The organism is Streptomyces sp. VTCC 41912, assembly GCF_045799175.1.
Taxonomy (GTDB): domain Bacteria; phylum Actinomycetota; class Actinomycetes; order Streptomycetales; family Streptomycetaceae; genus Streptomyces; species Streptomyces albulus_C.
The window spans coordinates 229123-286444 of sequence record NZ_JBJMAB010000009.1; the positions used below are offsets into that span (position 1 = coordinate 229123).

At 74.2% G+C, this 57322-nt stretch carries 43 protein-coding genes and 2 tRNA genes (1 of these 45 cut by a window edge); 27 read left to right on the forward strand and 18 right to left on the reverse strand.

The features are described from left to right. The 3 genes in view from ACJ6WD_RS16510 to ACJ6WD_RS16520 are tightly spaced (at most 31 nt apart) and all read left to right on the forward strand, a layout consistent with a single transcriptional unit that may run on beyond the window. On the forward strand, positions 1-5567 hold the 3' portion of the coding sequence (locus tag ACJ6WD_RS16510) for a toxin glutamine deamidase domain-containing protein (protein WP_407616036.1). The gene continues 757 nt to the left of window position 1, outside the view; 5567 of the gene's 6324 nt are visible here — the last part of the coding sequence; the start codon falls outside the window, past its left edge; its stop codon occupies positions 5565-5567. Between the two features lie 31 nt (positions 5568-5598). After that, the gene (locus ACJ6WD_RS16515; protein ID WP_407616037.1) at positions 5599-7851 is read left to right on the forward strand and encodes an ATP-binding protein; all 2253 of its coding nucleotides are present in this window, start codon (positions 5599-5601) and stop codon (positions 7849-7851) included. A gap of 27 nt (positions 7852-7878) precedes the next feature. Next, positions 7879-10119 carry an SUKH-4 family immunity protein gene (locus tag ACJ6WD_RS16520; RefSeq protein WP_407616038.1) on the forward strand — a complete coding sequence of 747 codons (2241 nt, stop codon included), beginning with the start codon at positions 7879-7881 and terminating at the stop codon, positions 10117-10119. 101 nt (positions 10120-10220) lie between these two features. On the opposite strand, the gene speB is transcribed toward ACJ6WD_RS16520, so the two are convergent. Next, on the reverse strand, positions 10221-11192 hold the full coding sequence (gene speB / locus ACJ6WD_RS16525) for an agmatinase (RefSeq protein ID WP_233657638.1): 972 nt from the start codon (positions 11190-11192) through the stop codon (positions 10221-10223). A gap of 182 nt (positions 11193-11374) precedes the next feature. On the opposite strand from speB, the gene ACJ6WD_RS16530 reads away from it, so the two are divergent. After that, positions 11375-12166 carry a phosphatase gene (locus ACJ6WD_RS16530; RefSeq protein ID WP_016571440.1) on the forward strand — a complete coding sequence of 264 codons (792 nt, stop codon included), beginning with the start codon at positions 11375-11377 and terminating at the stop codon, positions 12164-12166. 30 nt (positions 12167-12196) lie between these two features. Here the strand turns inward: ACJ6WD_RS16530 and ACJ6WD_RS16535 are convergent, their stop codons facing one another. The 3 genes from ACJ6WD_RS16535 to ACJ6WD_RS16545 form a co-directional block, all read right to left on the reverse strand. Further along, positions 12197-13126 (reverse strand): acyl-CoA thioesterase II, encoded by a 930-nt coding sequence (locus tag ACJ6WD_RS16535; RefSeq protein WP_233657637.1) that lies wholly within the window; start codon positions 13124-13126, stop codon positions 12197-12199. Between the two features lie 18 nt (positions 13127-13144). Next, entirely contained in the window at positions 13145-14353 is a 1209-nt protein-coding gene (locus ACJ6WD_RS16540) for an acyl-CoA dehydrogenase family protein (protein ID WP_407616039.1), read from the reverse strand. Between the two features lie 141 nt (positions 14354-14494). Beyond that, a complete protein-coding gene (locus ACJ6WD_RS16545) occupies positions 14495-15142 on the reverse strand; it encodes a TetR/AcrR family transcriptional regulator (RefSeq protein WP_376553851.1) in 648 nt (215 codons plus the stop codon). A 145-nt stretch (positions 15143-15287) separates the two neighbouring features. Between ACJ6WD_RS16545 and ACJ6WD_RS16550 the strand changes: the two genes are divergently transcribed. From ACJ6WD_RS16550 to ACJ6WD_RS16565, 4 genes are read left to right on the forward strand one after another with little or no spacing between them, the layout of a single operon-like run. After that, complete coding sequence (locus ACJ6WD_RS16550) at positions 15288-16919, forward strand: carboxyl transferase domain-containing protein (RefSeq protein ID WP_233657757.1); 1632 nt, start codon at positions 15288-15290, stop codon at positions 16917-16919. Positions 16920-16927: 8 nt separating this feature from the next. Next, on the forward strand, positions 16928-18967 hold the full coding sequence (locus tag ACJ6WD_RS16555; RefSeq protein ID WP_275464579.1) for an acetyl/propionyl/methylcrotonyl-CoA carboxylase subunit alpha: 2040 nt from the start codon (positions 16928-16930) through the stop codon (positions 18965-18967). Next, positions 18964-19920 (forward strand): hydroxymethylglutaryl-CoA lyase, encoded by a 957-nt coding sequence (locus ACJ6WD_RS16560; RefSeq protein WP_016571446.1) that lies wholly within the window; start codon positions 18964-18966, stop codon positions 19918-19920. Before ACJ6WD_RS16555 ends, ACJ6WD_RS16560 begins: the two co-directional genes overlap by 4 nt. Positions 19921-19927: 7 nt before the next feature. Next, positions 19928-21085: an acyl-CoA dehydrogenase family protein gene (locus ACJ6WD_RS16565; RefSeq protein ID WP_020930317.1), complete on the forward strand. Its 1158-nt coding sequence runs from the start codon at positions 19928-19930 to the stop codon at positions 21083-21085. Positions 21086-21270: 185 nt separating this feature from the next. On the opposite strand, the gene ACJ6WD_RS16570 is transcribed toward ACJ6WD_RS16565, so the two are convergent. Beyond that, on the reverse strand, positions 21271-22866 hold the full coding sequence (locus ACJ6WD_RS16570; protein ID WP_233657634.1) for a beta-N-acetylhexosaminidase: 1596 nt from the start codon (positions 22864-22866) through the stop codon (positions 21271-21273). Positions 22867-23099: 233 nt separating this feature from the next. Here ACJ6WD_RS16570 and ACJ6WD_RS16575 point away from each other — a divergent pair, with 233 nt between their 5' ends. Both ACJ6WD_RS16575 and glmS read left to right on the forward strand, forming a co-directional pair. Beyond that, on the forward strand, positions 23100-23375 hold the full coding sequence (locus tag ACJ6WD_RS16575) for a hypothetical protein (protein ID WP_016574541.1): 276 nt from the start codon (positions 23100-23102) through the stop codon (positions 23373-23375). 82 nt (positions 23376-23457) lie between these two features. Then, positions 23458-25287 (forward strand): glutamine--fructose-6-phosphate transaminase (isomerizing), encoded by a 1830-nt coding sequence (glmS, locus tag ACJ6WD_RS16580; protein WP_016574540.1) that lies wholly within the window; start codon positions 23458-23460, stop codon positions 25285-25287. A 326-nt stretch (positions 25288-25613) separates the two neighbouring features. Here glmS and ACJ6WD_RS16585 read toward each other — a convergent pair whose 3' ends face one another. Beyond that, positions 25614-26135, reverse strand: coding sequence for a universal stress protein (locus ACJ6WD_RS16585; protein ID WP_233657633.1), 522 nt, complete (start codon positions 26133-26135; stop codon positions 25614-25616). Positions 26136-27159: 1024 nt separating this feature from the next. Between ACJ6WD_RS16585 and ACJ6WD_RS16590 the strand changes: the two genes are divergently transcribed. From ACJ6WD_RS16590 to ACJ6WD_RS16600, 3 genes are all read left to right on the forward strand, one after another. After that, positions 27160-28428 carry a GlxA family transcriptional regulator gene (locus ACJ6WD_RS16590; protein ID WP_037634766.1) on the forward strand — a complete coding sequence of 423 codons (1269 nt, stop codon included), beginning with the start codon at positions 27160-27162 and terminating at the stop codon, positions 28426-28428. Positions 28429-28433: 5 nt separating this feature from the next. Then, positions 28434-29054 carry an oligoribonuclease gene (gene orn / locus ACJ6WD_RS16595; RefSeq protein ID WP_407616040.1) on the forward strand — a complete coding sequence of 207 codons (621 nt, stop codon included), beginning with the start codon at positions 28434-28436 and terminating at the stop codon, positions 29052-29054. Between the two features lie 106 nt (positions 29055-29160). Continuing rightward, positions 29161-29236 (forward strand) — tRNA-His (locus ACJ6WD_RS16600). 84 nt (positions 29237-29320) lie between these two features. On the opposite strand, the gene ACJ6WD_RS16605 is transcribed toward ACJ6WD_RS16600, so the two are convergent. Next, positions 29321-29971 (reverse strand): NAD(P)-dependent oxidoreductase, encoded by a 651-nt coding sequence (locus ACJ6WD_RS16605; RefSeq protein ID WP_233657632.1) that lies wholly within the window; start codon positions 29969-29971, stop codon positions 29321-29323. Positions 29972-30134: 163 nt separating this feature from the next. Between ACJ6WD_RS16605 and ACJ6WD_RS16610 the strand changes: the two genes are divergently transcribed. Beyond that, positions 30135-31043 (forward strand): AraC family transcriptional regulator, encoded by a 909-nt coding sequence (locus ACJ6WD_RS16610; RefSeq protein ID WP_233657631.1) that lies wholly within the window; start codon positions 30135-30137, stop codon positions 31041-31043. A gap of 121 nt (positions 31044-31164) precedes the next feature. Here ACJ6WD_RS16610 and ACJ6WD_RS16615 read toward each other — a convergent pair whose 3' ends face one another. The 3 genes from ACJ6WD_RS16615 to ACJ6WD_RS16625 form a co-directional block, all read right to left on the reverse strand. Continuing rightward, entirely contained in the window at positions 31165-32217 is a 1053-nt protein-coding gene (locus tag ACJ6WD_RS16615; protein WP_407616041.1) for a chitinase, read from the reverse strand. Between the two features lie 151 nt (positions 32218-32368). Then, positions 32369-33802, reverse strand: a complete 1434-nt coding sequence (locus tag ACJ6WD_RS16620) for an ATP-binding protein (RefSeq protein ID WP_407616042.1) — start codon at positions 33800-33802, stop codon at positions 32369-32371. Between the two features lie 43 nt (positions 33803-33845). Beyond that, positions 33846-34538: a response regulator transcription factor gene (locus ACJ6WD_RS16625; protein ID WP_233657628.1), complete on the reverse strand. Its 693-nt coding sequence runs from the start codon at positions 34536-34538 to the stop codon at positions 33846-33848. 109 nt (positions 34539-34647) lie between these two features. Between ACJ6WD_RS16625 and ACJ6WD_RS16630 the strand changes: the two genes are divergently transcribed. Further along, entirely contained in the window at positions 34648-35214 is a 567-nt protein-coding gene (locus ACJ6WD_RS16630; protein WP_407616043.1) for a hypothetical protein, read from the forward strand. Positions 35215-35244: 30 nt separating this feature from the next. Here the strand turns inward: ACJ6WD_RS16630 and ACJ6WD_RS16635 are convergent, their stop codons facing one another. Together ACJ6WD_RS16635 and ACJ6WD_RS16640 are read right to left on the reverse strand one after the other, a co-directional pair. Then, positions 35245-36105 (reverse strand): fused MFS/spermidine synthase, encoded by an 861-nt coding sequence (locus ACJ6WD_RS16635; protein ID WP_331247102.1) that lies wholly within the window; start codon positions 36103-36105, stop codon positions 35245-35247. A 158-nt stretch (positions 36106-36263) separates the two neighbouring features. Further along, positions 36264-36572 carry a chaplin gene (locus tag ACJ6WD_RS16640; protein ID WP_016578451.1) on the reverse strand — a complete coding sequence of 103 codons (309 nt, stop codon included), beginning with the start codon at positions 36570-36572 and terminating at the stop codon, positions 36264-36266. 219 nt (positions 36573-36791) lie between these two features. Between ACJ6WD_RS16640 and ACJ6WD_RS16645 the strand changes: the two genes are divergently transcribed. The 4 genes from ACJ6WD_RS16645 to ACJ6WD_RS16660 all read left to right on the forward strand — a co-directional run bounded on the left by ACJ6WD_RS16645 (position 36792) and on the right by ACJ6WD_RS16660 (position 41860). After that, positions 36792-37826: a hypothetical protein gene (locus ACJ6WD_RS16645; protein ID WP_407616044.1), complete on the forward strand. Its 1035-nt coding sequence runs from the start codon at positions 36792-36794 to the stop codon at positions 37824-37826. Positions 37827-37888: 62 nt separating this feature from the next. Next, positions 37889-39070, forward strand: coding sequence for a glycosyltransferase family 4 protein (locus ACJ6WD_RS16650; protein WP_233657624.1), 1182 nt, complete (start codon positions 37889-37891; stop codon positions 39068-39070). Then, positions 39067-40494, forward strand: a complete 1428-nt coding sequence (locus tag ACJ6WD_RS16655; protein WP_233657623.1) for a sugar transferase — start codon at positions 39067-39069, stop codon at positions 40492-40494. Before ACJ6WD_RS16650 ends, ACJ6WD_RS16655 begins: the two co-directional genes overlap by 4 nt. Before the next feature lie 124 nt (positions 40495-40618). Then, positions 40619-41860 carry a glycosyltransferase gene (locus ACJ6WD_RS16660; protein ID WP_331247104.1) on the forward strand — a complete coding sequence of 414 codons (1242 nt, stop codon included), beginning with the start codon at positions 40619-40621 and terminating at the stop codon, positions 41858-41860. Between the two features lie 92 nt (positions 41861-41952). On the opposite strand, the gene ACJ6WD_RS16665 is transcribed toward ACJ6WD_RS16660, so the two are convergent. Then, positions 41953-42435 (reverse strand): hypothetical protein, encoded by a 483-nt coding sequence (locus ACJ6WD_RS16665; protein ID WP_233657621.1) that lies wholly within the window; start codon positions 42433-42435, stop codon positions 41953-41955. Positions 42436-42652: 217 nt separating this feature from the next. On the opposite strand from ACJ6WD_RS16665, the gene ACJ6WD_RS16670 reads away from it, so the two are divergent. Beyond that, positions 42653-44122, forward strand: coding sequence for a tetratricopeptide repeat protein (locus ACJ6WD_RS16670; protein WP_233657620.1), 1470 nt, complete (start codon positions 42653-42655; stop codon positions 44120-44122). Positions 44123-44197: 75 nt separating this feature from the next. On the opposite strand, the gene ACJ6WD_RS16675 is transcribed toward ACJ6WD_RS16670, so the two are convergent. Beyond that, positions 44198-44791 (reverse strand): histidine phosphatase family protein, encoded by a 594-nt coding sequence (locus tag ACJ6WD_RS16675; RefSeq protein WP_233657619.1) that lies wholly within the window; start codon positions 44789-44791, stop codon positions 44198-44200. A 178-nt stretch (positions 44792-44969) separates the two neighbouring features. Between ACJ6WD_RS16675 and ACJ6WD_RS16680 the strand changes: the two genes are divergently transcribed. From ACJ6WD_RS16680 to ACJ6WD_RS16705, 6 genes are all read left to right on the forward strand, one after another. Then, positions 44970-46277: a hypothetical protein gene (locus ACJ6WD_RS16680; RefSeq protein WP_407616045.1), complete on the forward strand. Its 1308-nt coding sequence runs from the start codon at positions 44970-44972 to the stop codon at positions 46275-46277. After that, positions 46268-47815 carry a hypothetical protein gene (locus tag ACJ6WD_RS16685; RefSeq protein WP_407616046.1) on the forward strand — a complete coding sequence of 516 codons (1548 nt, stop codon included), beginning with the start codon at positions 46268-46270 and terminating at the stop codon, positions 47813-47815. The genes ACJ6WD_RS16680 and ACJ6WD_RS16685 overlap by 10 nt, the downstream gene beginning before the upstream one ends. A gap of 49 nt (positions 47816-47864) precedes the next feature. Continuing rightward, positions 47865-49223 carry an AAA domain-containing protein gene (locus ACJ6WD_RS16690; protein ID WP_376553802.1) on the forward strand — a complete coding sequence of 453 codons (1359 nt, stop codon included), beginning with the start codon at positions 47865-47867 and terminating at the stop codon, positions 49221-49223. Between the two features lie 172 nt (positions 49224-49395). Next, positions 49396-49779: a hypothetical protein gene (locus tag ACJ6WD_RS16695; RefSeq protein WP_063745834.1), complete on the forward strand. Its 384-nt coding sequence runs from the start codon at positions 49396-49398 to the stop codon at positions 49777-49779. A gap of 229 nt (positions 49780-50008) precedes the next feature. Continuing rightward, positions 50009-50635: a bifunctional DNA primase/polymerase gene (locus ACJ6WD_RS16700; RefSeq protein ID WP_233657615.1), complete on the forward strand. Its 627-nt coding sequence runs from the start codon at positions 50009-50011 to the stop codon at positions 50633-50635. Positions 50636-50691: 56 nt separating this feature from the next. After that, positions 50692-50765, forward strand: a tRNA-Lys gene (locus tag ACJ6WD_RS16705). A 51-nt stretch (positions 50766-50816) separates the two neighbouring features. On the opposite strand, the gene ACJ6WD_RS16710 is transcribed toward ACJ6WD_RS16705, so the two are convergent. Beyond that, complete coding sequence (locus ACJ6WD_RS16710) at positions 50817-52022, reverse strand: M6 family metalloprotease domain-containing protein (RefSeq protein WP_233657614.1); 1206 nt, start codon at positions 52020-52022, stop codon at positions 50817-50819. 403 nt (positions 52023-52425) lie between these two features. Between ACJ6WD_RS16710 and ACJ6WD_RS16715 the strand changes: the two genes are divergently transcribed. Continuing rightward, a complete protein-coding gene (locus tag ACJ6WD_RS16715; RefSeq protein ID WP_233657613.1) occupies positions 52426-54255 on the forward strand; it encodes a bifunctional diguanylate cyclase/phosphodiesterase in 1830 nt (609 codons plus the stop codon). Between the two features lie 28 nt (positions 54256-54283). Here ACJ6WD_RS16715 and ACJ6WD_RS16720 read toward each other — a convergent pair whose 3' ends face one another. From ACJ6WD_RS16720 to ACJ6WD_RS16730, 3 genes are all read right to left on the reverse strand, one after another. Then, positions 54284-55414 (reverse strand): LLM class flavin-dependent oxidoreductase, encoded by a 1131-nt coding sequence (locus ACJ6WD_RS16720; protein WP_016574265.1) that lies wholly within the window; start codon positions 55412-55414, stop codon positions 54284-54286. 211 nt (positions 55415-55625) lie between these two features. After that, positions 55626-56351 carry a decarboxylase gene (locus tag ACJ6WD_RS16725; RefSeq protein WP_407616047.1) on the reverse strand — a complete coding sequence of 242 codons (726 nt, stop codon included), beginning with the start codon at positions 56349-56351 and terminating at the stop codon, positions 55626-55628. A gap of 49 nt (positions 56352-56400) precedes the next feature. Continuing rightward, positions 56401-57303 (reverse strand): aspartate/glutamate racemase family protein, encoded by a 903-nt coding sequence (locus ACJ6WD_RS16730; protein WP_016574267.1) that lies wholly within the window; start codon positions 57301-57303, stop codon positions 56401-56403. Positions 57304-57322 lie beyond the last annotated feature (19 nt).

Here is a 57322-nt window from a genome sequence, read left to right on the forward strand (position 1 = left end):
GCGAGCACGGCGGCAGCGGCGGCGAGCACGGAAGCGGGGAGAGCGGAGGCGGGGAGCACGGGAGCGGCTCGGGGTCCGGTTCTGGCTCCGGTTCGGGTTCGGGTTCGGGTTCGGGTTCGGGCGAACACGGCGGGTCCGGGTCCGGAAGCGGCTCGGGGGAGCACGGTGGCTCCGGTTCCGAGGGGCACTCCGGCTCGGGCGACGGCGGCGGCAGCGGCAGCGGCAGCGGTTCGCACGGCGGCTCCGGAGCGGACTCCGGTTCCGGTTCTGGCTCGGGCTCGGGCTCGGGCTCGGGCTCGGGCTCGGGTGGGCAGTCCCACGCCCCGCGCCCCGGCGACAGCCCGTCCAGCCCGACCACCTCTCCCGAACGCGCCCACTCGGACACGTCTCCCGGCACCGACTCGGGCTCCCACCACGGCCCCGATCCCGCGTCCGGCTCCGGTTCCGGTTCCGGGAACGATCACCCCAGGCCCACCGCCCAGCCCCTCCCCGACGCGGCACACCGCTCCCCCTTCGACGAGGGCTACCAGGGCGGCCACGACACGCCCGGACCGTCGCACTCCCCCGAGTCCGTCGCCGCCCCCGACTCCGGTCACGGTCCGCATGCGGAGCACCCCGACGGGGTCAGCACCCACCCCACGGCCGACAACACCCCTAACTCCGCCCGCCCGGAACCGTTCAACACCCAACCGACCGCCGACCACACCCCCGACGCACCGCGCCAGGACGGGGTGGGCACGCACCCGACGCCGGACGCCGCCCGGCCGGACTCCGTCAGCACCCACCCCACCCCGGACACCGCTCCGGACCACTCGGCGAGCCACCCGCCGGAGCGCGGCCCCGACCCGGTCAGCACCCAGCCGGCTCCCGAGCACCACACCAGCCCGAGCCACGACGGCTCCGCCGGCGCCCAACCCTCGCCGCAGCACTCCGCCCCCAGCCCGCACGACGCCCCGAGCCACGACGGCACTTCACCCGGCGACCACGGCTCCGGCGGCCCGTCTCCCTCGCCGTCCCCCGCCCCGTCCCACGACGGCGGCTCCGGCAACGGCAACGGCAACGGCAACGGGGACTCGTCGAATTCCTCCGGTTCGTCGGGCGGCTCGGGGACGGGCAGCCGCCCCTCCATGCCGCACATGGGCACCCCGGCCCCCCAGGGCGCACCCGTCCAGCACTCCGCGGGTCAACCGTCCGTCCAGCACCGCGACCCCGCGCCGGGCGACCCCATGCCGCACGCCGGTGACGACCACGACACCACCGTGCGCACCCAGTCCGCGGACACCATGACCGCGCCGCCACCCACCCAGCACAGCGCCACCGACTCGGGCACCGGCAACCCCAACTCCGGAATTTCCGGCGGCACTTCACCGCAGGGTTCCCAGGGTGCACCGCAGAGCGCCGGCCCGGCGATGGGCATGCCCTCCGCCATGCCGTCCCACGGCGGCGGCGCGCCCGCGGCCGGTTCGGGCACCCCCAGCGCCACCCCCTCCCGCCCCACCACCGACGGCGGCGCGCCGAGCAACCGCCGCCCGGACGGCTCCCAGCCGATCCGTGACGTCACCCAGCAACGCGGCCCGGACCGCCCGGCGTACAACCCGCGCCTGGACGGGCCCCGCCCCAACGCCAACGTCCCCGGCCCCAACCGCCGCCCGGACGGCACCCAGCCCGTCCACGACGCCACGCAACAGCGCACCCCGGAGCGTCCCCCGCACAACCCCCGCCTGGACGGCCCCCGCCCGAACACCGACCACCCGGACGCCCGGCACCCGAACGACGGCCACCCGGACAGTCCGCGCCCCGCGGACACCCACCGCCCGCAGGACCAACGGCCGGACGCCGACCGCGGACAGAACCAGCGGCCGACGGACACCCACCAGCCGCACCCGGACGCCACCCACCCGCGTCCGGACGGCACCCCGCCGCACCCTGACGCGGACCACGCCAACCGCCCCCACCAGGACGGCAACCAGCCGCACCCGGACGACCGCGCCAACGGTCAGCGCCCCGACGCCCCGCGCCCCGAATCCCCGCGGCCCGACACTCAGCACCAGCCGAACCCCGACCGGCCGCGCCCGGAGAACACCCACCCGGACGCCCCGCGCCCGGACGCCAACCGCCCGGACGATCACCGTCCGGACTCCCAGTCCCCCGAGCACTCCCCGCACCCGGGACAGCCGCAGAGCCCCAACCCCCAGCACCCGCAGCAGGCCCACCCGCAGCAGCCCCACCAGCAGCCGCAGCACCCTCAGCCTGCGCCGCCACAGCAACAGCCCCACCACCCCCAGCAGCCGCAGCAGCCGCATGCGCAGCAGCCACACCCCCAGCAAAACCAGCCCCATCAGACCAACCAGCCCAACCAACCCCACCAGGCCAACCAGGCCAACCAGGCCAACCAGGCCAACCAGCAGCACCACCCGCAGCAGCCCACGCCGCAAAGCCACCACCCGCAGCAGCAGAGCCAGCAGCACCACCCCCAACAGCAACACCAGCCGCAGCCTCAGCCGCACCAGAGCCCGCAGCAACAGCAGCACCACAACCAGCAGCAGCCGCACGACCCTCACCAACAGCCTCAACACCCGCAGCAGCAGCACCCACAGCAGGCGCCGCACCACCAGCAGCCGAGCCTCAACGACGTCCGCGCCGGCCTGAACCACCACCCGGGCGGCCTGTACTCACCGTTCCCGCACGACCAGCAGGCGCTGGAGCACAACTTCCCGCGGAACCCGGACGGCACCCCGCAGGTCCACGCCGACCCGTTCCAGCCGTGGGCCAAGTACCAGAACGACGGCGGCCCGACCGTGCCCGGCCGGTCCAACAACTGCGCCGACTGCACCCGTTCCTTCATGGAGTCCTGGTACGGCAACCCGCAGGTCTCCGCGCCCCGTACGTACGACACCGACGCGCACGGCAACCTGGACCGCGCGAGCGGTGAACGGGACGGCACCCACAACATCCAGAACTGGGCGGGCACCAACTTCCGCAACTCGGGCCAGAACGCCCACGACGCCTACAACAACATCGCCCACGAGCTCCAGCAGTCGGGCCATGGTTCGGCCTCGGCCGTCCTGGTGACCTGGCCGAAGAACCCCGACGGTTCGGGCGGCGGCGCCCACGTCTTCAACGCGGTCAACCACAACGGCAAGGTCGTCTGGGTCGACAGCCAGACGGGCCAGATCAGCCATCAGCCCATCCACACCCATGCCGAGGGCGTCTGGCACCTCACCCTCGACGGCGACCGCAAGCCCTTCGACCCCACCGCCGCCCAGAACCACACCCCGAACCAGCACCCCCAGCAGTCCCCCCACCCCCAGCAACAGCCGCAACCACAGCCGCACCAGAACCAGAACCAGCAGCCGCAACACCCGCAGGTACAGCAGCAGCCCCACCACCAACAGCCGTACCCGCAACAGCAGCCGCACCAGCCCCAACCCCAGTACGGCCAGCACCAGCCACAGCCTCAGCCGCACAACCCGTACGCCCAGACCCCCCAGCACAACCCGTACACCCAACAGCCCCAGCACAACCCGTACGCCCAGCAACCCCAGCACCAACCGCAGAACCCCTACCAGCAGCCGCACCCGCAGCAGCCCCACCAGGGCCAGCCCCAGCACCCCTACCAACAGCAACCCCACCAGCAGCAGCCACAACACCCCCACCAACAGCAGCAGCCCCACCAAGGTCAGCAGCCACAACACCCGCAGTACCAGCACCCGCAGCAGCACCAGCCCTACCCCCAGCAGCACGCACCGGCGCCCCACCAGCAGCCGCAACCCCACGTGCCGCAGCAGCCTCACGTGCCGCAGCAGCAACATCCCCAGCAGCCGCACGTCCAGCACCCGCAGCAGCCCCACCAGGGCCAGCCCCCGCACCCGTACCAACAACAGCCGCACCAGGGCCAGCACCAGCCCTACCCCCCACACGCGCCCAACCAGCAGCACGGCGGCGGCCAGCACCCCGCGGGCGCACCGGAGCCCCACCACACCCCCGGCGACGGCCATGCCCCGAACGCCGAGCACCCGCACCACGACTCACCCGGGACGAAGCCCGAGCAGGCTCCGAACCACACGGCCGACCACACGGCCGACCACACGACGGACCACGGGGTGCCGGGCCGCGGTTCCGAGCACCAGCCGCCGGCACACTCAGGCGCCGAGCATCCGCACCAGCCGCCGGTGCCTCGCAATCCCGGAGCCCTGCCGCCGCCCGACCCGTCGGGCCACCAGACCTCGGGGCACGGCAAGGACGCGCAGCACCCGGACGACAAGGACGGGAAGAACGGCGACGAGAAGCCGAAGAAGGGCAAGCACAAGCTGGAGGAGTCCCCGGAGGAGCGGGCGGCGAAGCGCCGTGCGATGCGGGAGCGGAGCGACCAGGTCGCCAGCGAGCCGTACAGCGGCGACCGGGCCAAGGGCAGCACGCCCTACGAGCAACGGCAGCCCGGTGACGGCACCCACGAGCACTACACGATGCAGTCGGACGGCTCCCAGTCCACGCTGCGCCGCACCAACGACGTCCGGCAAGTGAATCTCGAACCGGTCATCGACCATCTGAACCACTGGGCAAAGCCGGCTGACGGAGACCATCCCAAGCCGCCGCTGCTGCACGCCATCGACGAATCGGCAAAGGGCCCGATCACCAAGGAGCGGCTGGCAGAAATACTGCCCGGATTCGGTTCGATGAAGCAGTCCGAGCAGCTCGCCACGGTGGGCGCCATCGCCCGCATGAGCCACCAGTTCCACGATGCACACGCCGTGGAGAACTCCGGCGGCTCCTATCTCCATTCGCGTCACGACCCCAAGAGCGGCGATCCGGTGGACCCCGCACCGCAGGCCCGCGCCTACGGTGTGCGACAGAACGTCACGGGTCACGGGGACGAACCGAACTCGGCGGCGCTGGGCAAGGAACAGCGGAAGTTCAACGCGCTGTGGCGGAATGTGGTGGGCAAACCGTCCAAGAGCGACGATCCCGATGTGCAGGCGAGCGCCGCCCGGCTGCGCCCGGACTTCTCCGGAAAGAACTACGCGGTACTGGAAGTACAGAAGACGAACCACGACGGCAGCACCGAGACGCACTACGTCATCGACTCCTCGGTGCCCGCCAACAATTTCGACAAGGCCCCGGACCATTCAGAACCGGTACTGGGTGAGGCGTTCCGCAAGATGGACGCCGCAAACCCGGGCGTCTACAAGTCGATCGCCATGTACACGGAGTACGAGCCGTGCGGATCCAAAACGGACCCGGCATCGGCCAACTGCTCCTACTACCTGTCCCATGAATTCGAGCGGCCAGCGGGAGCAGACCGCACGCAGTACCACGACGTCCCACACGACCAGCGCGACAACCTGCCGAACCGGACGAATTCGACGACGGTTTACTACGCGGCCGGATACCGCTACGGCGACCTCTCCCCGCATGAGGTCGAGCGCATTCGTGACAGCGTCGGCGAGGAGAACGCCGAAAAGGCCATCAAGGAAGCGAAGCAGCAGGCAAAGATGCGACGGGAAGAGGATATGCACCGGGCCCGGGGCGAGATGCTCCGCATTTGGATGCAGGTAGCCTCGTCCTGACAACCCCGCGCCTTGGATCGGAGTCCGGAACGTGCAGTACGACGAGGCTCTTCGGACCGCCCTCGGTTGGCTGGAGCAAGCCGGCCCCTCGGGCACCGTCCTCCAGGTCTCCGGTCCTCCCGGGGTCGGCAAGACGCAGTTGCTTGCCGACCTCGGTCAGCGTCTCCCCGCAGCCGTCACCGTCGACTGCAGCGGCCTGACCGCCGACCGGGTCGCGCACGCCGTACTGGACGGCCTCGGGCTCCGCATGGACCCGTCGCGCGACCGCGAGCCGCTGCGCGACGCCCTCGCCCGGCACGACGGTGACGCCGTCGTACTGCTGGCCAACGCCCAGTGGTCCGGGCCGCTGTTCAGTTCCCGCGAGCCGACCCGGGTGGGCGGGGACCTGGTCGGCGAGATCGGCCTGCGCAGCGGCGGCCGGGTGTCGGTCGTGGTGGAGGTGGACGGCGCGCACGAGCGGGTGGCCGTGTCCCGCCGCAAGGACGTGGAGCTGTCGGGCCTCCCGGTGCAGGAGGCACCGGTCGCCCGGTTCGTCGCCGAACACCCGGCCCTACAGGCACTGGCGGCGGCGGAGACCAGTACCGTCCCGCTCACCGTGTGGGCCTTCCTCGCCGGGGCGCTCGGGGTGCCCACCACCGTCGCCGAGCTGTCCGACCTGGCCGGGCGCCTCCCGGAGGTCGTCACGCGGCGCGCTGCGGACGTCTCGGGCGGCGCAGCGGTGAGCTTCCGCACCGACGGCCTGAAGCACCTGGCTCGCCGCGCCCGTCCGCTCACCACGGACCAACAGCACGCGCTCAGCACGGAATTGCGCGCCGCGCTCACCGAGCGCACGTCGTCCGACGAGGTGCACGCCTACGGCGCGGAGGCGCTGGCCGTGCACGCCGCCCTCGCCGGCGCCCTCCCCACGCTGCTCGACAGTGCACGCGCGCTGGCCCACTGCACCCGCTACTCGCTTCTCCAGGCGCTTCCGCTCCAGTTCACCGAGGGCGTTCCGCAGCACGGTGTCGCCGCCGACGTCCACTACCTCGAAACCGACGGCATCGCCCCCGAGGGCCAAGGGGAATGGCTTTCCTGGCTCCATTGGGCGGCCATCAACCGCGGCGCCACCGCATGGGCCGCGGCCCTCGCCGACGCCGGCGTTCCCCTGCCGTGGCGCACCGCCTGGTCGCACCACCGCGCGTACGGCGTCTTCGGCCCCGTCGCCGGGGAAACCGGCAAGGTGGACTACCTGTACCCCGGGGTCCTTGACGGCGCCGGTGCGGTGGCCGGCCAGCGGCTGCTGCCCCTGTTCCGGGACGGCGAGCACGTGCTGCCGGAGGGAGACGACCAGGCCGTCGAACGGGTGTGGCGGCTGGACGACGGCACGGAACCGGAACCGTCGACCGTCGTGGACCTCTTCTACGACCTGGAAGGAGACCTCGAAAGCGTCGAAGGCCGGAGCCGGTTCGAGAGCACCGGGGACGCCGCCCTGGCCCTCGATCCGCGCACTCCGCTCCGTCTCCCCCGCAGTGCCACCGCCAGCTGCGTCGTGGCCGACGGGCGCTGGGTGTTGGCCGGTCCCGGCGGCCTGTTCGCCGTCGACGCCGACCGCCCTGAGGGTGCCCCCGGCGACGACGCGGACCACCCGCCCCAGTGGGCGCCCCCGCTCATCGCCCCGCACACCAAGGCGGCCACCTGGGAGTTCCCGGCGGACATCGGTACCCCCCAGGGGCCGACCCCCGCCGCCCTCGCCCGGGCCTTCGGTCCGGACGCCTGCCGTCCCCTCCCCGCCGACGCCGTGCCCACCGGTCTGGACGACGCCACCCGCCGCTGCCTCACCGAGACCGGCGTGCCCGTCGTCAACGGCCAGATCTACCTGGCGACCCTCCCGCCCCTCGACGAGACGGGCCTGCCCACCGGCGACTGGGAGGGTGGGACTGCCGTCCCCTCCCCCGGTGTCGGCCCCTTCCACCGACTCGGCACCTGGATCGGCTCCGGCGCCTACCTCGACGCCGCCACCGGCCGCATCCTCCAGGACGGCCGCTCGGGCGCTTCCTTCGAACTCGTCGTCGCCAGCAGCCTGCCGCAGTACCTCGCCCTCCTCTGCCTCTACCGGACCTTCCAGATCAGCCCCTTCGCCACCACGGCCGAACACCGCGATGCCGCACGGAGCCTCACCCGGTGGGCAATGCGCATCGATCCCGTCGTCGAGGACAGCGCCATGTGGGACGCGGTGCTCTCCGGCTCCATGGAATCCGACCTGATCGTCAGCGGCTGGGACCTGCCCGGCCTCAGGCCCGCCTGATCACCGCACCCGCACTGGACCATCCACGTGGCACGAGAAGCTCCCGACCAGCCCCTGTTCACCACCGACCAGGCCGCCGCCCGTGTGCTCGACTGGTGGGAGAACCACCGCGCTGACGCGAGTCGGGTGAACCTCGCCGCGGACCAGGACCAGGGCGCCGCCGGGGCAGTGGTCCGGGAGGTGCACCGACGGGCCCCCGACAGCCTCCTGCTCGACGCGACCGGCAAGACGGCGGAGGGCCTGCTCCGTGAGCTGCTGGGCGAACTCGGCGTGTTGGAGGGGTGCCACTACGCGTTCGAGTGGGGGGACCGGGTCAGGAAGCTCGGCCGGGACCGTCTGGTCCTGATCGACCACGCCCTCTCCGCGGGCCCCACCCGCCGTTCCGCGCAGCCCGAACTGGTGGTGCACCACCTGGCCGAGGACCTGCGCCTGACCCCCGGCATCGGCGTGGTCCTCGCCGTGCCCTCGGACCACAAGGTGCGCAGGGGGCGGACCACCCTGCGCCTCGCCTCCCCCCACACCGACGACCTCCCCTCGCCCACCGCCCTCCCCGCCCCCGTCCAGGCCCTCGCCTTCTCCGAACCGCGCCGGGTCCCCCTGGCCGTGTGGCGGGAACTGATCACGGCCGCCACTACCGCCGGTCTCACCGCACCGGACGCGACCACCCAGGGGCCAGGCGACGGCGCCACGGATGAGGAACTAGCCGTCCTCGCCGGGCAGTTCGGCGATCACCTCGTCCACGCCGACGGCCACGTCGGCTTCCGTGACGAGCGCACCGCCGAGGCGATCCGCGGGGCGTACGGGCCCGAGCTGCCCGCCGCCGTCGGCCGCCACCTGGTCGCCCGGCTGCGCGCGCAGGCGCCCGGCTTCCGCCATCCCGACGGCTGGGCCGCCGCCGGACCGCTCGGCCGCTACGCCGCCGACGGCCTCGCCCTGCACGCCGTCCAGGCCGGCCTCCTCGACGACGTGCTCGCCGACGGCACCGTCGTCGGGCAGCTCCCCCCGGACGCCCTCGTCGACGCCGCGCACTGCGCCCACGACGGTTCGCTGCCCGGCAACAACGCCGCCGCCGACGCCGTGCACCTGCGGATGTTCGGCCTGCACCGGCCCGACCAGCCCAGTTGGGCTGCCTGGCTGCACCTGATGGCCACCGCCCGCAACGACACCGCGCTGGCCGACGGCATCGAGCGCTGCGGCGTACGGCTTCCCTGGAAGGCCCTGTGGACCCACTGGCGGCCGCCGGGCGCCTGCCACCTCAGCTACCTGCGCCCCGGTCCGGTCGGCACCCCGTTCTCCGTGCGCTGGCAGGGCCGCCCGGCGGTGCTGTCCTCCGGTGACCACGTGCATGTCTGGGACCTGGCGTCGGGCGCGCTCCTCGCCGGTCCCTGGCCCGGGGGCGAGGGGTTCCCCGCCGAGGCGCGGCCCGCCCTCACGTGGGCCGCCGGCGACCATCCCACGCCCGGCCCGGTCTCGGTCCGCGAGCTCAGCCGGGCGGCCGACACCGCGGAGGCGGTGGACGGTGCCCTCGAAGACCTGCTGCACACCTGTCTGGACACCGGGGTCGCGCTCGCGCCCGAACTCCCGGCGCCCCTCGTCCTGTCCGGGCCGGGCGGGCTCTTCGCGGTCCAGCCGCAGCCGGGTGTGGACCGCACCGCGTTCGACGAACCGGGCGGGCAGCCCCTGCTGGGCACCCTCACCGCCACCGAAGCCGCCACCCCGGCCGATGCCCCCGACCCCTCACCGCACGGCCTCGCCGCCATCCACGGCACCGAGGTCTACGTCACCACCGCCCCCGAAGACCTCCCCGAGGGCCTCACCGACCCCACCGCCCGCCAGGTCCTCACCGGCACCGGCCTCCCCGAGTTCGACGACCAGTGCCTCGCCCTCCAACCGACCGGCCCGGGCTTCCTCCAGGAAGTCCCGTGGCCGGAGGACCACCCCGAACAACCCGACGACGAGGGCCCGTTCTACCGCCTCGGCCGGTGGATGGGCGGCCACGTCGTCCTCGACGGCCCCACCGGACACGTCCTGCGCTGCCCCACCGACTACGGCGACCCCACCGCGGAGAATGGCGTCCTCGTCGCCACCGACCTGGACAACTTCCTCACCATGGCGGCCCTCTTCGTCACCGGCCGCCGGCTCTTCATCGACCTCGACAACCGCGACGAGGTCAACGTGCTGCGCCAGCACACCGAGGACGCCCTCTGGAACGTCGACTGGCAGGGCTCGGGCGCCGGCGCCTGGCAGTACCCCCTCCACAACGAATGACCCCGGCCGCCGGCCGCGCCTCCCCTCCCCCTCTAAAAACCGAAACCGCCGCCCGGCCCCCTTCAGGGCCGGCCGGCGGTTCGTGCGGTGTCCGGGGGTGGTCAGCCGCGGGCGTCCGCGATCTGTCGGGACATGATCGTGGTCAGCTCGTACGCGGTGTGCGAGGCGGCGACGGCCGTGATCTCTGCGTGGTCGTAGGCCGGGGCGACCTCCACCACGTCGGCGGAGACCAGGTTGCAGGACGCCAGGCCGCGCAGGATCTCCAGCAGTTCGCGGGAGGTCATGCCGCCGGCCTCCGGCGTGCCGGTGCCGGGGGCGTGGGCCGGGTCGAGGCAGTCGATGTCGATGGAGATGTAGAGCGGCCGGTCACCGATGCGCTGGCGCAGCTGGTCGGCGATCTCGTCGGCACCGCGCCGGTAGACGTCCGCCGAGGTGACGATGCCGAAGCCCATCTTCTCGTCGTCGGTGAGGTCCTTCTTGCCGTAGAGCGGGCCGCGGGTACCGACGTGGGACAGCGCGGAGGTGTCGAGGATGCCCTCCTCGACGGCCCGGCGGAACGGGGTGCCGTGGGTGTACTCGGCGCCGAAGTAGGTGTCCCAGGTGTCCAGGTGCGCGTCGAAGTGCAGCAGGGCGACCGGGCCGTGCTTCTTGGCGACCGAGCGCAGCAGCGGCAGCGCGATGGTGTGGTCGCCGCCCAGCGTCATCATGCGGGCGCCGCTGCCGAGGAGGTCGTCGGCAGCGGCCTCGATGGTCTCCACGGCCTCGTTGATGTTGAACGGGTTGGCCGCGATGTCACCGGCGTCGGCGACCTGCGCCAGCGCGAACGGCGAGGCGTCCTGCGCCGGGTTGTACGGCCGCAGCAGCCGCGACGCCTCACGGATCGCGTTGCCGCCGAAGCGGGCGCCCGGCCGGTAGGAGACGCCGGTGTCGAAGGGGACACCGACGACGGCGACATCGGTCCGGCCGCCGACCTCGTCGAGGCGGGGCAGCCGGGCGAAGGTCGCGGGCCCGGCGTAGCGCGGGACGCGGGAGGAGTCGACGGGGCCCACGGGCTCGTTCGATGCGGTGGTCATGGGGGCAGAGTAGAGAGCGCCCGACGACCCGGGACATGGACATTTTCGCTCTTCGGGCCGCGTTCGTTCGACGTTTTGTCCAGCCGCCGCCGCGTCGCGGCACCGTGTCCGGTCCGTGTCCACCCGGTGTCCGCGCTGTGGAACGCCCGACCGGGAGAGATCCGTACGGGCACAATGTCGCTATGCCGATAGCCGCTGCAGCCCCCTCGCGTGCCGAACTCGTCGACCACCTCGTACGGACCCGGATCGCCGGTGAGGTCGCCACCCCCCGCGAGAACAACCTCCTCCACTACCGCCGGCTCGCGAACGGCGACCGCCACTACTGGTTCGGCCTGGAGCTGGGCGACCGCTGGACGGACGAGCAGGACGTGCTGGCCGTGATGGCGGAGCGCTGCGGCGTCAACGACGACCCGCACCACCGGCAGGGCCAGGACACCATCGACCCCGAGTTGACCGTGGACGCCCTGGATCGCGCGGCCGCGGTGCTGCGCAAGGCGGCCGCCGACCGCCAGCGGGTGCTGTTCGCCACCGGCCACCCGGGCGGCCTGATGGACGTCCACCGCGCCACCGCCCAGGCCCTGCACGCCCGGGACTGCGAGATCGTGGTCATCCCCGACGGGCTGCACGCCGACGACGGCATGGTCTTCCAGTTCGGGGACGTGGCGATGCTGGAGCGCGGTGCGACGCTGTGGCACACCCACTCCCCGGAGCCGATGGCCGCGGTCCTGGACGGCCTGGAGCGCGCCGGCCGGCCCCTGCCGGACCTGGTGATGGCCGACCACGGCTGGGCCGGCTGCGCGGGCCAGCGCGGCATCCCCACGATCGGGTTCGCCGACTGCAACGACCCCGCGCTCTTCCTCGCCGAGTCCGAGGGCACCGTCCAGGTCACCGTCCCGCTGGACGACCACGTGCTGAGCCCCCGCCACTACGACCCGCTCACCGCCTACCTCCTGGCCGCGGCCGACCTGCTCTGACCCGGCGGCGTCACGTCCGCGGGGTCCCGGTCACTCCTCCCGGGGCGCCCGGACGACGCCCTCCTGCACCACGGACGCCACCAGCCGCCCGTCCGCGGCGAAGATCCGCCCGGTGCCCAGCCCCCGCCCGCCGCGCGCGGTCGGCGACTCCTGGTCGTAGAGCAGCCACTCGTCGGCCCGCAGCGGCCGGTGGAACCACATGGCGTGGTCGAGGCTGGCCCCCACCACGTCGCCGACCGCCCAGCCGCCGCGCCCGTGGGCCAGCAGCACCGAGTCCAGCAGGGTCATGTCCGAGACGTACGTCACCAGGCAGACGTGCAGCAGCGGCTCGTCCTCCGGGCCGTCCAGTTTGCCGTCGGTGCGGAACCACACCTGCGAGCGCGGCTCGCGGGCCGTGCCGGCGGTGGCGAACGGCGGCTCCTGCACGTAGCGCAGGTCGACGGCGGCCCGGGCCTCCAGCAGCCGCTGGAGCATGTCCGGTTCGCGGAACCGGTCGGCGTAGCGCGGCAGCATCTCGGCCTGGGTAGGCAGGGTCAGCGGGTCCGGTGCGGCCGGCATCGGCTCCTGGTGCTCCAGAGCCGCCTCCTCGGGCGCGTGGAAGGACGCGGTGAGGTGGAAGATCGGCTTGCCGTGCTGGACGGCGACGACCCGGCGGGTGGTGAAGGACCGCCCGTCGCGGATCCGGTCGACGGTGTAGACGATGGGCGCGCCGGAGTCGCCGGGGCGCAGGAAGTAGGCGTGCAGCGAGTGCGGGATGGGGGCACCCCCTGCTCGACCGGAGTGGAGAGCTTGGGGGCGATGGGCGGGGACCGTGCGCCCGGCCGCGACCAGCGCCTGTGCGGCGACCTGACCGCCGAAGACCCGGGGCACGACCGAGGCCCGGCTCTGGCCGCGGAAGATGTCCTGCTCGATCTGCTCCAGGGCGAGCAGGTCGAGCAGGGACTGGAGTGCGTCGTTCACGTGCGGGGTCCCTGCGCCCTACAGGCCCATGGACTTGGCGATGATGGACTTCATGACCTCGCTGGTGCCGCCGTAGATGCGGTTGACGCGGTTGTCGGCGTAGAGCCGGGCGATCGGGTACTCGTTCATGAAGCCGTAGCCGCCGTGCAGTTGCAGGCAGCGGTCGATGACGCGGTGCGCGACCTCGGTGCAGAACAGCTTGGCGGAGGCGGCCTCGGCGGCGGTCAGCTCGCCGGCGTCGAGGGCCTCCAGGGCGCGGTCGGCGACGGCCTCGGCGGCGTCCACCTCGGCCTGGCAGGCGGCGAGTTCGAACTTGGTGTTCTGGAAGGAGGCGACGGACTTGCCGAAGACGGTGCGCTCCTGGACGTAGCTCTTCGCGAACCGCACGGCGGCCTTGGCCTGCGCGTAGGCGCCGAAGGCGATGCCCCAGCGCTCGGAGGGGAGGTTGCAGCCGAGGTAGGAGAAGCCCTCGTTCTCCTCGCCGAGCAGGTCCGCCACGGGCACCTCGACGTCGACGAAGGCCAGCTCGGCGGTGTCGGAGACCTTCAGGCCGAGCTTGTCGAGCTTGCGGCCGACGGAGTAGCCCGCGGACGTGGTGTCGACGGCGAAGAGGGAGATCCCGAAGCGGCGGTCGTCCCGAGATTCTGCCTGCGCGGAGCGCTGTCCATCAGGGGCGGTGGTCGGGCGACGGGCGGGCGGGGAGGTGCGGGCGCAGACGATGACGCGGTCCGCGTGCACGCCGCCGGTGATGAAGGTCTTGGAGCCGTTGAGGACGTAGTGCGTGCCGTCCGCGGACAGCTTCGCGGTGGTCTTCATGCCGGCGACGTCGGAGCCGGTGCCCGGCTCGGTCATGGCCAGGGCCCACATCTCCTCGCCGGAGACGAACTTGGGCAAGAACCGCTGCTTCTGCGCGTCGGTGGCGAGCATCTGGAGGTAGGGCAGGCCGAGCAGCACGTGGACGCCGGAGCCGCCGAAGGAGACGCCGGCGCGGGCGGTCTCCTCGTACATCACGGCCTCGAACTTGTGCGAGTCGATGCCGGCGCCGCCGTACTCCTCGGGGACGCGGATACCGAAGACGCCCAGCTCGGCGAGCTTGTAGTAGAAGTCGCGGGGCGCCTGGCCGGCGGCGTACCACTCGTCGTAGACGGGCACCACCTCGGCTTCGATGAAGGCGCGTACGGTCGCGCGGAACGCCTCGTGGTCCTCGTCGTACACCGTCCGTCGCATGCCCCGGCCTCCTTCACCGCCACACCTGGCTAAGCGTTTGCTCAGCGCAAGCTACCCGTCGGTCAGCAAGGCTGTCCAGAGGTGGAACGGGCCCGCGGCCCGCCCCCGGAGGGACGGGCCGCGGGCCCGGGCGCGAGCGGTTCAGCCGGCCCGGCGCGCCGCCACCGCGCCGCCCCCGGCCCCCGCGGCCGCCTCCGCGTCCACCGCGCCGAACGCACCCAGCGCGAGGCGGTGCAGCAGCCGCGCCATCTCCGGACGCCCCGGCAGCGAGCCCGGGCGCCCCAGGTGCGGGGTGGAGTTCAACAGCCCGAAGACCGCGTGCACGGCGGCCCGCACCTCGGACTCCGCCGACTCGGCGTGGACCTGGCGGACGACCTCGACCCACAGCTCGACGTACTGCCGCTGGAGCTGCCGGACCCGCTTGCGGTCGGCCTCCCGCAGGCGGTCCAGCTCGCGGTCGTGGAGGGTGATCAGGGGCCGGTCGTCGAGTGCGAAGTCGATGTGCCCGTCGATCAGCGCGTCGAGCACCGCCGCCGGGCTCTCGCCGCCCTCCTCGACCCGCATCCGGCCGCCGGCCAGCAGCCGCTCGCTGATCCCGACGAGGAGTTCGGCGAGCATCGCGTCCTTGCCGGCGAAGTGCCGGTAGAGGCCGGGGCCCGAGATGCCCACGGCCGCCCCTATCTCGTCCACGCCGACGCCGTGGAAGCCGCGCTCCGCGAAGAGCCGGGCGGCCTCCTTGAGGATCTGCTCTCGGCGGCTGGTGGGGGCGGGGGCGTGCGCGTTACTCATGCCGTCGATTGTAGACAGGCGGGTTAGTGGTCGTTAACCTGAGGGAAATGAGGTTAACGCCTATTAACCCGCCTGGCCCCGCGGCGCACCCCGCGGCGCCCGGCGGCCAGCCGACCGAGCGAGGGGGCCCATAGCGATGGAGGCCATCGAGCAGGCACCGGTGCTGACCGGCACCGACGACCCGGCGTCCGACGCCTGGCGGGCCAACGAGGCCGCGCACCGCGAGCTGGCCGACCACCTGCGCGCGAAGCTCGCCGCGGCCCGGCTCGGCGGCGGCGAGAAGGCCCGGGCCCGGCACACCGCCCGCGGCAAGCTGCTGCCGCGCGAGCGGGTGGACGCGCTGCTGGACCCCGGCTCCCCCTTCCTGGAGCTGGCGCCGCTGGCCGCGGACGGGATGTACGACGGGGCCGCACCGGCCGCCGGGGTGATCGCCGGCATCGGCCGGGTCAGCGGCCGGGAGACCGTGATCGTCGCCAACGACGCCACCGTCAAGGGCGGCACGTACTACCCGATGACCGTCAAGAAGCATCTGCGCGCCCAGGAGGTGGCGCTGGAGAACCGCCTCCCGTGCCTGTACCTCGTCGACTCCGGCGGCGCGTTCCTGCCGATGCAGGACGAGGTCTTCCCCGACCGCGAGCACTTCGGGCGGATCTTCTACAACCAGGCCCGGATGTCCGCCGCCCGCGTCCCGCAGATCGCCGCGGTCCTCGGCTCCTGCACGGCCGGCGGCGCCTACGTCCCGGCGATGAGCGACGAGGCGGTGATCGTGCGGAACCAAGGCACGATCTTCCTCGGCGGCCCGCCGCTGGTGAAGGCCGCCACCGGCGAGGTGGTCAGCGCCGAGGAGCTGGGCGGCGGCGAGGTGCACTCCCGCACCTCCGGCGTCACCGACCACCTCGCGGAGGACGACGCGCACGCCCTGCGGATCGTCCGCACCATCGTCGCCACCCTCGGCGACCGCCCGCCGCTGCCCTGGTCCGTCCGGCCCGTCGAGGAGCCCAAGGCCGACCCCGCCGGGCTCTACGGCGCGGTGCCGGTGGACTCCCGCACGCCCTACGACGTCCGCGAGGTGATCGCCCGGATCGTCGACGGCTCGCGCTTCGCCGAGTTCAAGGCCGAGTACGGCACCACCCTGGTCACCGGCTTCGCCCACGTGCACGGCCACCCGGTGGGGATCGTCGCCAACAACGGCATCCTGTTCTCCGAGTCCGCCCAGAAGGGCGCCCACTTCATCGAGCTGTGCGACCAGCGCGGCATCCCGCTGCTGTTCCTCCAGAACATCTCCGGCTTCATGGTCGGCCGGGACTACGAGGCGGGCGGCATCGCCAAGCACGGCGCGAAGATGGTCACCGCGGTCGCCTGCACCCGCGTCCCCAAGCTGACCGTCGTCGTCGGCGGCTCCTACGGGGCGGGCAACTACTCGATGTGCGGCCGCGCCTACTCCCCCCGCTTCCTGTGGATGTGGCCCAACGCCAAGATCTCGGTGATGGGCGGCGAGCAGGCCGCGTCCGTCCTCGCCACCGTCAAGCGCGACCAGTTGGAGGCGCGCGGCGAGGAGTGGAGCACGGCGGACGAGGCCGCCTTCAAGGACCCGATCCGCGCCCAGTACGAGACCCAGGGCAACGCCTACTACGCGACCGCCCGGCTCTGGGACGACGGCGTCATCGACCCGCTGGAGACCCGCCAGGTGCTCGGCCTGGCGCTGACCGCCTGCGCCAACGCCCCCCTGCCCCAACGGGACGACGCAGCGCCGGCCTTCGGCGTCTTCCGGATGTGAGAGGACCTATGACCAGCTTCGACACCGGCCTGTTCGACACCGTCCTGGTCGCCAACCGCGGGGAGATCGCGGTCCGCGTCATCACGACGCTGCGCGCGCTCGGCATCCGCTCGGTCGCGGTGTACAGCGACGCGGACGCCGACGCCCGGCACGTCCAGGAGGCGGACACCGCGGTCCGGATCGGCCCGGCCCCGGCCACCGAGAGCTACCTGTCCGCCCCGCGCCTGCTGGACGCCGCCGCCCGCACCGGCGCCCAGGCCGTCCACCCCGGCTACGGCTTCCTCGCCGAGAACGCCGCGTTCGCCCGCGCCTGCACCGACGCCGGGCTGGTGTTCATCGGCCCGCCCGCGGACGCCATCGACCTGATGGGCGACAAGATCCGGGCCAAGGAGACGGTCCGCGCCGCCGGCGTCCCGGTCGTCCCCGGCTCCTCCGGCAGCGGCCTGAGCGACGCGGAACTCGCCGCCGCGGCACGGGAGATCGGCATGCCGGTGCTCCTCAAGCCGTCCGCCGGCGGCGGCGGCAAGGGCATGCGCCTGGTCCGGGAGGCCGACCGGCTCGCCGACGAGATCGCCGCCGCCCGCCGCGAGGCCCGCTCGTCCTTCGGGGACGACACCCTGCTGGTGGAGCGGTGGATCGACCGGCCCCGGCACATCGAGATCCAGGTGCTGGCCGACGGCCACGGCAACGTCCTCCACCTCGGCGAGCGCGAATGCTCCCTCCAACGCCGCCACCAGAAGATCATCGAGGAGGCGCCCTCGGTCCTGCTGGACGCCGCCACCCGGGCCGCGATGGGCGAGGCCGCCGTCCAGGCGGCCCGCTCCTGCGGCTACCGCGGCGCCGGCACCGTCGAGTTCATCGTCCCCGGCAAGGACCCGTCCGGCTACTGCTTCATGGAGATGAACACCCGCCTCCAGGTGGAGCACCCGGTCACCGAGATGATCACCGGGCTGGACCTCGTCGAATGGCAGCTGCGGATCGCCGCCGGGGAACGCCTCCCCTACGCCCAGGAGCACCTCTCGTTCACCGGGCACGCCATCGAGGCCCGGATCTGCGCCGAGGACCCGTCCCGCGACTTCCTGCCGACCGGCGGCACCGTCCTCACCCTGCGCGAGCCGGCCGGCGACGGCACCCGCACCGACTCCGGGCTCTCCGAGGGCGCCGAGGTCGGCAGCCGTTACGACCCGATGCTCGCCAAGGTCATCGCGCACGGCCCGGACCGGGCGAGCGCCCTGCGCAAGCTCCGGGCCGCGCTGGCCGCCACCGTCACCCTCGGCGTGCCGACCAACGCCGGCTTCCTGCGCCGCCTGCTCGCCCACCCGGACGTGGCGTCCGGCGAGTTGGACACCGGGCTCGTCGAGCGGGTGGCAGCCGACCTGGTGCCCGACGCGGTCCCGGACGAGGTGTACGCGGCGGCCGCGGCGGTCCGCCAGGCGGCGCTGGAGTCGACGGCCGACGCGGGCGGCTGGCGCGACCCGTTCGCCGCCCCGACCGGCTTCCGGCTCGGCGGCGAACCCGCTCCGGTACGGCACTGGCTGCGCGTCCCCGGACAGGACCCGGTGGCGTACGACGTCCGGCCGGGCGTCACCCCGGAGCGGTTCGAGGTCACCGCGGACGAGGTGCGGGTCACCGTGGACGGCATCCGGCACACCTTCCACCGCGGCGGCCACTGGCTGGGCCGGGACGGCGACGCCTGGCACGTCACCGACCACGACCCGGTGGCCGAGGCGCTGCGGGAGGCCGCCCGCGGCCACGGCGTCGACACCCTCGCCGCCCCGATGCCCGGCACCGTCACCGTCGTCAAGGTGGCCGTCGGCGACGAGGTCGCCGCCGGGCAGGGCCTGCTGGTGGTGGAGGCGATGAAGATGGAGCACGTCATCTCCGCGCCGCACGCCGGGACGGTCACCGAACTCGACGTCACCCCGGGCAGCACGGTCGCCATGGACCAGGTGCTCGCCGTCGTCGCCCCGCACGAGGACGCCGCCGGCAGCGCCCCCGGGGACGCCGGGACACCGGCCCCCGGCACGGACGAGGAGGCGACGGCATGACCACCGACGGCACACCGGCGCGGGGGCTGCCCATGGAGGTGGCCGCGGAGGGCCTGCCCACCCGCGTGCGGATCCACGAGGTCGGCCCGCGCGACGGCCTGCAGAACGAGCAGGCGGTCGTCCCGACCGAGGTCAAGGCGGAGTTCATCCACCGGCTGGCCGCCGCCGGCCTGCCGGTCGTCGAGGCGACCAGCTTCGTGCACCCCAAGTGGGTGCCCCAACTCGCCGACGCCGAGCGGCTGTTCCCGATGCTGGGCGACCTCGATCCGCGGCACCTGCCGGTGCTGGTGCCCAACGAACGGGGCCTGACCCGCGCCCTGGCGCTGGGCGCCCGCCGGATCGCGGTGTTCGGCAGCGCCACCGAGTCGTTCGCCAAGGCCAACCTCAACCGCACCGTCGACGAGGCGCTGGCGATGTTCGAACCGGTCGTCCGGCGGGCCCGGGACGAGAAGGTGCACGTCCGCGGCTACCTGTCGATGTGCTTCGGCGACCCGTGGGAGGGCCCGGTGCCGATCGCCCAGGTCGTCCGGGTCTGCCGGGCCCTGCTCGACCTGGGCTGCGACGAGCTGAGCCTGGGCGACACCATCGGCGTGGCCACGCCCGGCCACGTCCAGCACCTGCTCGCCGCGCTCAACGAGGCCGGCGTGCCCACCTCCCGGTTGGGCGTCCACTTCCACGACACCTACGGCCAGGCCCTGGCCAACACCTTCGCCGCGCTCCAGCACGGCGTCACCACCGTCGACGCCTCGGCGGGCGGCCTGGGCGGCTGCCCGTACGCCAAGAGCGCCACCGGCAACCTCGCCACCGAAGACCTCGTGTGGATGCTGCACGGCCTCGGCATCGAGACCGGCGTCGATCTGGGGCGGCTGACCGAGGCCAGCGTGTGGCTGGCCGGGGTCCTGGGCCGTCCCAGCCCCTCACGCACCGTCCGCGCCCTCTCCCACAAGGAGTGAGTGACCCATGTCCCTGGACCACCGCCTGTCCGACGAGCTGGAAGAACTCCGGCGCACGGTCGAGGCGTTCGCACACGACGTCGTCGCCCCGGAGATCGGCGCGTACTACGAACAGCACGCCTTCCCGTACGACATCGTCCGCCAGATGGGCCAGATGGGCCTGTTCGGGCTGCCGTTCCCCGAGGAGTACGGCGGCATGGGCGGCGACTACCTGGCGCTGGGCATCGTGCTGGAGGAACTGGCCCGGGTCGACTCGTCCGTGGCGATCACCCTGGAGGCCGGGGTCTCGCTCGGCGCCATGCCGCTCTACCGCTTCGGCACGGAGGAGCAGAAGCGCGCGTGGCTGCCGAAGCTGTGCAGCGGCGAGGTGCTCGGCGCCTTCGGCCTCACCGAACCGGACGGCGGCTCGGACGCCGGCGCGACCCGCACCACCGCGGTGCGGGACGACAACGGGGACTGGGTGATCAACGGCAGCAAGTGCTTCATCACCAACTCCGGCACCGACATCACCGGCCTGGTGACGGTCACCGCGGTCACCGGCCACAAGGACGACGGCTCCCCGCTGATCTCCGCGATCATCGTGCCGGCCGGCACCCCCGGCTTCACGGTCGCCGCCCCGTACTCCAAGGTCGGCTGGAACGCCTCGGACACCCGCGAGCTGTCCTTCTCCGACGTCCGCGTCCCGGCCGCCAACCTCCTCGGCGAGGAGGGCCGCGGCTACGCGCAGTTCCTGCGGACCCTCGACGAGGGCCGGGTCGCCATCGCCGCGCTGGCCACCGGCCTGGCCCAGGGCTGCGTGGACGAGTCGGTGCGGTACGCCAAGGAGCGCCACGCGTTCGGCCGGCCGATCGGCGCCAACCAGGCCATCCAGTTCAAGCTGGCCGACATGGAGCTGCGCGCCCACACCTCCCGGCTGGCCTGGCGCGACGCCGCGTCCCGGCTGGTGCACGGCGAGCCGTTCAAGAAGGAGGCGGCGCTCGCCAAGCTCTACTCCTCCGAGATCGCGGTGGACAACGCCCGCGAGGCCACCCAGATCCACGGCGGCTACGGCTTCATGAACGAGTACCCGGTCGCCCGGATGTGGCGGGACGCCAAGATCCTGGAGATCGGCGAGGGCACCAGCGAGGTCCAACGCATGCTCATCGCCCGCGAGTTGGGCTTCTAGGAAGGCCCCCGACGTCGCCGGCCGGCGACCGCCCGCGCCGCCGGGGGCGCACCCCTGGGGGCGGGCGAACGGATCCCCTAGGGGGCGGCGGCGCCCCCTGTGGGCCACAACGCGGCGGGCCCGGGAGGAGATTCCCGGGCCCGCCGCGCCGCCCCGACGCGTCACCGCATCACCGGGTCACCGCGTCACCGCGTCGGCCACGCCACTTCCGGGGCCCGGTAGTAGCCGATGCCCTGGGCGTCCCAGCGCGGCCCCTGCGCGGCCAGCCGCACCCGGTACGCGTCCCAGTCGTGCGCCCGGGCCGGCGACCAGCCCAGCTCGGCGATGCCCGGCAGTCGCGGGAACGCCATGTACTCGATGTTCGCGGAGGTCGTCAGGGTCTCCGACCACAGCGGCGCCTCGACGCCGGCGACCGCCGAGCCGGGCGCGCCGGCCAGGTAGCTCCCCGGGTCCCAGTCGTAGGCCCGCCGGACGTCCACGTAGCCGGCCCAGTTCAGGCCCAGCGGGCTGTCCTTGTCGTACTTCATGTCGAGGTAGGCCCGGTCGGCGGGCGAGAGGATCAGCTGCGTCCCGCGCTTCGCCGCGTCGACGACCTGCTGCCGCTCCTCCGCGCCCGTCTTGTCGTAGCCCCAGTACTGGGCGAGGGCGCCCTTCGCCGGGTGCGCCCCGGTCAGCTGGTGCCAGCCGATCACCGTCTTGCCGTACTTGGCGACCACCGGCTGCGCCTTGTCCATGAAGGCGACGTAGTCCGCGTGGGCGGTGGAGTGCGCCTCGTCGCCGCCGATGTGGAGGTAGCGGCCGGGGGTGAGCGCGGCGATCTCCCGGATGACGTCGTCGACGAAGTCGTAGGTGACCTTCTTGGGCACGCACAGCGAGCTGAAGCCGACCTTGGTGCCGGTGTAGAGCGGCGGCGCCTCGCCGTTGCAGTTGAGGTCGGCGTAGGAGGCGAGCGCGGCGTTGGTGTGGCCGGGCATGTCGATCTCGGGGATCACGGTCAGATAGCGGCTGGCGGCGTAGCGGACGATCTCGCGGTAGTCGTCCTTGCTGTAGTGGCCGCCGCGGCCGCCGCCGACCTGGGTGCTGCCGCCGTAGGTCGCCAGGCGCGGCCAGGAGTCGATCGCGATCCGCCAGCCCTGGTCGTCGGAGAGGTGCAGGTGCAGCTTGTTGATCTTGTATTGGGCGAGCTGGTCGATGTACCGCTTGACCTGGTCGACGGTGAAGAAGTGCCGGGAGACGTCGAGCATCGCCCCGCGGTAGGCGTAGCGGGGCGCGTCGGAGATCGTCCCGCCGGCGATCCGCCAGGGGCCGGACTGCCGGCTCTTCTTCTCCACGGCGGCCGGCAGCAGCTGGCGCAGGGTCTGGACGCCGTGGAAGAGGCCGGCCGGGCGGGCGGCGCTGATGGTGACCGCGCGGCCGCCGGAGGTCAGCCGGTAGCCCTCCGCGCCGAGGCCGCGGGTGTCCCGGCCGCCGAGCCGGAAGACGATGCCGTCCGCGCCGCCGCGGGTGGTGACCGGCAGCGCGAAGCCGGTGGCCGGCCGCAGCAGCCCCGCCAGGTAGCCGGCGATCTGCCGGGCCTCACCGGAGTTGCCGGGCACCCTGATCCGGGTGCCCGCGCCGAGGGTGAAGGCGTCGCCGGCCGGCCGGACCGAGGCGGGGGCCGGGATCACCCGGTCCAGCGGCGTGGCGGCGGGGGCCGCGGTGCCCGGCTGCGGCACGGCGGCGGTCACCGTGCCGGCCGCCGCGACCAGGAGCAGGGAGAAGAGGAGTCTGCGTCGTCTCATGGGCGGTCCCTTCGGCGAGCTTCGTCAGCGGCACGTTCTGCGGGGCGTTCGGCGGGCGACGCACCCGGGGGCGCACGTTCTGCATGGCGTGGAGCGACCGGATGGTGACCATGCGTACCGTGTGCCCGGTGACCGGTCAAGGTGTAGACCAGTTTCCGGGCGCGTTCGGCACCAGCTGCCCGATATCGGGCAGATTTCTTGCGATTCTCCGCTCGGCCCCGCAATATCGACGGGTGCTCGAACGCCGTCCGTCCCACGAGGACCTCATCGACCATCTGGTCCGCAGCACGCCGCTCCAGCGCGGCGAGGCGGCCCGGGTGGTGCTGGACGTGCTGGCGTACTTCGACGAGAGCACGGAGGGGTTCGTCCGCCGCAGGCACCGCGAGCTGCAGTCCCAGGGGCTGCGGAACGAGGCGATCTTCGAACGGATCGCACACGAGCTGCCGCACCGCGCCGTGTCCCCACCGCCGCTCTCGCTGCGCCAGCTGCGCCGCCTGGTCTACGGCTGACGGCCGCGACGCAACCGGACCGCGGCCCCGGACGGGTCGAGGACGGCCGGGCACCCACCACGCCAACCAGAAGGGTCACCGTATGTGCGGGATCGTCGGATACATCGGCAAGCGCGACGTCGCTCCGCTGCTCCTTGAGGGCCTCCAGCGCCTGGAGTACCGCGGCTACGACTCGGCCGGCATCGCCATCCACGCCAAGGGCACCGGCAAGGCCGCGGGCGGTCTGAAGACCGCCAAGGCCAAGGGCCGGGTCCGGGAGCTGGAGTCCCGTCTGCCGAAGCGCTTCGCGGGCAGCACCGGCATCGCGCACACCCGCTGGGCCACCCACGGCGCCCCCACCGACGAGAACGCCCACCCGCACCTCGACACCGAGGGCAAGGTCGCCGTCGTCCACAACGGCATCATCGACAACGCCGCCGAGCTGCGCGCCCGGCTGACCGCCGACGGGGTGGAGTTCGCCTCCGAGACCGACACCGAGGTGCTGGCGCACCTGATCGGCCGCTCCGCCGCCCCGACGCTGGAGGAGAAGGTCCGCGAGGCCCTCCGCCACATCGAGGGCACCTACGGCATCGCCGTGCTGCACGCCGACTTCGCCGACCGCATCGTGGTCGCCCGCAACGGCTCCCCGGTCGTCCTGGGCATCGGCGAGCACGAGATGTTCGTCTCCTCCGACGTCGCCGCGCTGGTCTCGCACACCCGCCAGGTCGTCACCCTCGACGACGGCGAGATGGCCACCCTCAAGGCCGACGACTACCGCACGTACACCACCGAGGGCTCCCGCACCACGGCGACGCCGGAGACCGTCGAGTACGCGGCCGAGTCCTACGACCTGGGCGGCCACGACACGTACATGCACAAGGAGATCTCCGAGCAGGCGGAGGCGGTGGACCGGGCGCTGCGCGGCCGGATCGACGACCGCTTCTCCACCGTCCACCTCGGCGGCCTCAACCTCGACGCCCGCGAGGCGCGCGCGGTGCGCCGGGTGAAGATCCTGGGCTGCGGCACCTCGTACCACGCCGGCCAGATCGGCGCCCAGATGATCGAGGAGCTGGCCCGCATCCCCTCGGACGCCGAGCCGGCCTCCGAGTTCCGCTACCGCAACCCGGTCGTGGACCCCGACACCCTCTACGTCGCCGTCTCCCAGTCCGGTGAGACCTACGACGTGCTCGCCGCCGTCCAGGAGCTCAAGCGCAAGGGCGCCCGGGTGCTGGGCCTGGTGAACGTGGTCGGTTCGGCGATCGCCCGGGAGACCGACGGCGGCATCTACGTGCACGCCGGCCCCGAGGTGTGCGTGGTCTCCACCAAGTGCTTCACCAACATGGTGGTCTCCTTCGCGCTGCTCGCCCTGCACCTGGGCCGGATCCGCGACCTGTCCGTCGCGGACGGCAAGCGGATCATCGAGGGCCTGCGCAAGCTGCCCGGCCAGATCGACGAGATCCTCAAGGGCGAGGACGACATCAAGAAGCTCTCGGCGCTGTACGCCGACGCCAAGTCGATGATGTTCATCGGCCGGGTGCGCGGCTACCCGGTGGCCCGCGAGGCGTCCCTGAAGCTCAAGGAGGTCTCGTACATCCACGCCGAGGCGTACCCGGCCTCGGAGCTCAAGCACGGCCCGCTGGCGCTCATCGAGCCGGCGATGCCGACGGTCGCGATCGTGCCCGACGACGACCTGCTGGAGAAGAACCGCGCCGCGCTGGAGGAGATCAAGGCCCGCAGCGGCCGGATCCTCGCCGTCGCCCACCAGGAGCAGGAGAAGGCCGACCACACCATCGTGGTGCCGAAGAACGAGCCCGAGCTGGACCCGATCCTCATGGGCATCCCGCTCCAACTGCTCGCCTACCACACGGCGTTGGCCCTGGGCCGGGACATCGACAAGCCCCGCAACCTCGCCAAGTCGGTGACGGTGGAGTAGTCCGCACGACAAAGGCGCTGGCTCCGCGCGCGTGCCACCGTACGCGCGCGGAGCCGGCGCCTCCCCTTTTGCCGGCGTCGCCCATTACGCCGGCGGGATGCCGCCGCCCCGGGACCCGTCACTTCCCGACCGGCAGCACGTCGTCGTGACCGTTTTCTACCCGCCACCGGCGTGCGGCCAACCCTCGGACGGCAACCGGGCGCGCACCGCCCACAAATCCCCATGACGCCCCCTCAACTGTGGACGTGTCGCGGAGAGCCGATCAACGAGGGCCGCGCACAAGGGAGTTGGGTTCCGTCACGGACGGGACGGACGGTGCGTCGGTGTCAGGGAATGACCATGACCGGGCGCTGCGCGCGGCGGGCCAGCCGACCGGCCACCGAGCCGAAGATCCGGCCGACCAGGCCGTGCGTGGAGCCGACCACGATCGCGTCGGCCTCGTACTCCCGGCCGACCTCCTCCAGCTCGTGGCAGATGTCGCCGCCGCGCTCGACGAGGATCCAGGGCACCTCGGCGAGGTGGTCGGCGCAGGCGAGCTCCAGACCGAGCACCTCGGTGCGGTGGTCGGGGACGTCCACGAAGACCGGGGGCTCACAGCCCGCCCACACCGTCGTCGGCAGCCGGTTGGCCACGTGGACGATGATCAGGCCGGAGCCGTGGCGCCGCGCCATTCCGATTGCATACGCCAACGCGCGCTCGCTCGACATGGAGCCGTCGAAGCCGACCACGACGCCGTGCCGGAAGGCGGGATCGCAGGAGTGGTGCTTCTGTTCCACCGCTTCGAGGTCCGCCATCGGATCGGCGACCTGCTTGCGGTCCGCGGGTTCAGGGATTTCGTGACCGGCCATGGGTGTCTCGGCGAGAACGTCCTCTTGCGGAGGGGCGAACGGGGAACGGCGATTGACTTGATCCGGCAGTTGACCTGGGCGGCTCGATCAAGGAGCGAGAGCCATAGTTCAAAGAGGAACGATACGACTGGGAATCATCTTTCCAAGCCGATACCCCAAGAGTACGGCGCTACTCCTCTGCTGCCCAGAACGCCCGCGGGCCGCCGGCACGCCCCCACGGGGCGGTCCGGGGCCGCAAGCGTTCCCCGGAGCATGCCGGAGCGTGGCGCGGATGGCAATGCCCCGTCCTGCCCCCGTACGTACCCCCGGCGGCGCCCCGCGCGCCTCGGCAGCGCCGTCCGCGCCCCCGGCCGCGGTGATCCCCACCGCGCCGCCGCCGCACCGGAGATCACTCGACCCGGTGAGCGGCGTCGCGCCCCCGGAAGCGTCCGACCGCACCCCGGCGACCGACTCCTTGATCACCAAGCGGGTCTCGTCGCACCGGGTCGGGTCGCACCGGCACCGACCCGACCCGGGCGGCCGGCGGTCATCCCGAACCGTCACCCCCGCCCCGCCGGACGCGCCCGCCGAACGGTGCTTGACCCCCGAAACGCCAGATGGACATAAGCGAACACAATGGGACGTAAAGATAGGGGGGCGGACGCCTCTACAGGGGGCGTACGCCGGTCGTTTGGAGGCTCCGCAAGTCTGCGCACGACCGTTTTCAGCCAACTTCCGGCCCGTACCCACCCCTTGCCCTGGACCCCCCTCAACCCCGGCGTGAGCAGGGAGGAAAGGACCGCTGGGCATGGTTGTGCCCTACTGCGAACGGGCAGAGCCGAGACGCGCACTTCCCATGCAGGCCCGACGAGTGGAACGCTTCGTGATCGAATGCTTCGCGCCAAGTTGCCATATCGACATACCAGCGGGTGGTGAACTTGGCACTCCATCCTCACGGGACACAGTAGATTCGATCTTGGTCAGTGACGGCGGGGGAACTGTGCAGGACCGAGAGGGCGAGACGACCGAGGGGGGCTTAAGTGCCATGAGCCAGGACTCCGCTGCCGTACCAGATGCCGCACGCAAGCTCGCCGCCCGACGACGCCGCGAAATAGTCGCGGTGCTCCTCTTCAGCGGCGGCCCCATTTTCGAGAGCTCCATTCCGCTCTCGGTCTTCGGCATCGACCGCCAAGACGCCGGCGTTCCGAGGTACCGGCTACTTGTGTGCGCTGGCGAAGATGCGCCTTTGCGCACGACCGGGGGGCTCGAACTGTCAGCCCCCTACGGGCTGGAGGCGATTTCCCGCGCCGGGACGGTCGTCGTACCGGCCTGGCGTTCCATCACCCAGGCTCCGCCACCCGCGGCGCTCGACGCCCTGCGTCGCGCGCACGAGGAGGGGGCCAGGATCGTCGGGCTGTGCACGGGGGCGTTCGTCCTCGCCGCAGCCGGACTGCTCGACGGCCGACCGGCCACCACCCACTGGATGTACGCACCGACGCTCGCCAAGCGTTATCCGTCCGTCCACGTGGACCCGCGTGAGCTCTTCGTCGACGACGGCGACGTCCTCACGTCCGCGGGCACCGCGGCGGGCATCGACCTGTGCCTGCACATCGTCCGCACCGACCACGGCGCCGACGCGGCCAACGCGCTGGCCCGCCGGCTGGTGGTCCCGCCCCGGCGGACCGCGTCCGACCTCGGGCACCAGCGCTACCTGGACAGGTCGTTACCGGAGGAGATCGGCGCCGACCCGCTCGCCGAGGTCGTCGCCTGGGCGCTGGAGCACCTCCACGAGCAGTTCGACGTGGAGACGCTGGCGGCCCGCGCGTACATGAGCCGGCGCACCTTCGACCGGCGGTTCCGCTCCCTCACGGGCAGCGCGCCGCTCCAGTGGCTGATCACCCAGCGGGTCCTCCAGGCCCAGCGGCTGCTGGAGACCTCCGACTATTCGGTGGACGAGGTCGCCGGGCGCTGCGGGTTCCGCTCGCCGGTCGCGCTGCGCGGCCACTTCCGGCGGCAGCTGGGCGCCTCGCCCGCGGCCTACCGGGCGGCCTACCGCGCACGCCGGCCGCAGAGCGGCGCGCCCGAACCGGCCCTGCGTCCGGAGCGGGCCGAGCGTCCGGAGCGCGAGCGCGCGACGCTGGGCGGCGAGCGGTTCTCCGCCGCCGCACTCAGCGGCCACGCGCTGGCCGCCGAGGCGGTGGAGGCGGGCAAGCCACAGCCGGAGGGGTACGCCGCACGGCTGCCGGAGACCCCGGTCGGCCGGGGGGCCGGCCGCCCCGTGCTGCCCGGTCAGCGGGAGCGCCCCGTAGGGTGAGACGCATGAACGATCGCATGGTGTGGATCGACTGCGAGATGACCGGGCTCTCGCTGGCGAACGACGCGCTTATCGAGGTGGCCGCCCTGGTCACCGACTCGGAGCTGAACGTACTGGGTGACGGCATCGATGTGGTGATCCGTCCCCCGGCCGAGGCGCTGACCACCATGCCGGAGGTGGTGCGGCAGATGCACACCACCTCCGGGCTGCTGGCCGAGCTGGATGCCGGGACGACGCTGGAGGAGGCCGAGGCACAGGTGCTGGCTTACATCAAGCAGCACGTGCCGGAGCCGGGGAAGGCGCCGCTGTGCGGGAACTCCGTCGGCACCGACCGCGGCTTCCTGCTGCGCGACATGCCGACCCTGGAGAGCTACCTGCACTACCGGATCGTCGATGTGTCGTCCGTGAAGGAACTGGCCCGGCGCTGGTTCCCGCGGGCGTACTTCAACAGTCCGGACAAGAACGGCAACCACCGGGCGCTGGCCGACATCCGTGAATCCATCGCGGAGTTGCGCTACTACCGGGAGGCCGTGTTCGTCCCGCAGCCCGGGCCGGACTCGGAGACCGCGAAGGCCATCGCGGCCAAGTACAAGCTGCCCGCCGAACCGGAGGCGGCGGCACAGTGACGCAGCTCGCTCCCGGGGACGCGAAACCTGGGAGCGAGCACCCCTCCGGAGCCTGTACACTTTTTCTCAGCCGGTGGGGAAAAGGAACCACACAGCACCGGTCTTGGTGGGTATAGCTCAGCTGGTAGAGCACCTGGTTGTGGTCCAGGATGTCGCGGGTTCGAGTCCCGTTACTCACCCCAGCATCAAGGCCCCCGATCTTCGGATCGGGGGCCTTCGGTGTTTCCGGGTCAGCTGCCGCCGCCGGCACCGGCGGCGGCGAAAGCTCAGTAGCCGACGGTGTAGCGCTCGCCGACGTGGCGGGGCTCCTCGACCTCGTCGAGGACGGCCACCGCGTAGTCCTCGGCGGAGATCCTGCTGCTGCCGTCCGCGGCGACGATCAGGTCGTCGGTGGCGGTGCGGTAGCTGCCGGTGCGCTCGCCGGGGGCGATGGTGGCGGCCGGGCTGAGGTTGGTCCAGCTGACGTCGGAGACGGTGCGGTAGAAGTCCAGCGCGTCGCCGTGCGCGTGCATGATCTGCAGCAGCGGGACCGGCAGGCCCTCGGCGTCCCAGACCTGGGTGCCGTCGGGCTTGCGGAGCGAACCGGCGCCGCCGACCGTGATCAGGCGGGGCGCGTCGGCGCGCAGCCGCCGCACTCCCTCGACGAGCGCCTCGGCGGCCGGCCGGATGGTGGCGATGTGGCCGGCGCCGTCGCCGCCGCCGACCGCGCTGACCACCACGTCCTGTCCCTTGGCCACCTCGGTGACGGACTCCGAGTCGAGCGCGTCGCCGTAGACCACGGTGAGGGCCGGGTGGGTCACGGTGACCTTCGCGGGGTCGCGGACCACAGCGGTGACCTGGTGGCCGCGGCGCAGTGCCTCGTCGAGGATGCGGCTGCCGATGGTGCCGTTGGCCCCGAACAGAGCGATCTTGGACATGGTGGGTTCTCCCGGTGGTTCGGTGTGGGCTAGGTGTGCCCGGGGGTGGGGCGCGGGGTGGCGGCCTCCGTGGTGCGGATGCCGATTTCCGCCATCAGCCGTGCTGACGTCTCCTACGCTAGGGGTATCAACGGGAGATTCCGGGGTAGCGAGGCGACGGGTCATGGTGAAAAAGCGACAGGACCCCCTGGAGGATGGAGGGGAGATCCGCGAGGTGGCGTTCTCCGCGCCGGCCGGGCGGCCCGCCGGGGTGGAAGTGCTGACCCTCGCCGAGCTGCGCGAGCGCGCCGACGCCTGCCGGCTCTCGACGCCGCACCGGCCCGGTTTCCACCACCTGCTGGTCCTGGACCGGGGGCGCCTGGTGCACTGCGTCGACTTCCGCGAGCACCTCCTGACGCCCGGGGACCTGCTGTGGTCGCGGCCGGGGCAGGTGCAGCACTTCGGGGACCTGTCCGGGGCGGAGGGGCGACTGGTGCTCTTCGAGTCCGGGTTCGTCGACCCGGCGACCGCCGCCGCGGCCCGCATCGAGGACTGGTACGGGCCGGCGGTGCGGCGCCCCGAGGGCGCCGCGGCGCGGGCGCTGGACGAGGCACTGACGCAGTTGCACCGGGAGTTCGGGGCGCTGGGCGGGCTGCCGCTGGAGGTGCACCTGGAGGTGCTGCGGCACCTGCTCGCCGTCCTGGTGCTGCGGGCCGCGCACCCCGAGCGGACGGGGAGTCGTCAGGACGAGGGGACGTGCGAGGCGAGCGAGACGTACCTGCGGTTCCGGGACGCGGTGGAGCGGGGCTTCCCGCACAGCCGCCGGGTCGCCGACTACGCCCGGACGTTGGGCTACGCGCCGCGCACCCTGTCGCGGGCCACCGAGGCGGCGGCCGGGGTCGGCGCGAAGGAGTTCATCGACCGGCGGGTGGTGCTGGAGGCCAAACGGCTGCTGGCCCACGGCGACCAGCCGGCGTCGCGGATCGCGGACCGGCTGGGCTTCGCGGACGCCACCAACTTCAGCAAGTTCTTCCAGCGGCAGGCCGGGATCACGCCGATCGCGTTCCGGGCGGCCGTGCGGGGCGTCGACTGACCGGCGCCCGGCGTCGGGGCGGATCCGCGGACGAAGGGGGGCGGAGCGCAGCGGGTGGGGGGTGGGGCCGCTGCGCTCCGCCGGGGAGCGATCCGGGAGACGGACCCGGACCGGTGGGGGGTCAGCCGGTGTAGGCGCCCAGCGCCTTGGTGAAGGCGAGCGGGGCCTGGTCGACGGAGCTGCAGGTCGGCTGGGCGGAGTGGGACGCTCCGCCGGGGCAGGGCTGGTCGCGGATGGCGGACCACATGGACAGCCAGGCCAGGTGCTTGCTCCGGGCGAACGTCACCAGGGCGGCGGCGTCGGCGGGCGTGAAGACCTCGCCCTGGACGTCGTTGACGCCGATCATCGGGGTGACGGCGACGGTCTTCCAGGCGTCCGCGTCGCTCCGGCCGAGCGCCTTCTTCACCTGGGCCTGGGTGGCGGTGGCGGCCTGGGTCGCGTAGGTGCCCATGTTGCCGTGGTAGGAGGAGCCGTAGTCCATCGCCATGATGTTGACGGCGGAGACCTGCACGCCGTTCTGCTTGGCGTTGCTCAGCAGGTTGACGCCGTCCTGGGTGAGGCCCTCGGGCATCACCGGCAGGGTGAACGAGACGTCCAGGCCCGGGTGCTGCTTCTGGAGTTGGGCGATGGCCTGGGCGCGGCGGGTGTTGGCGGCGGTGTCGGGGAGCGCGCCGCCCTCGATGTCGAAGTCGACCGCGGTGAGCTTGAACTGGTCGACGGCCTTGCCGTAGGCGGCGGCCAGTTCGGACGCGGAGGAGCAGGCGGCGGCGAGTTCGGTGCCGTTGGCGCCGCCGAAGGAGACCCGGACGTCGCCGCCGGCCTTGCGCAGCGCCGGTATCTGCCGCGCGACCGCGTCGCCCGCGAGGTCGCCGGCGCCGCCCCACTTGGGGACGCAGCCGCCGCCGGAGGTGAGGAAGGCGAGGGTGAAGTGCTTCACCCCGGTCTTCTGCGCGGTGCCGGTCAGGTCGTAGGCCGGGGTGAGGGAGGTGTCGACGTAGGGGGTGAAGCCGGCCGCCGCGGCCTTGGGGGCGGCGGGGGCGGGCCGCGGGGCCTTGGTGGCCATCGCGGAGCCCGCGACGGTCAACCCGCCGCCGACCGCCAGCGCGCCCGCCGCGGCCGCGCCGATCAGCTTGGTCGTGCGGCTCGTCCGGCGCCGGTGTGCCGAGGAACTCATCTCGTGCCTGCCTGTCGTCACATGGGGTGGGGGGACGCACCCGTGGGGGGAGGTGCGCCCCGCACGCTAGCGGCAGCGAAACGGACAAATGCCGGGTTCCGTACGGAGGTTGGCGGAATTATGGCCGCCTTAAGGAAGCGGAAGGGGCCGGTTAAGAGCCGGCGCCCGACACGGCGCCGCGGGCCGCCCGCCGACCCCGGCGGCCGACCGCCCCGCCGCCGATCCGACGGCGCAGCCGGTGCCCGCGGCGGGCGCCGGGGTGGGGGCGCCGCCCGTCCAGCGCCAGCCAGACCCGGATCTCGGTGCCGCCCAGTACGGAACGGCCGATCCGGACGTCGCCGCCGGTGGCCTCGGCCAGTTGGCGGACGATGTCGAGGCCGAGGCCGGTGGACCCGTCGCCCCCGCCGCCGTGGCCCCGGCGCAGCGCGGCGGCCGGGTCGGCGATGCCCGCCCCGGCGTCCGAGACCAGCACGATCACCGCGTCGTCGGCGTTGTGCACGTCGACGGCGAAGGCGGTGCCCTCGGGCGTGTGCCGGAAGACGTTGCCGAGCATCGCGTCCAGGGCGGCGGCCAGGTCGGGGCGGGCGACCGGCACCCGCACCGGACGGTCCACGCCGGCGACCCGGGCGGTGCGGCCCTCGTCCTCCGCCAGCGCCGACCAGAAGTCCATCCGCTCGCGGATCACTTCGGCCGCGTCGCAGCCGGCCGCGGCGGCGACCTGGACGGTGTGCTCCCGTTGGGCGCGGGCGGTGCGGATGATCTGGTCGACCTCGCGCTCCAGTTGTTCGACCGCGGCCCGGGTCTGCTCGGCGGCCGGACCGTCGCCGAGCGAGGCGGCGTTGAGGCGGAGCACGGTCAGCGGGGTGCGCAGCCGGTGCGAGAGGTCGGCGGCCAGCTCGCGTTCGTGGGCGAGGAGTTGGACGACCTGGTCGGCCATGGAGTTGAACGCGCTGGCCGCCGAGCGCAGTTCCTTCGGACCGTCCTCCTGGACGCGGACGCCGAGGTCGCCGCGGCCCAGGTCGTGGGCGGCGGCGGACAGCCGCTCGGCCGGCCGCACCATCCGGGTGCCGAGCCGGTCGGCGACCGCGACCGAGCCGATGACCAGCGCCAGCCCGACGCCGGCCAGCACCGCCCAGGAGGTGGCCACCCCGTTGGTCAGCGCGTCATCGGGGACGTAGACCTCGACGACCGCGATGCCGGAGGCGACCGCGGTGGGCTGGAGCAGCGAAGTGCCGCCGGAGACCTGGGCGGTGGAGGCCCGGCCGAGCCGGATCGCGGCGGCGACGTCGGCGGGGGCGGCCCGGCGGGCGCCGATCTCGGCCGGGTCGCCGCCCTTGCCGGCGGCCGGGACGTGGATGCCGATCCGGCCGCCGGGACCGGTCTCGGCACTGGCCAGCGCCCGTTCGAGTTGGGTGCGGTCGGTGGTGATCGCGAGGACCGGGCCGAGGGCGGCGGCCTGCCGTTCGGCGCCGCCGTAGGCGCGGTCGGAGGCCATCTCCTTGACCACCAGCCCCAGGGGCACCGCGAACGCGACCACGACCATCGTGGTGACCGCCAGGGCCACCTTGACCAGGGCCCACCTCACGGCGTCCGCCCCGCGGCCGCCCGGTCCGCGCCGCGGGCGGCGCTCACCGCGGCGGCTCCAGCTTCACGCCGACGCCGCGCAGGGTGTGCAGGTAGCGGGGCCGGGCCGCGGTCTCGCCCAGTTTGCGGCGCAGCCAGGACAGGTGGACGTCGATGGTCTGGTCGTCGCCGTAGGACTGCTGCCACACCTCGGCGAGGAGTTCCTTGCGGGGCACGACCACGCCGGGGCGCTGGGCGAGGAAGGCCAACAGGTCGAACTCCCGGCGGGTGAGGTCCAGTGCGCTGCCGTCGAGCGCGGCCCGGCGGCGCAGCGGGTCGATGGACAGCCCGCCGACCCGGATCACTCGTGAGGGCGGTTCTGCGCCGGGGGCCGCGCCCCGGGACCGGCGCAACACGGCGGCCATCCGCGCCGAGAGGTGCTCGACCGAGAAGGGCTTGGTGAGGTAGTCGTCGGCGCCGTCGTTGAGCAGCCGGACGATCTCCGCCTCGTCGTCCCGCGCGGTGGCGATGATCACCGGGACGTCGGTGATGCCGCGCAGCATCTTCAGCGCCTCGCCGCCGTCCAGGTCGGGCAGCCCCAGGTCGAGGACGACCAGGTCGAAGCCGACCTGCGCGACCTCGCGCAACGCTTCCAGGGCGGTACCGACGCTGCGCACCGCGTGGCCGGCCTCGGTCAGGTGCCGGATGAGCGCGGAACGTACGAACTGGTCGTCCTCGACCACGAGCACTCGTGCCATGGGCCGCACCGTACGCCATACGGGCGAGTTTCCTTATGCGAGGTTGACACGCGAACGCCGCCCCACCCGGCAACGGGCAGGCGGCAACCGGTGCGGCGGGTGGGGCAAGATGAGGCAGATGCAACGAGGTCTGGTTCATGCGGCGGCCTGGACGCTGGCGACCGGCGCCGCGGTCGCCCTGTCGTGGTTCGGCGTGCACACCGTGCTGGCCGGCACCGTCTACGACGCACCGCGGGCGCTGCCCCTGTCCGACCAGGTGGACGCCTCGGCCCTGCCGCAGGTCTCCTCGACCCACCGGCCCAAGCCGTCCACCCCGGCCACCGCGAGCCCGTCCTCCTCCCCCGCCGACGACCGGCCGGCGCGGACCGCCGCACCGTCCCGCACCGCCGGCAGCCCCACGCCGTCCCCGCAGGTCGGCGCGGGCGGCGGTACGTCGCCGGCCACCGGCGGGCGGGTCCGCAGCTACGCGACCTCGGGCGGGCGGGTGGTGCTCTCCCTGGGCTCCGATGCCGCCGAGTTGGTGTCGGCGACCCCCAACGCGGGCTGGGAGATGCAGGTGTGGAAGCAGGACCAGTGGCTCCGGGTCGACTTCACCGGCGGCGGCGCGCGCACCTCGGTGATCTGCACCTGGAACGGCCATCCGCCGATCGTGGAGACCAGCAACCACGCGTCGTAGCACGGGGGTTGGCGCCCGCCGCGGGCTTCCTCAGGTGAAGACGCCGGCGGGCGGGGACGGGGAGGCGACCGCGGTGGCGTCGGTGACCGGGGCGGCGCCGCCGGTGAAGTCCAGCAGCGCCCGGCCGTGTTCGACCCGGCCGGCGTGCGGGTCGCCGGCCGCCCGTCGGGTCAGCTCGGCGAGCGGCAGCGTGCGGTCCGCGGCGAGCAGCACGGCGTTGCCGAACCGCTTGCCGCGCAGCACGGCCGGCTCGGCGGTCAGCGCCAGTTCGGGGAAGACGGTGTGGACGGTGGCGATCTGTCCGCGCAGGAAGGCCAGCGGGGGCCCGTCGGCGAGGTTGGCCGCGTAGTAACCGCCGGGTCGCAGCACCCGGCGCACCTCGGCCGCCCATTCGACGCTGGTCAGGTGTGCCGGGGTGCGGGCCCCGGCGAAGACGTCGGCGATGACCAGGTCCGCCCAGTCGTCCTGGATCTTGGCGAGCCCGGCGCGGGCGTCCGCGCCGCGCACCCGGATGCGCCAGGCGCTTTCCCACGGCAGGTGTTCCCGGACGAGTTGGACCAGGGGGGCGTCGATCTCCACGACCTGCTGAGTGGACCGCGGCCGGGTCGCGGCGACGTAGCGCGGCAGGGTCAGGGCGCCGCCGCCGAGGTGGACGACGCGCAGCGGGGCACCGGGCGGGCCGGCCAGGTCGGCGACGTGACCGAGCCGCCGCTGGTAGGAGAACTCCAGGTGCGACGGGTCGGCGAGGTCGACGTGGGACTGCGGGGCCCCGTCGATCAGCAGCGTCCAGCCGTGCGGCCGGTCCCGGTCGGGGCGTAGTTCCGCGACCCCGCCGCCGACCGTCGCGGTGACGGTTTCCGGGCCGCCGCGCCCGCGCCTGCTTCGTGCCATGCCTTCCAGTATGGCGTGCCGCCGTGCGGCGGTATCCGCTGGTCAGGGCCAGTGCGGAAGCCGGGGCGGCGGACCGCCCAGCGGCCGGGGCCGTGGGCAGTCCGCCTGAGGTGCCGCGTCCCGACCCGGTCCGCAGGTCCCGGCGGACCGGTGCCGGATCACTTGTTGACGCAGATGTTCCCGAACCCCGGGTTCAGCAGGGAGAGCACGTTGACGGTGTTCCCGCACACGTTGATCGGGATGCTGATCGGCACCTGGATGACGTTGCCGCTGAGGACGCCCGGCGAGCGGACGGCGATGCCCTTGGCGTGGGCACCGCCTCGGCCGTGGCCCTCGTCGAAACGACCGTGGTGGTGCCGACCCTGACGGCCGTGGTGCCCACCGTCAGCGGAGGCGATACCCGCGCCACCCAGGACAAGCGCCGAGGTGACCGCGGCCAGCGCGGCGGTCTTGGCGAACCGCTTCATTCCATTCTCCTCTCAGTTTACGAATGGGGCATCGGACACAACGAACAATATGGACCGGGGATGCGGGCGTTACCACTTAAGCGGATTCATTAGCCTGTCTGGCTGGTATTCGTCTGATCGAAAACCAGGAAGGTGCCGCGGCGCGCCTGCCGCGATTTCCAGCATGATTTCTGCCAGAGTGCTCTCCTGTTTGACTGATTTGCAGCCGGGGAGGACGTCATGCCGAAGTCGCTGGACCGCACCGGGCGCGGCGCCGTGGGCGCCCTCGCGGCCCTGGTCCTGTCGGCCGCACTGACGTCGGCGACGACGGCGGCGCCCCGGGGGCCCGGGGAATCCGCCCGGATTCCTTTCGCGGAGCGCTTCCACACCACCGGGCACGGCGGGATCGCGCGGATCACCCAGACGATGGCGGCCTGCCGGCCGGCGGCGCGCGGGCCGGCCGCAGCGGCCGGCCCGTCCTGCTCCGCGCCCCGGCGCACCGACCGCGCCCGGCTGCGGCTGCCGGCCGGCTCCCGGGTGCGCTACGCGCGGCTGTACTGGGGCGGCGACCTGCGAGGCGGCGGGCCCGCGGCGGCCCGGGACGCCGGGCAGGTGCTGCTCGCCGGGCCCCGCGGCCGTTACGAGGCGGTGCGCGCGGAGGGCCCCCTCGGGCGCCGCAGCACCGGCCGGACCGACGACTACCAGGCGTCCGCCGACGTCACGCCGCTGGTGCGGCAGGGCGGCGCGGGCCCGTACGCGGTGGCCCGGCCGGCCCCCGGGCACCGGCGGGCGCGGGGCACGGGGCGGGCCGGCTGGGCACTGGTCGTCGCCTACGAGAACCCTCGGGAGCCGCTGCGGCGGCTGGCCCTGTGGGACGGCTTCGAACCGCTGGGCGGGCGCCGGCGGGCGTTCGCGGTGGAACTGGCCGGGCTGCACCTGCCGGCGCGGGCGCACGGGCGGGTCGGGGTCGTCGACTACCACGGAACCCGCCGGCACCGCCGCACACTCTCCGCCCAGGCCGGTCGCATTACTCCGGTCGCGCTCCACGATTCCGTCGATCAGCCGAACGGCACGAAGAATTCGGCCGATCCGAATTCCGGTCGGCGGGCGTCCGGGGCATCCGTTAACCGCAGCAACCGTGGTTTTTCTTCAGAGGTCTTGGACCTGACGCCGGCGCTCCGGTCCGGGGGCGATCGGCTGACATTCCGCTTCACCACCCGAAAGGCGGGATATCTGCTCGGGGCGCTCTTCGTCCAGGCCGATCTGCGGCGCTGAACGACGGGCCCGGGCAATTCCCGCGGAGTTCTGACAGCTCGGTAATCAGGGGAGCAGTGCGCGTGCTGCCACAAGACCTGCCGTCCCAGGACCGGCTCACGGTCCTCCATGTGTCCCAGCCGGTCGACGGCGGGATCGCCCGGGTCATCGCCGACCTGGTGCGGTCCCAGGTGGCGGCCGGACTGCGGGTGGTGGTGGCCGCACCGCCCGGCGGGATCCTGCACGTGGAGGCCGCCATCGCGGGCGCCGAAGTGGTGCTCTGGCCGGCCCGCGGCACCCTCCGGACGGTGCTGTCCGGCCGCCGGCGACTGGCCCGGCTGGTCCGGCGCGCCGGCCCCCACCTCGTGCACGCGCACGGTCCCCGCGCCGGGTACACCGCCCGAATGGCGCTGCGCGGACGCATCCCGACGGTCCACCAGCCGCACTGCTGGCCGTTCGAGGTGGTCGGCGGGTTGGCGGCGCGGGTCTGGGAGCGGTACGCGGCGCGCTGGACGCACCGGGTGCTGTGCGTGAGCGAGGCCCAGCGGCGGCGCGGCGCGGCCGTCGGGGTGACGGGCCGGTGGGTGGTCATCCCCAACGGCGTGGACCTGCGGCGCTTCGCGCCCGCCGCCGATGCCGCCGACGACGCCCGGGAGGCGCTGCGCGAGGCCCTGCCCGGGCTGCGCGACGCGGTGCCGGTCGGGGCGCCGCTGGTGGTGTGCGTGGCCCGGCTGTGCGCGCAGAAGGGCCAGTCGACGCTGTTGCGGGCCTGGCCCGAGGTGGCCGCGGCGGTCCGGGACGCCCGGCTGGTGCTGGTCGGGGACGGGCCGGACCGGGCGGCCCTGGAACGGTCCGCGCCGCCCGGGGTGGTGTTCGCCGGCGCCGCCGACAGTGCCGCCCCCTGGTACCGGGCGGCGGACCTGGTGGTGGTGCCGTCGCGGTGGGAGGGGATGGCGCTGGTCCCGTTGGAGGCGATGGCGTGCGGGATCCCGGTGGTGCTCAGCGACGTCGGCGGAGCCCGGGAGTGCCTGCCGGCCGATGCCGCGGACGACTGCCTGGTGCCGCCGGACGACCCGGCCGCCCTGGCCCGGGCCCTGACCGCCCTGCTGTCCGACCGCGACCGGCGGGCCGCGCTCGGCGTCCGGCTGGCGGAGCACGTACGGATGGCCCACGACGTGCAGCGGACCGCGGGCGCGGTGCTCAACGTCTACCGCGAACTGCTCGCCGTACCGCCCGTCCTGACCACGACGCGGACCGATCGATGAGCGCCGACCGCGCGGACGCGCCCGCCCGGCACGCCGGGACGCTGCCCCGGCCGGCCGCCCCGGGCCGGCCGCCCCGCCCGGCGTCCGCCGCCCCGCCGGCACCGGTCCGGGCCGGCCGGCCGCTGCCGCGGCGGGCGGCCCCGGTCCTGCTCGCGACAGCGGACGCCCTGGCCACCGCCGGTGCGGCCCTCCTCGTGGAAGCGGACCCGGCGGTGCTCGCCGGGCTAGTGCCGGTCCTGCTGCTGCTCAACGCGCGGGCCGGCCTGTACCGTCCGGGCCCCGCGCCGGCCGCGCTCGACGAGACGGCGCCGCTGGTGGGCCGGGCCGCGACCGCCTGGTGCGCCACGGCCGCGGCGCTGGCCGCGCTGCGCCCCGGGGACGCGCTGGGCCCGGTCGCCCTGCCGGCCGCGGTGGCCGCGACGGCGGTGCTGGCCGGCGCCGGCCGGGCCGTGGTGTACCGGGTCCGGCGGGCCGCCGCCCGGCGCCGCCCGCGGTCGGTGCTGCTGGTCGGACCGGAGCCGGCGGGCCGGCAGTTGGCCGTGGCCCTCCTGGCGCACCCGGAGTACGGGCTGCACCCGGTGGGCGTGGTGGCGACCGGACCGGCCGGGCCCGACGGCGTCCCGCCCGGTGCCGGACCGCCGCTGCTGCGCTCCTCCGAGGCGGTGACCCGCGCGGTCATCCGGCACACCGTCCGCGACGCGGTGTTCCTGCTGCCGCCGGAGAGCGACCCCTACTCCGCGGCGCTGCTCCGCCGGTTCCTCGGGCAGGGCGCGGCCGTCTGGCTGGCCGGGGCCGCCGCCGGGCGCGACGGGCGGCCGGCGGCGCCGGGCACCGAACACCTGTGGGGGTTCGCCTGCCGGCCGTACGAGACCGCGCGGTCGCGGCCCGGCAGTCCGGTCAAACGGGCCGTGGACCTCGTCGTGGCGTCGGTGGCGCTGGTGCTGACGGCGCCGCTGCTGCTCGGCTGCGCGCTGGCGATCCGGCTGGCGGACGGGCCCGGGGTGTTCCACCGGCCGGAGCGCGTCGGCAAGGACGGCCGCCACTTCGCCCTGCTGCGGTTTCGCACCGGGCGCCCCGGTGGCCGGCCCGGCCGCGTCGGGCGGTGGCTGCGGCGCACCGCGCTGGACGGGCTGCCGCAGCTGTGGAACGTGCTGCGCGGCGAGCTGAGCCTGGTCGGGCCGCGCCCCGAACGCCCGTCCCGGGCCGCGGAGTGCGCCCGCCGGCATCCCGACTACGCGGCCCGGCTCCGGATGCCGCCCGGCCTCACCGGCCTGGCGCAGGTGCACGGGCTGCGCGACGGCGCCCGGGCCGAGGACCGGACGCGGTTCGACAACCTCGCCATCGACGGCTGGTCGCCCGGGCAGGACCTGCGGATCCTGCTGCGGGCCGCGATCCGGCCGCGGTTCCGGCGGGAGGGCCGGTGACCCCGGCCCCGGCGGCGCCGCCCGCCGCCGTCCCCCCGGCGCCGCGCCGCCGCGCACAGCCCCACGACGAGGCCGACCCGGCCGCTGACCAGGCCACCCTGGCCGCTACCCCTGGAGGGACCCGGTGAAAGTCCTGCACGTCATCACCGGCCTCGAAGTGGGCGGCGCCGCGCTGCAGCTGCGGCTGCTGCTGCGCCGGCTGCCCGCCCACTGCGAGGTCGTCACCCTGACCAACCCCGGCCCGCTCGCCGAGGCCATCGAGGCGGACGGCATCCGCGTCACCCACCTCGGCATGACCGGCAACCGGGACCTGTCCGCACTCCCCCGGCTGGCCGGCCTGATCCGCGACGTCGGCCCCGACCTCGTCCACACCCACCTGTACCGGGCGTGCGTCTACGGCCGGATCGCGGCCCGCCTGGCCGGTGTCCGGGCGGTCGTCGCCACCGAGCACTCGCTGGGCGACGCGGTCATCGAGGGCCGGCGGCTGACCCGCGGCGTGCGCACCCTGTACCGGGCCACCGAACGGCTGGGCTCGGCGACCGTCGCCGTCTCGGACACCGTCGCCGCCCGGCTGCGCCGCTGGGGCGTCCCCGAGCGGCGCATCCACGTGGTGCCCAACGGCATCGAGGCGCACCGCTTCGCCTACGACCCGGCCGCGCGGGCCGCGGTCCGGGCCCGGCTCGGCCTGCCGGTCGACGCGTTCGTGGTCGGCGGCGCCGGCCGGCTGGTGCCCGGCAAGCGGTTCGACGTCCTGGTCCGTGCGGTGACCCAGCTTCCCGGCGTCCACCTGCTGCTGGCCGGTGACGGACCGGAACGGGAGCTGCTCCGGCGGACCGCCGGGCAGTTCGGCTCCGGCGACCGGATCCACCTGCTCGGCGCCCGCAGCGGCGTGGACCGGCCGGCGGCCGGCGACGGGCCGGACATCCCCGGGCTGCTGTCGGCCATCGACGTCTTCGTCTCGCCCTCCCCCGACGAGGCGTTCGGGCTGGCGACCCTGGAGGCCCTGGCCGCCGGACTGCACGTCCTGCACGGCAGCTGCCCGGTCGTCGACGAACTCCCCGACGACCAAGCCCCCGGCGCCCGCCGCTTCGGCCACGGCGTGCACGAACTGACCGCCGCACTACGGGAGTTGCGCCGCACCGAGGTGGTCCGGCTGCCGGTGCCGCCGGTGGTGCGGCGCTACGACATCGACCGCAGCGCGCAGGAGTTGATGGCCGTCTACGAGGAGGCCCGGGCCGCGGCGCGCCGGACCCGCCCCGGGGCGGCGCCCGCCGGGCCGCCGCCGCAGGGCCTGCCGCCGGGCGTCTCGCTGCCCGACCCGTCCCCGGCGCCGCTGCCCGACGGGCACTCGCTCTCCCAGCGCTGACCCGGCGGCGGGTCGACCGGTCCGGCAACGGCCAAGGGGCGGCACCACGGCCGCCCCTCACCGGCGCCGTCGCCTCGCGGACGGCGGTCACCTCACTGGCAGCGGTCGACCGCCTCGATCGTGCGGGCCGCCTCGCCCAGCGCCGCCCGCAGCACCGTCGGGTCGGTGGCGTCGCCGTACGCCCCCTCCGGCGGGACCAGCCAGCCGGTGCCGTTCACCGGCGGCTCCGGCGGCGCCCCGTCGTCCGGCGCGCCGTAGGCGGCCCCGCGCGCGTAGGTCTGGGTGCAGGCGCTGCCCGGCACGTCCCAGCCGTCGGCCGTGCCCGGCGGGACCAGGAAGCCGAGGGTGTCGCAGGCGCCGTCGTGCAGGACCGGGCCGACGCCGTCCCGCCAGCGCAGGATGTCCACCGCCTCCAGGCCCTGCCGGGCCGGCACCGTGACCAGGTCACAGGGCTGGACGACGGTCACCGGGGCGGTATGCCCCTCGCGGCCCGCGGTCCGGCCCGCGGACTCCTTGCCGCCCCTGCTGACGCCGGTCTCCCACACGGAGAACCCCTCCTCCTGCACGCGCCACACCCTTTACACCGTCTCCAACGGCGAAACGCGTCAACAGCTACGGCGGCGGAACGCTGCAAAGGATGGCACTTCATGGCGGATCGCGGGTGAGATATTCCGGTTTGTTGCCAAACGCAGGGTGTCGGACCCGTCACAGCGGGTACCGTCGTCCCGCCGCACCGCCAGGACGCGGCACGGTCACACGATGGCACGGAGTAGGGCACGGAAGAGGTCCGCCATGGCGTCGCAAGCGCAGCGTTCAGCGTCGTCCCGCACCGTACCCGCCCGTCCGAACACCGCCTTCCGACAGCTGCGCGGCCGGCTGTCGCCCGGTGAGTTCGCGGCGGCGGTCCGACGGGCCGCCCGTGAGATCGGCGAGCAGGTCTCGTGCGACGCCCGCTACGTGGGCCGCGTCGAATCCGGGGAGATCCGGTGCCCGAACTACGCCTACGAACGGGTGTTCCGGCACATGTTCCCCGGGCTGACGCTGCCCGACATGGGGTTCGCGCCGCGCGAGACGGTACGCGGACGGGGGGCCCGTACGTCGCCGGACAGCGCCGCGCCCCTGGCGACCGACCCCGACCACCGCGATACCCGTATCCAGAACTGCGAGGAGAGCGACGTGCTACGTCGCGCGTTCATCACCGGCGGCCCGGCGGCCGCCCTGGGCCTGACCGGCCTCTGCCCGGCCGGCCGGACCGACCCCCCGGTACCCGCACCGACCGCACCGGAGGGCCCCGCAGCGCCCCTTGCCGCCGTGCCGGGGCCCCGCACCGCCCCCGGCGCCCGGGCCGGCGCCACCGAAGCCACCGCCGTCGAAGAGGCGGTGCGCCGGATCCGCCTGCTGGACGACCGGCACGGCGCCGACGGCCTGTACCACCGTGCCACCCAACCCCTGCGCGCCGCCTACGAACTGCTGGACGCCGGCGCCCAACGCCGGGCGATCTACGACCGGCTGCACGCCGGCGCGGGCGAACTCGCGATCTCCGTGGGCTGGTTGGCCCACGACTCCGGCCGCTTCGACGACGCCCGTTCGCACTACGCGGAGGCGCTGTCCACCGCCCGGGTCTGCGGCGACGCCGCCCTGGAGGCGCACGCCTTCTGCAACACCGCCTTCCTGGCCCGCGACGCCGGCCGGCCGCGCGAGGCGGTGCGGGCCGCGCAGGCAGCCCAACAGGCCGCCAAGCGGCTCGGTTCGCCGCGGCTGCGGTCCCTGCTGGCGCTGCGCGAGGCCGGCGGCTGGGCGGGCCTCGGCGACCGCACCGGCTGCACGCAGGCGCTGGCCCGGGCCGAGCGGCTGTTCGCGGCCGGGCCCGGGGAGCGCGACCCGGAGTGGATGAGCTTCTACGGGGAGGCCGAACTGGAGGGCCTCACGGCGCAGTGCTGGTCCGCACTGGGCGAACGGGGGCGCGCGGCGGAGCACGCACGCCGGGCGGTGGCGCTCCAGGACCCGCACTTCACCCGCAACATCGCCCTGTTCACCGCGGAACTGGCCGGCAACCTCACGGCGAACGGCACCGTCGACGAGGCCGCCACCGCAGCCCTCCAGGCGCTCACGCTGCTGTCCCGGGTCCACTCCGCCCGGATCCGGGCGATGCTGGACGACACGGCGCGGGCGTTGCGCCCGTACCGCAGTTGCGGCCCGGTCGGCGAGTTCCTGGACCGCTACCGGACGGCCGACGCCCCCGTAGGGCGGCAACCGGCCTGAGCCGTGGCCCGGCCCACGGCCCCGTCTGAACGGGCGCGGCGGCCGCAACGGGCGCGAAGGGCGCGGCGGCGGTGCTCAGTCCAGGTGCCCGGTCTCGTTCCAGCTCACCACGGCCGGCTCGCCGTACGCCCAGCCGAGCACCGACAGGGACGTCGGCGCCAGTCGGAGCCGGGCCGCGAAGGAGACGTCCAGGCCCAGCCAGCGCGCCCCCAGGACCCGCAGGATGTGGCCGTGCGCGAAGACCAGCACGTCCCGGTCGGCCGAGCGCGCCCAGTCGACCACCTCGTCGGCCCGCGCGGAGACCTCGGCGAGCGTCTCGCCGGCCGGCACCCCGTCCCGCCAGATCAGCCAGTCCGGCCGGTCGGCCTTGATCTGCGCCGGGGTCAGCCCCTCGTAGGCGCCGTAGTCGACCTCCAGCAGCGCGTCCCACTCCTGGGCCCGCGCACCGAAACCGGCCAGTTCGCAGGTCTCCTTGGCGCGCACCAGCGGGCTGGTGCGGACCTCGACGCCCGGCAGGCCGGCCCAGGGGGCGCGGTGCAGCCGCTCGCCGAGGAGCTTGGCGCCCTGCCGCCCCTCGTCCAGCAGGGGGATGTCGGTGCGTCCGGTGTGCCGGCCGGAGACGGACCACTCCGTCTGCCCGTGCCGGGCCAGGAGAATGCGCGGTGCCATGGGTCGTACCTCTCGCCGGATTCCCGGCTTGTCGTCGTGCTTCGCTGGGCGCGGGCGGCGCTGACCGCGGCCCTTCCATCATCGCGCACCCGGCGGAAAACCCCGGCGGGGGCCCTGGCGGGGCCACCGGCACGGGGCCCGGGCGGCGCCCCCGGCGCCCGCCGTCGCGGTGGAGGCGATGCCCGCGGCGGGCGTGGTGGATGCGAGACTTCGGCAGGTGAACGTTTCCCGCGAGAGCCCACCGAGCCCGCCGCCGGGGGCGCCTCCCGGCGTGATCCGGGGGAGTTTGACGGAACTGCGCGGGCCGGGGGTGCGCCCCCGGTCGCTGGACGCCCGCGCGCTGGCCGCGCTGGCCGCCAATCCCGGCTGTCGACGCCGGGCACTGCTGGACGGCGCGGGCGTCGACAAGGGCGCGCTGGCCCGCGCGCTGGGATCGCCCGCGGGCTACGGGCAGTCCCAGTTCGCGCTGGTCCGCGGCAACTCCTTCGAGGCCCGGGTGAAGGCCGACGGCGGCGTCGAACTGCTGCGGCTGGTGTGCGAACGGCTGGCACCGGGCACCGCCCTGCCGGAGGTCGACGCGGTCGCCCGGCCCGACCTGTCCGCGGCCGGCCCCGAGGGGCGGGCGGCGCGCACCGCGCTGGCGCTGCGCGAGGCGACCGCGGCCGGCGACTGGGCCCTGCTGGACCACCCGCTGCTGGCGATGGACGTCGCCGGCTCGCCGGCCTACGTGGAACCGGACGCCGTGGTCGTGCATCCGGACGGCGGCTGGACGGTCGTCGAGATCAAGTCCTTCCCGATGATCGACGGGGCCGCGGACGCCGCAAAGGTCGGTGCCGCGGCCCGCCAGGCGGCGGTCTACGTCCTCGCCCTGGAGCCGGTGGCCGAGCACACCGCGGCGTACACCGGCCGCCCCGTCGCCGTCCACGACCGGGTCCTGCTGGTCTGCCCCAAGGACTTCTCCAACCTCCCGACCGCCGCCACCGTCGACGTCCGCAAGCAACTCGCCACCACCCGGCGCCAGTTGGCCCGCCTCACCCGCGTCGAAGAGATCGCCGCCGCGCTCCCCCCGGGGACCACCTTCGACCTCGGGCTGAGCGACGACGGCCAGACCGCGACCCGGCCGGCCGCCGAACTGACCGAGGCGGTGGAAGCGGTCCCCGCGGCCTACGCGCCCGAGTGCCTGGCCGCCTGCGAACTGGCCTTCCACTGCCGCAAGCACGCCCGCGAGGACGGCGCGGTGGAGGCACTGGGCCGCGGCGCGCGGGGCGAACTGGGCGGGCTGCGCACCGTCGGCGAGGCGCTGGCGGCGGCCGCCGGCGACCCCGGCGCGAACCCCGACGACCCGGCCGTCCAGGCCCTGCGCGCGGCCGCCGCACTGCGCCGCGCGGCCCTCGCCGACGCCTCCGGCGCACGCGCCGACTCCACCGGAGCGGCTGACGCCGCGCCCCTACCCGCACCGCGGACCGGGGAGGACCCGTGTCACTGATCGAGACGCTGGCCAGGATGGAGGCGGCGGCCGCCGGCCGCGCCCAGCCGCGGACCACGGTCCGCCACCGCCACCTCGCCGCCCGCCCGTTGGTCCTCGTCCCGCTGACCACCGCCGGTGAGGCCGGCGCCCCGTTGGGCGCCCTGGTCGGCACCGACCGCGAGAAGCCGCTGCTGTTGACGGTCCCCCAGCCCCGGGACCGTGACCTGCGGTTCGCCTTCCTCGCCGACCTGGCCGAGGCGGTGCTGCCCTATGTGGACGGCTTCGCCGACGACGTCGAGTTCGAGGAGCGCAAGGAGACCGACGCGGAGACCGGCAAGAAGGTCCCGGTCCAGGTCGAACTGTGCGCCGACGCGCCCCAGTTGATCGTGCCCAGCACCGCCGGCATCGAGTACGTGCGCCTGTTGGGCCGCTCGATGCGGTTCCGGCGGACGGCCGAGCAGGAGCCGGAGACGCCCTTCCCCGCGCCGCCGCACGTGCCGCTGCTGGGCCGCTGGTTCACGCACTTCGGCGAGCGGGCCCGGGTGCCGGGCGCCTGCCTGCTGCTGTCCCTGACGGAGCTCCTGACCCGCCACTGGGCGACCGGCCAGAGCGCCCTGGAGGACCAGCACCTGGGCGCGCTGCTCGCCTGGATCTCCCCGCCGCCCGGTGTACCGGCCCAGCGGGCCGCCGAGTTCGCCGAGGCGGGCCGCGACGCGGGCGGCCAGCTCTACTGCCCGCCGGCCGGACCGGCCACCGACCCGGCGTTCGACAACCGGCTGCTGGCGCCCGCGATGGCCCGTTACGACGCCGGCACCCCCGGGGCGGAGGAGGAGGTCCGCGCCCTCGTCGAGAGCCAACTGCGCCCCACCTGGGACGCCGTCTGGCAGGGCATCGACCTGCTCCGCGGCCTGCCCGAGGGCGCCCGGGTCGCCGACCGCTGGAAGCGCGACCGCTGGTCGTACACCGCCCACCGCGACCGGATCCGCGCCGGCGAACCGCCGCAGCCCAAGCGGGACGACGCGGTCACCGCCGCCCGGAAGCTCGCCGCCCGGGAGGGCGCGCAGGCCCAACTGGACGCCCACGAAGCCCTGGACGACCCCCTGGTGATGGCCGCCCGCCGGCTCGCCGGCGAGGCGCTCCAAGGCACCGTCGCCGACGTGGAGATGGCGTTCTCCGAGGGCAAGCGGCCGATGCCGCGCCCCTTGGTGACGCTGCGCACCGACGACCGTCCGCCGCTGGCCGAGGGCACCAAGCTCCACCGCACGCTGTCCGACGGGCGCACCCAGACCGCCGAGTTCGTGGCGTACGCCGCCGGCGCGGAGGGCGCGCCGGTGGTCCGGCTCACCGGCGGCATGGGCCGTGGCCGCACGCCGGAGCCGGGCTCGGTCCCGGAACCCGGCGACGTCCTGTGCTGGACGCTGTTCGAACACGCCCCGCGCGGCGGCCCCGCCCTGCCGGAGCCGGAGGACACCCCGTGGACGCACGGCGGCCCGCCGCCCGGCCCCGGTGACGCGCCGCCCGTCGCCGATCCGGTCACCCCCGAGGACTTCCTGTGACCCGCGCCGCCCGCCCCACGCCCGCCAACTCCCCGGAAGGCGAACCGGCATGACGCCCCCGCCGCCCCTGCCCGCGCCGCCGCCGACCGACCCCGCCGCGGCGGCGGCCCGGGCGACCGACGCGATCCTCCACGACACGCTGCACAGCACCCGGCGCGGCGTGGTCGTCGACTCCCCGCCGGGCGCCGGGAAGTCCACCCTGGTCGTCCGCGCCGCCCGCGAACTGGCCGCGGCGGGCCGCCGCCTGATGATCGTCGCGCAGACCAACGCCCAGGTCGACGACCTCGTCCAGCGCCTCGCCGCGAAGGACCCCGAGCTGCCCGTGGGCCGCCTCCACAGCAGCGAACCCGGCGCGTTCGACCCGGCCCTGGCCGAGCTGCCCGCCGTCCGCACCTCCGCCAAGATCGCCGAGCTGGCGGCGCTGGACGTGGTGGTCTCCACCGCCGCCAAGTGGGCCTACACCAAGGTCGAGGAGCCCTGGCGGCACGCCATCGTGGACGAGGCGTACCAGATGCGTTCCGACGCGCTGCTGAGCGTCGCCGGCCTCTTCGAGCGGGCGCTCTTCGTCGGCGACCCGGGCCAGCTCGACCCGTTCAGCGTGGTCGGCGCCGACCAGTGGGCCGGCCTGTCCTACGACCCCTCCGCCAGTGCCGTCTCCACCCTCCTCGCCCACAACCCCGACCTGCCGCAGCACCGCCTCCCCGTCTCCTGGCGGCTGCCGGCGTCCGCCGCGCCGCTGGTCTCCGGCGCCTTCTACCCGTACACGCCGTTCCGCAGCGGCACCGGGCCCGACGACCGGCGGCTGGCGTTCGGCGTCCGGGGCGACGGTTCGGCCGTGGACCGCGTCCTGGACGAGGCCGCGGAATCCGGCTGGGGGCTCCTGGAGCTGCCGGCCCGACACACGCCGCGCACGGACCCGGAGGCGGTCCGCGCCGTCGCCCGGGTCGTGCGTCGGGTACTGGACCGCGGCGGGGTCGCCACCAGCGAGCAGGCCGACGGCGGGCAGCCGCTGACGGCCGCCCGGATCGCGGTCGGCACCGCCCACCGCGACCAGGCCGCGGCGGTCCGGGCGGCCCTCGCCGAGCTGGGCGTCACCGGCGTCACGGTGGACACCGCCAACCGCCTCCAGGGCCGCGAGTTCGACGTCACCGTCGTCCTGCACCCGCTCTCCGGCCGCCCCGACGCGACCGCCTTCCACCTGGAGACCGGGCGCCTGTGCGTGCTCGCCTCCCGGCACCGGCACGCCTGCGTCGTCGTCTGCCGCGCCGGGGTCGCCGAACTCCTCGACGAACATCCCGCCACGGATCCCGTGCAGCTGGGCGTCACGGTGAAGTTCCCCGACGGCTGGGAGGCGAACCACGCCGTGCTCGCGCACCTCGCGGAGCACCGGGTGCCGCTGCGGGGGTAGTGCGGCCGGGTGCCCCTGCCACCGGGCTCCGGGCGCGCGCCGCGGCAGGCGCGGTTCCAGCCGGTGGCCCCGGTGTCGGCCGGCGTCGGGGGCCGTCGTCACGGGCGCCCCGGTGGCCCCCTTGCGGAGGGCGGGACAATGGAATGCGGCACACAACCATGGAGGTAGGTACATGTCCGAGCCGCAGCCGGCTCCCGATCCACGCGGTACGGCGCCCGCCCCCCGCCGCATGAGGCCCGCGCAGTTGCTGTTCGAGCCGCCCGAGGCCACCGTCGACCCCGAGCACTTCTTCGGGCTGGAGTCGGTCGAGGACCCCGGCGCGCTGCTCGGCCGCGCGACCGAGCTCGCCCTGGCGTTCCGCGCGGCGGCCGACCGCGCGACGGAGTTCCAGGCGATGGCCGCCGCCCAGCTGACCGACCCCCGCCGCTTCGACCGGCTGCCGCTGGCCGTGGTCGCCGAGCGGGCCGACTGGACCGAGGACTACGCCCAGAAGATGGTCGAGTTCGGCCAGAGCCTGCTGCGGAGCGGCAGCACCGTGCCGCCCGACACCGACTGACCGGCGCCCGGGCCCCCGCGGCTCCACGGAGGCCGGCGCGCGGCGGTCCGGCCCACGAGCGCCGTGGTCACAGCAATCACTCCGACCCCAGACACCCCTCTCGGCTCATGGTCCTAGATCATGAGCCGCTGGCATATGCGGCGCGGGGAAGATACTCCCCGCCGCCCCGGCCTGTCCCGGTTTCCGCCAATCAGGACTGCCGGGGGCTCCGAGTCGGTAGACCTGTCCCATGAGTGACTGGCTGCCCGAGACTCCGCGGAACCTGGCTTTCCCCACCACTGCGTACGTCACGCTGGCCGGGGCCGACTGGCTCGCCTCCGCCAGCCCGCACCCGGAGGGCATGCACATGCTGTGGGCGGAGCGTCCCGACGCACCCACCGTGCTGCCGTGCGGCGCGGCCTTCGACGTGATCAACACCCCGGCGCTCTTCGGACGGCGCATGGTGGACCGGCTGTGGTCGAGCGGCCCGGGCTCGGGGCCGGTGGCCACCCACCGCGGGCGGATCCTGCTGTTCGCGGCGCCCGGCACCGCCCAGCGGCTGCCCTCCCTGCTGGCCTGGGAGGAGTGGGGCAGCGCCGTGCCGCCCCTGCTGTGCCACGGGAGCGGGGACGCGGTGACGGTCCCGCCGCTGCATCCCCGCCCGCACGCCGCGCGTGACGCGGCGGACGAGACGCCCGCCGGGTCGCGCTGGCTGGTGGCGCCGGACGTCCGCGACCCCTGGCTGCCGGGGCCGGACATCCTGCTGTGGGCCTGCGTGCGGGCCGCCCGCGGCGGGCTCGGCGCGGACCGGGAAAGTGCCCGTCCGCACCACGAAAGCGCTGTTCAGGGCGGGGATCCCGTGCTGACGGGCGGCTGAGGGGAATCGATTTTTGCCCTCCCCGGCCAGGATGCTAATGTTTTCCCCGTCAGCAGGCGCCGCTAGCTCAGTTGGTTAGAGCAGCTGACTCTTAATCAGCGGGTCCGGGGTTCGAGTCCCTGGCGGCGCACAGACGGTCGAAGGCCCCCACTCCGGTGGGGGCCTTCGGCGTGTGCGGGGGTCACGGCGTGCTGCGGGTGACCTTGACCGCCCATTCGCCGTCGGTGGTCCGGCCCTGGACCTGGACGCGCACGCCGTCCTCGGTGTCGTTGAGGCTCTCCCCCACTCCGAGCGGGGCGTCGGCGAGCGGCGGGTAGACGGAGGTGCCCCAGCAGGCGGAGGTGCCGGGGTGGCCGTCGAGCACCTGGACGGGGCCGGCGCCGGAGGCGGTGCCGCTGCGGACGCGGTAGACGAGGACGCCCTCGGCGCAGAGCGAGCGGTCGTTGCCCTCGGCTCCGCGGGCCTCCATGGCGAGGGCGCTGTCGGGGCCGGTGCGGACCACCAGGAGGCGGGGGCGATGGCGGTCGCCGGGGTCCTCGGGGGCGGAGAGGGTGCGCAGCGAGTGCATCCGGGGGTGGTCCAGGCTGACGCAGTCGACCTGGGCGTCGGTGATCCAGCCCAGCCGCCACTTGTGCCAGGCGAAGGGGTCGGGGGCCAGTCCGAACTGGCTGCCCATGAGGTCCCAGTCGCCCACGTAGGTGTCCCAGTCGCCGTGGCCGTTCTCGGGGCGGTGGTAGAGGTCCGGCAGGTCGAAGACGTGGCCGGTCTCGTGCGCGAGGACGTTGCGGTCGGGCGGGCTGTGTTCGAAGACGGTGACGAACCGGCGGAGCTCTGCGCCGTCGGCGTACATCGGCTGGTCGAGGTTGACGACCTTGGTGGCGTCCGAGTCCACGCCCGGGGCGGAGGGGTCGGCGACGAGGTAGACGAGGTCGTAGCGGCTGAAGTCGATGGCCGGGTCGGCCGCGGCGACCGCGTCGCGCAGGTAGGCGGAGCGGCGCCCGGTTTCCCAGTCCCGTTGTATGCCGTACCAGGTGGAGCGGTGCGGCATGCGGACCCAGCGGCGGTGGATGTGGGTGCGGAGGTGGAACTTGCCGTAGGAGGCGCGCTCGAAGAAGCGGGAGGTGCTGGGGAAGTAGTCGGCGGACAGCTGCTGGGGGGTCGTGGTGGGGCGGGCGTCCGGGAAGGACAGGAAGATCATCACCGCGTCGAGGCGGCGGTTCGGTCGGGGGTAGGCGCCGTTCCAGTTGTCGACGCCCTCGGAGTGGTGGGCGTCGGTGCGTCCCAGGGCGCAGGACAGGGCCGCCTCGGAGGCGGTGGCCGGGCCGGCCACGATGGAGGTCGCGACGAGCGCGCTCAAGGAGGTGGCGACGGCTGCGACGCGCCGCATGCGGCGGCGGTCCACCCCGTGGGGTGTCTGGGCGCGCGGCACGTAGACCTCCAGGGGTGGATTCGGGACACCCACTTACCCTGTGGTGATTTCATGCTCTTCGTCTCGTTATGGCAGCCCGTATGAGTGATGGTCACGCCCCCGGCAGGTCGTAACGGAAAGTCACAAGCGACCAACGGGGCAATAGGGACGAACAGAGCCGGGCAGAATTGGCTGAACTTCCGTCATGCGTGCGGATGGTCACGGCTTCGTCGCTGGATCGGCCCTCGTGCCAGCCTCTATGATCGCCACACTTTCCAGGGCGAGGTCCCCCCTCCGTCACGAGACAAGCGCCATGCGGGAGCGAGCAGTGAGCGGACACCCCGACAGCACGGGCCGCATGCCCGGAGCGACACTGCCCTCGGTGACGGAGCGTGAGGGTTCGACCAACGAATCGACGTCCCGGCCCGCTCCCCCGTCCGCCTGCGACGCCTCCGCCCGGTGCGACGACACCGCCGCCTCGCTCGGCGACTACCGCGCCGCCTTCCACACCGCGAGCCTGCCGATGGCCGTCCTCAACCGCGACGGGCTGGTGCTCGCCGCCAACCCCGCGCTGGGCGAGCTGGTGGGCTCCGACCCGGACGACCTGGTCGCGGCCACCGCCGCCGACCTGACCGACCTGGGCGCCGACCCGCGCGTGTGGGCGGCGTACCGGGAGGTGCTGTGCGGCCGCAGCGACCGACTGCGCTCCACCCGTCGGGTGAAGCGGTCCGACGGGAGTTCGGTGTGGGTGGAGGTGACCGTCGAGGCCGTCGCCGAGGGGCCGCTGGGCGGTGCGGAGCGGGTCCTGCTGTCGCTCGCGGACATCAGCGACCGGCACGACCTGCTGGCCCGGCTGCGGCATCTGCAGATGCACGATCCGGTGACCCGGCTGCCCAACCGCACGCTGTTCTTCGAGCGGCTCACCGCGGCGCTGGAGGCGGCCGCGTTCGAGCGGTCGGGCACCGGCCGGATCGGGCTGTGCTACCTCGACCTGGACGGCTTCAAGGCGGTCAACGACACCTTGGGGCACCGGGTCGGTGATCGGCTGCTCAGCGCCGTGGCGCAGCGGCTGACGGGCTGCGCGGAGCACACCGGGGAGCGCGGGCCGGGCCGCGCCGGACACCTGGTGGCGCGGCTGGGCGGCGACGAGTTCGCGCTGCTGGTCGAGGACTCCACCGGCACCGACCAGCTGGCGGAGCTGGCGCAGTCGGTGCTGGACGCGCTCCAGCGGCCGTTCGACCTGGCCGGGCAGCGGCTGTCGGTGTCGGCGAGCATCGGCGTGGTGGAGCGGACCGCGAGCGGCACCACGGCGACCGGGCTGATGCAGGCCGCGGACACCACGCTGTACTGGGCCAAGGAGGACGGCAAGGCCCGCTGGACCCTCTTCGACCCGGAGCGCAACGCGCACCGGATGACCCGGCAGGCGCTGTCCAGCACACTGCGGCCGGCGGTGGACCGCGGCGAGTTCACCCTGGAGTACCAGCCGCTGGTGGGGCTGGGGGACGGCCGGGCGCAGGGCGTGGAGGCGCTGGTGCGCTGGCGGCATCCGCAGTTCGGCGTGCTGTCGCCGAATCGGTTCATCGCGCTGGCCGAGGAGAACGGCGCCATCGTCGAACTGGGCCGCTGGGTACTGGAACGGGCCTGCTACCAGGCGCGGGCCTGGCAGCTGGCGCACCCCGGGGGCGAGCCGCTGTTCGTCAGCGTGAACGTGGCCGTGCGTCAGGTGTGGGACTCCGACCTGGTGGCGGACGTCGCCGGGATCCTGGCGGAGACCGGGCTGCCGCCGCAGCTGCTCCAGTTGGAGCTGACCGAGTCCGCGGTGATGGGGTCGGCGGGCCGGCCGTTGCAGGCCCTCCAGGCGCTCAGCGACATGGGCGTGCGGATCGCCATCGACGACTTCGGCACCGGCTACTCCAACCTCGCCTACCTCAGCCGGCTGCCGGTGTCGGTGCTGAAGCTGGACGGGTCGTTCGTCCACGGCTTCCGCTCGCAGGAGCACCCGAACCCGGCGGACGAGATGATCGTGGAGGCACTGGTCGCGCTGGCGCACCGGCTCGGCCTGACGGTGACCGCGGAGTGCGTGGAGAGCGCCGAGCAGGCCGAACGGCTCCGCCGGATCGGGTGCGACACCGGTCAGGGCTGGCTCTACTCCCGGCCGGTGGCCCCGGACCTGGTGGAGGCGCTCTTGGACGCGGGGCGCGCCTGTAGTTGAGCCGCGCGCCCCGCGCCCGCGCCGTGCGTCAGCCCTGCGGGAGTCCGTAGGCGTCGGCGATGAGGTCGTAGGAGCGCCGGCGCACCTCGCCGGTGTGGGCGTTGGCGGTGATCATCAGCTCGTCGGCGCCGGTGCGCTTGGCCAGGTCGTCGAGGCCCTGGCGGACGGCGTCGGGGGTGCCGTGGACGACGTTGCCGAGCCAGCTGTCGACGAAGTCCTGCTCGACGGCGCTGAAGTGGTGGGCGGCCGCCTCCTCGGGGCTGGGGACTAGGCCGGGGCGGCCGGTGCGCAGCCGGATCATGGCGAGGGCGCCGGTGCGGACCTGGCGCAGGGCCTCCTGCTCGTCCTCGGCCGCCAGCGCGGAGACACCGATCAGGGCGTACGGCTCGGCGAGCACCTCGGAGGGGCGGAACGAGGCGCGGTAGAGGTCCAGGGCGGGGACGGTGTTGGCCGCGGAGAAGTGGTGCGCGAAGGCGAACGGCAGGCCGAGCGTGCCCGCCAGGCGGGCGCTGAAGCCGGAGGAGCCGAGCAGCCACAGGGGCGGGCGGTGCGGGGACTGGACGCCGCCGGGGGCGGTGGCCTGGACGGGGCCGGGCACGGCGTGGATCCGGGCGTAGGGGTGGCCGTCGGGGAAGGAGTCGTCGAGGAAGCGGGTCAACTCGGCGAGCTGCTGCGGAAACTCATCGGCCCCCTCGTGCAGCCGGTCGGTGCGGCGGAGCGCGGCGGCGGTGGCGCCGTCGGTGCCGGGGGCGCGGCCCAGGCCGAGGTCGACGCGGCCGGGGGCCATCGCCTCCAGGGTGCCGAACTGCTCGGCGATGACCAGGGGAGCGTGGTTGGGCAGCATGACGCCGCCGGAGCCGAGCCGGATGCGGTCGGTGTGGGCGGCGAGGTGGGCGAGGAGCACCGCCGGCGAGGAGGACGCGACGCCGGGCATGGAGTGGTGCTCGGCGACCCAGAAGCGGTGGAAGCCGCGGCGCTCGGCGCTGCGGGCGAGTTCGACGGCGGTGCGGATCGCGGCGGTGGCGGTGCTGCCGGCGCCGACCGTCACCAGGTCGAGCACGGACAGGGGGACGGGTGCGGTGCCCAGGGCCGTGCCCCGGATCCCGTCGCCTCCGGGCCGGCCGTCGGTGCCCGGGGTCTGCTGCTGTTCGCCGCTCACGGTGCGGGTCCTCCTCGCGTCGCGCGTCCTTGACGTCGTTGCTGTGCGACGAGGTTAACCGGAGCAATTCTCCGGTTATTCCCGAGCGGGGCGGCGGTTCCGGCCGCGGCGTGGCACCGGCGCGGCCCCGACCGTTCCCGGCCGGGGTCGACGGGGTCCCGGCCGCGGGCCGAACGGCTGCCGGTCGCGGCCGGGATGACGGGCCGGGGCGCTACCCGCGGGCCGTACGGGAGAACAGCATGCCCAGCTCCGGGCAGGCCAGCGGGCGGTCGAGCAGCCGCAGGCCCTCCCAGACCGTCACCTGATTGGCGGTGAGGACCGGTTTGCCGAGCGCGGCTTCGAGGGCGGGCAGGTGGGCGGCGGTGTGCAGGGCGGTGTCGGGCAGGAGGACGGCCTCGGCGTCCGGGTGGTCGCCGGCCCGGGCCAGGGCGAGCACCTCGTCGCGGCCCCAGGTGCCGACCTCGGCGGCGGTGATGATGCCGCTGCCCCGGGTGGCGACGACCTCGGCGCCGGCGGCCTTGAGGAACGCGTGGAAGTACTCGGCGACGTCGGCCGGATAGGTGGCGGCGATCGCGACCCGGCGGACGTCGAGCGCCCGGACGGCGTGCGCGAAGGCGAAGGAGGTGCTGGAGGCGGGCAGCCCGGCGGTGGCCGACAGCTCCCGCACCTGCTGCTGGGCGCCCTCCCAGCCGTAGATGAAGCTGGCGCTCGTGCACGCCCAGACGACGGCCTGGGCGCCGCGGTCCCGCAGCGCGCCGACGCCGGCCCCGAGCCGGGCCGCGGAACCCATCTCCAGCAGCGCGTCGACGCGGTGGGCGTCCTCGCCGATGTCGGTGTGCACGAGCGGCAGGCGGACCGCTCGGCCCAGGAGCGCTTCGAGCCGCGGGTAGTCGTCTTCTGCGGAGTGGCCCGGGTAGAGGAAGCCGACCGATGCCATGCAGTTCTCCCTTGCGGGTGGTGGGTGCGGTGTGCGGTGCGGACCGGGCTCAGCCCGGGGGCTGGTGGCCGGGATCGTCGGGGAGGTAGGGGGACGGTTCGGTGCCGTCGCCCGCGTCGGCCTCGGGCGGCACCGGCGGGCCGGCGAAGGCGGCCTCGGGGGTGGGACAGGATCCGCCCGGCGGCTGGCTGCCGGTCATCGCGGCCGGGCCGCGGCGCGCCACCGGGTCGAGCAGCGCCTGGTACGGCCCGACGGCCTGGATGCCGATCGCGCGCAGCGCGGCCCACACCGTCACCTGATTGGCGGAGAGCACGGGCATCCGCAGTTCCGCCTCCAGTTGGGGGATGACGTCGTAGGTGGGGAGGTTGGTGCAGCTGATGAAGAGGGCGTCCGCGCCGCCGACGACGGCCTCGCGGGCCATGTCGACCACGTCGCGGTAGGGGACCTTCCAGATGTGTCGGGTGAGTCCAAGGTAGGCGCGGCCGGTGACGGTGATCCCGGCCTCGCCCAGGTACTCCTCCAGGGAATCGGTGACCGACTTGGTGTACGGGGTGACGACGGCGACGCGCCGGGCCCCGATCTCCTGGAGCGCCGCGATCGCGGCGCCCGAGGTGGTGAGGGCGGGTACCTCCCCCGCCTGGGTCATGGCCGCGCACATCGCGCGTTCGCCCGCCATGCCGCCGACGAAGCTGCCGGACGTACAGGCATAGGCGATGACCTGGGGCGATACCGCGCACAGCGCCTGGACGGCGGCGTGCAGGGTCTCGTGCTCGCTGACCAGGCGGGCCAGGTCGAGGCTGACCTCGACGGGTACGAAGGGAGTTCGGGTGAGGTGGAGGGACACGTCGTCGGGGACCCAGCGCCACAGCTCGCGGTCGAGTGCGAAGTCGAAGGGGGCGACGACGCCCACGCCGAGCTGAGGCTGTGGGCCACCCAGGAAAGAGACGTCCATGAAGGCCCCTAGAAGGCAC

Bases quoted from the DNA above. Each gene is read 5' to 3' on its own strand.
- speB (WP_233657638.1), bottom strand. From the start codon at position 11,192: ATGACCACCGCATCGAACGAGCCCGTGGGCCCCGTCGACTCCTCCCGC.
- ACJ6WD_RS16530 (WP_016571440.1), top strand. From the start codon at position 11,375: ATGCCGATAGCCGCTGCAGCCCCCTCGCGTGCCGAACTCGTCGACCAC.
- ACJ6WD_RS16540 (WP_407616039.1), bottom strand. From the start codon at position 14,353: ATGCGACGGACGGTGTACGACGAGGACCACGAGGCGTTCCGCGCGACC.
- ACJ6WD_RS16545 (WP_376553851.1), bottom strand. From the start codon at position 15,142: ATGAGTAACGCGCACGCCCCCGCCCCCACCAGCCGCCGAGAGCAGATC.
- ACJ6WD_RS16555 (WP_275464579.1), top strand. From the start codon at position 16,928: ATGACCAGCTTCGACACCGGCCTGTTCGACACCGTCCTGGTCGCCAAC.
- ACJ6WD_RS16560 (WP_016571446.1), top strand. From the start codon at position 18,964: ATGACCACCGACGGCACACCGGCGCGGGGGCTGCCCATGGAGGTGGCC.
- ACJ6WD_RS16565 (WP_020930317.1), top strand. From the start codon at position 19,928: ATGTCCCTGGACCACCGCCTGTCCGACGAGCTGGAAGAACTCCGGCGC.
- ACJ6WD_RS16570 (WP_233657634.1), bottom strand. From the start codon at position 22,866: ATGAGACGACGCAGACTCCTCTTCTCCCTGCTCCTGGTCGCGGCGGCC.
- glmS (WP_016574540.1), top strand. From the start codon at position 23,458: ATGTGCGGGATCGTCGGATACATCGGCAAGCGCGACGTCGCTCCGCTG.
- ACJ6WD_RS16585 (WP_233657633.1), bottom strand. From the start codon at position 26,135: ATGGCCGGTCACGAAATCCCTGAACCCGCGGACCGCAAGCAGGTCGCC.
- ACJ6WD_RS16590 (WP_037634766.1), top strand. From the start codon at position 27,160: ATGAGCCAGGACTCCGCTGCCGTACCAGATGCCGCACGCAAGCTCGCC.
- orn (WP_407616040.1), top strand. From the start codon at position 28,434: ATGAACGATCGCATGGTGTGGATCGACTGCGAGATGACCGGGCTCTCG.
- ACJ6WD_RS16605 (WP_233657632.1), bottom strand. From the start codon at position 29,971: ATGTCCAAGATCGCTCTGTTCGGGGCCAACGGCACCATCGGCAGCCGC.
- ACJ6WD_RS16610 (WP_233657631.1), top strand. From the start codon at position 30,135: ATGGTGAAAAAGCGACAGGACCCCCTGGAGGATGGAGGGGAGATCCGC.
- ACJ6WD_RS16615 (WP_407616041.1), bottom strand. From the start codon at position 32,217: ATGAGTTCCTCGGCACACCGGCGCCGGACGAGCCGCACGACCAAGCTG.
- ACJ6WD_RS16625 (WP_233657628.1), bottom strand. From the start codon at position 34,538: ATGGCACGAGTGCTCGTGGTCGAGGACGACCAGTTCGTACGTTCCGCG.
- ACJ6WD_RS16630 (WP_407616043.1), top strand. From the start codon at position 34,648: ATGAGGCAGATGCAACGAGGTCTGGTTCATGCGGCGGCCTGGACGCTG.
- ACJ6WD_RS16635 (WP_331247102.1), bottom strand. From the start codon at position 36,105: ATGGCACGAAGCAGGCGCGGGCGCGGCGGCCCGGAAACCGTCACCGCG.
- ACJ6WD_RS16640 (WP_016578451.1), bottom strand. From the start codon at position 36,572: ATGAAGCGGTTCGCCAAGACCGCCGCGCTGGCCGCGGTCACCTCGGCG.
- ACJ6WD_RS16645 (WP_407616044.1), top strand. From the start codon at position 36,792: ATGCCGAAGTCGCTGGACCGCACCGGGCGCGGCGCCGTGGGCGCCCTC.
- ACJ6WD_RS16655 (WP_233657623.1), top strand. From the start codon at position 39,067: ATGAGCGCCGACCGCGCGGACGCGCCCGCCCGGCACGCCGGGACGCTG.
- ACJ6WD_RS16670 (WP_233657620.1), top strand. From the start codon at position 42,653: ATGGCGTCGCAAGCGCAGCGTTCAGCGTCGTCCCGCACCGTACCCGCC.
- ACJ6WD_RS16675 (WP_233657619.1), bottom strand. From the start codon at position 44,791: ATGGCACCGCGCATTCTCCTGGCCCGGCACGGGCAGACGGAGTGGTCC.
- ACJ6WD_RS16680 (WP_407616045.1), top strand. From the start codon at position 44,970: ATGCCCGCGGCGGGCGTGGTGGATGCGAGACTTCGGCAGGTGAACGTT.
- ACJ6WD_RS16690 (WP_376553802.1), top strand. From the start codon at position 47,865: ATGACGCCCCCGCCGCCCCTGCCCGCGCCGCCGCCGACCGACCCCGCC.
- ACJ6WD_RS16695 (WP_063745834.1), top strand. From the start codon at position 49,396: ATGTCCGAGCCGCAGCCGGCTCCCGATCCACGCGGTACGGCGCCCGCC.
- ACJ6WD_RS16700 (WP_233657615.1), top strand. From the start codon at position 50,009: ATGAGTGACTGGCTGCCCGAGACTCCGCGGAACCTGGCTTTCCCCACC.
- ACJ6WD_RS16710 (WP_233657614.1), bottom strand. From the start codon at position 52,022: ATGCGGCGCGTCGCAGCCGTCGCCACCTCCTTGAGCGCGCTCGTCGCG.
- ACJ6WD_RS16725 (WP_407616047.1), bottom strand. From the start codon at position 56,351: ATGGCATCGGTCGGCTTCCTCTACCCGGGCCACTCCGCAGAAGACGAC.
- ACJ6WD_RS16730 (WP_016574267.1), bottom strand. From the start codon at position 57,303: ATGGACGTCTCTTTCCTGGGTGGCCCACAGCCTCAGCTCGGCGTGGGC.